This window comes from Sporosarcina sp. P7 (assembly GCF_002743425.1).
Lineage (GTDB): Bacteria > Bacillota > Bacilli > Bacillales_A > Planococcaceae > Sporosarcina.
The window spans coordinates 1-57671 of the sequence record NZ_PDZF01000006.1 but is presented as its reverse complement, the minus strand read 5'-3'; the positions used below and the strand labels follow the sequence as shown (position 1 = coordinate 57671).

Sequence of the window (57671 nt, the reverse complement as noted above, 5' to 3'; positions counted from 1 at the left end):
GTGGGACCTATTTTCATCCACTTTTTAACGACTACTGCATCTGTCACAAGAATAGCAGCCCAAGAAAATAAGAAAACACCTTGGAATGTCATGACAGTATCTAAGTGATCCACGATTCCACCAAGCATTAATGAGATTGCACTTACAGCTGAGACAACTACCCAGAATCTGCGTCCGGGAGTGAAGCGGAAAACATTCTCGAAAAAATTTGATAGCGATAAAGAACTACTGTAGATATTGGTGACGTTAATTCGCAACTGTGTCAACATCGTAAATAATGCACCACCGATGCCTAACAACAGTACGATGTATACGCCTGGATCTTTTTCCAAGAATCGCACACCGAACCAAATACCAAGTCCGCCCATTACTCCATAACAGAAAATCTGTGGGATGAAACCGATTGCAATTGAACCGAACTTTCTATCGGACGGCTTTAGGAAACGTGCATAGTCTGATGCGAGTAAAGCCGTTAACCCCATAATTCCATTGTGCATCCCGATACAGAACAATAATGCTGTTCCACCAAACTGAACGCCTTCAGGCATATAGGAGAATACGGGTCCTGTATAAACAGCCGGTTTGATGAACGATAATACAATGGCTGCGACTAGGAACACCATAAATATTGGCATGGACCATTTTTGAAGCTTGTCCAATTGCTCAATTCCGAACCAATTCAATGGAATAACAAGCGTACCAAAGACGACAATTAAAATCCATTTAGGAAAGTCAGGTGTGAAATAGTGTACAGCAGAAACGAGGATTAATCCTTCAAATGCACAATACATAATAAAGTTTGAAGCATAAATCAATGATGTTAGCGATGATCCGATATAGCCAAATCCGCCACCCCGTGATAATAGGTTAACGTTCATGCCGGATTTAGCGGATAAATACGCAATGACCGTACCAAGCAAGCCGGCGACGATAATAGCATAGATAGCCGAAACGATAGCGTTTGGTGCACCGAATTGCAAAGCCATGACACTACCCATTTGAAAATAAAAGATGGCAGTTGCGATTCCGAACGTGATGTTCGTAATGCTCAGCCAACTTTTATTGCGGTCTTCCAAAGGTACACGATCTAAGGAATAATCCTTTTCCGTTTCATCTTCTTCCATAGTATTCAGTACTTTTTCTTCTTCCGTAGTCATACACATCAGCTCCTTGTAATAAGTAGTCAACCCCTCCTGCCAGCCTAGCTAGCATGTTCTGATTCATGCAAGATGATGAATTTGATCCGTTCATTGAATTGACACGTTGCTAGTTTAACAAAAGTGTAATAAAAAAATCAAGTTTGAAATGTAGTTGCAAAAATAACATTACAAAAGTCTGATTTTGTATATGATTATAGATTCATAGGTAAATGACACATAGAAAAAAATCATTGAAAATATTTATTTTTTAATGAAAACTGTCATGCTATAAAATACCTTTTCGATTTTGGTGAATAGTGGTAAATTCTTTCACTAACGTCGTGTTGCTTAGTGGATTCATCGGGCAATGCGGAACAGAAATGTACTAGTGGATCCGGGACGAGAGATCTTCTATTCTTTACAAGAAAAGAGTTTATTGTAACATTCATGTTTCGTTATTTCAGTTATTGGGCAGGCAATAGTGAGGAGTATCAATTAAAAACAACTTGTTCAGTTAATTGTATTGGTAAGTGTAAACGTATAGATTCCTTTCGTTCAACTAAGAAGAATGAGTTCATTTTCTGTAAAAGTGCGGGCATTTTAATCATGACGTTGAGGAAAAGGGTGCTATGTAAATAAGGTAGCTTATCTCGTTGGGGAATTGGTCTTTAAAAGTATGCATGAATAGAACAGGGCTGAATATCTGTGTAGTAATCAAATCGTATGTAATGCAACATACGTCGTGTGTAAATCAAGCCTTCACGTAGTAATATACCCTTTATAAATTAAAGTTAATCCATATGAGAGTAGAGAATTTAGTATCAATAAAAGCGATACAACATTCAGTAGGGGTACTCTAGAGAATAATTTTTAGATTGCTTCGAAAGTGATATAGTCTATTAAGTTGACTATTATTTTTTATTGCAGTTACTATATACTGCAATTTGTAAAAAAAAGATGACTTCGGCACTGTACCGAAGTCATCTAATAGCAACATAATTATTGCAACTAATCTATAAAAGATCCATTAAATAGGATTAGCTGAAATGATTAGAAAGTCTCCTATTCACGTTTTTAAAAATGGGCTTAAAAAATATTTTTTCTAGCAACCTCTTTCTAGATGGTCGCACTTCTCATACATAACCAACTATTTACGTATCATCCAGCTCTCTAATGAGTGAATAGCAATTCCACGGAACCCTTCAGCATGACTAAATGATCGTTCAACTTCTTTTAACTGTTTTTCCATATATGCATTATTTTTACCGAAGAAAGATAGATAATCTCCTTCAGAAGATTTACTAGTTTCTATTGCAACGCGCGCTTGCTTGCCTGCAACGCTAGCATAATTCATTTCGCTTTTTGCTAAACTGATCATTCCATTATGTCCATCCGCTTTGTTACGGTAAGCCATGACATTTATACTATCGGATTGGTCGATCAGCCATTCTGATAGTACACCTTCACCTATGACATTCGAATAGTTGATGGAATCAAACCAAAACGGTATATCGATTCCAAAATGTAATCCAAGGTTAGCGGATTTGTCGGCTGCGAATCGGATATTCTGCTGATAGCCCTGAACGGTCCCTTGTAAATTAGAATCCCATGTAGGCAAAATATACGGTTCGATATCCAAATGAATACCGGTAAACTGTTCAGTGTTTTGGGAAACCGATTGATACTTTTCTACCCATTGAAAGAAATTTTGAACAGATTGTTGGTCAGTTGCCCAATATGGCGCGCCATCCAGGGCGTGTACTTCTATATTTCGCTCGCTCGCTTTGCGAATAAAGCGTTGGTAAGCATCATTTGGTATATCTGCGTTAATTTGCAAATACAACGAGGATACATTTTTTTTATCTAAAAACTCGATGAGTGTACTAGACTGATTAAGTATTTGCGATGTATGCCACAACCATGTGGCTTTTGGTTGGTCAATGCGCATAGTTAACATTGGTTTTAACCAAATAAAGTTAGATAGAATCAATAGAATCGCTACCATCCAAATACTTCGGGATTTTTTAGACATAGTAGTCACCTTTCTCTACTTACGTAGGATAGAATAGAATTTCATGATGTTTTAGTACTATTAATTAATTATACACTAACATAACTTCAATTTTCTAGTATATTTATACTGTGATTATGTACATACAGATTGTTTGAAAGAATACTAGACAGTATAATAAGAAGGAAATTCGAAAAATTAACTAGTAATCAATATAAGTAAAGGAGAGACATCTTAGTGAAAAAAATAGCCATCGCTATACTGTTGATTTTACTCGTGTTGTCTCCACGAATTTATTGGGCTTTCAAAGAAGAGAAAATACTGGATATAGCAGTGATCGATAAATCGGTCGCGAAGGAAGATTATCGTGAGCATAACGGTTTTTTTCATATATTAGAAGGAAAGAAAATCGTGCGGCCTGACAAGGAACCTTATGATAAAAGTCTTGATTATTATGGGTTCGATCCGTATGACCAAGTCGCGATGGAGCCATTTCGCGAACGGCCACTTGATATGATCTATGTAGCGGATACGTATGGTGTATTCAGCGATGATCTTAAAGCTAAACCTGATGGTTCACGATCGGAACTACTATACGGTGGTATGGAATTGATGGAGTGGAACGAACTAATGGCTAGCAAAGGTGTGGACACGACATTAATCGCAGAATTCAATAGTTTTGCATCACCAACTAGTGAAGATATGAGTACGATCATGCAAAAGGAACTAGGGATTACTTGGACAGGATGGATTGGACGCTATTTTACTGATTTGTCGAATACAGAAGTACCCCAATGGCTTATCGAAGGATATAAAGAGGAGAAGAATGGTGAATGGTTGTTTGCTGGTTCAGGTCTCGCGTTTGTCCATACATCTGGAAAAGTGATTGTCTTAGATGGACAAGAAAATAAAAGTGCTGCCCATTTTAAGTTAACGAAAGATGGAAAAGAAAAATTCCCAAAAGTATATTCATCGAATTATATGTATTGGTTCGATGTAGTCGAACCGTTTGAACAAACCAAAATATTGGCGACATATGAATTTAATTTGACGGAAAAAGGTCGTAGTGTATTACAAGAGGCCGATATTCCGGAAGTATTCCCTGCAGTGTTACATCAAGAACAGGCGAATACCTATTATTTTGCGGGAGACTATGCAGATTTTGATAAGAATCCCATTGTTAAATGGCAAGGGGTACATACCGTATACAAATACTTTGCTAAAGATGTTTCGGCTTTCTATTGGCTGACATATTACCCGATGATGGAAGAGATCTTAGATGAAACCTATAAGAGAAAAAACAGTCAAAAGGGTAGTGATACCTTTACTGGAAAATGAGAGTAAGCTCACTAACATAGCAATGATAGTGAGCTTACTACGCATTGTCTACTTGAAGAAAGATTAACAATAAGTTAGCTGAGGAAGGGTGTAATGAGTATGCAAATAAATAAAAATGAACTGAATATCTTGGATGCTTCACTCTTTCGTTCACTCTTTCATTGGCAGATGGCCAACACCAAACGTTTCCGGCAAGTGTTCACCCTTGTCTTTGTCAAGAGCCCTGAAAGTCCTGAAATGAAGCAAATTCTTCTGGAGCAGATGCGTACTTCAGATTTATTATTCAGTTTCCCGATAGGTGAACCGGATATCATTCTAATGGCGAATACCGGAGAAGATGAAGCGGATGTCTTTATTGAAAGATTGCGCCGCACCGAATCCACTCGTTCTTACCGAGTGGGCGTTTCAGTAATTGAAATTCGTAATGGAGATGCGATGTTTGAAGATGTGTTACAAGTTGGAAAAGATTCGGTAAACCGTGCATTGCAATTACGAGGTGATACGCCTTATGTAAAAGATCGTTCTTTTAGAAAGTTAGAGCGACAATGTGTGCGAGTGAGTATTATAGAAGATGACCCCGTTGTCACGATGATTATACAGAAGCTAGTGGAGCGTATTTCAGTAAAACAACTGGACCTGGATATCCAAGTGTTCCGTGATGGACAATATTTCATTGAATCCAATTGGTATCAGTCTTCTCACACTCATTTAGTCATTATGAATGATATTCTTCCGAGAAAAAATGGATTAGAAGTATTATACACACTACGCGAATTGCCGAATACGCAGAAATATCACGTCTTTATGATGACCAAGAGAAAAAGTGAAGCGGAAATGATTTACGCTTATCAATACGGGGTCGATGAATACATAACGAAACCATTCAATCCGAAATTATTTGAATCACAAATAAAGAAAGTGTTGAGACGAATTTATCATGGATAAGATATTACTATCATTGCTACTAGTCATCGGAGTGTTGTTGATTATACTTTTCGCTCTGTTCTTTTTACTTGTGTTTTATAGAATGCAAGAAGTGAAAAAAAAAGAGGCGATTGTAAAGTATATCGAAGACCGTCAATTCGACTGGTATGAATATTTATTCGGAGACGGATTGTCAATTGTAGCGCTTAAACCTCATAACAATCTAGAACTCGAAGCAATTGATGAGTTGTTTTTCCGCATTAGCTACCACTTTTCCTCAGATGAAATTAATGACAAGGTAAATGCTTTTGCTTCTTTATATATGAGTGATTACTATAGTAAATATCTCACTAGTCGGAGTAGAGAACTGCGTATTAATACGCTCAATAAAATCAGCTTATTCAACTTACAGTTTATGCTGGACCCGGTTTCGTCGTTGTTGGAGAAAAAGAAAAAGTATTCGAAAACAGAATTATTATTGATTTATGAGATAATAGTAAAGTTTTCTCGTGCTGATTTCATAACTCACTTCGTGGCTCCGAAAGTACCACTAGGTGAATTTGATTATAAAAAATTGTTGATGGAATTAGATGAAGAACAGATTAATTTACTCGCAAAAGACTTCAATGTTTTGCCTGAATTGCTTCAGCTGACGATGATTGAAATTATAGGTGTTCATCATTACCTTGATTGGCTTCCTTTATTGCATCAGTGTTTGGATAATCCGGCGCAGGAAATACGAATTAGAGCATTAAAAAGTATTGCTGAGTTGGAAGTAGCGAATTCGCTTGAGTTATATGAATCATTCTCACATTCAACCATCTGGGAAGAACGTCTGATGACAGCGAAGATTTTCCGTTTTGCAACGACAGAAGAAGCATTACCTATACTTGAACGTTTAATCAAAGATCCTAACTATCAAGTTCGTGCCCAAGCTGCCAAATCGATTAAATCTTTGAAAAATGGTCACCAAGCACTTTACTCTGTTATAACCATGTCCACGGATGAGTTTGCGATCGATGTAGCGGAAGAGATGTTCGGAAAGGAGTACTAAGATGAACGCACCTTTAATCACGTCTTCGTTTTTTGGGTTTGTTGGCTATATATTGCTCGTCTATATGCTGGCTGTTATTTTTTCGTATTCATCCATGTTACTTATCGCCTTTATTCAGTTAGGTAAGGAACGAAAGTTACAGAAGAAGTTATCGGATGAAGGAGCGGTAGATTTTATATATACGCAGCCCGTAACGATAATTGTTCCTGCTTACAATGAGCAAGAAGGTGTGCTTGGAAATATTTATTCATTGTTAGCATTGCAGTATCCCCAATTTGAAATATTAGTAATCAATGATGGATCTATAGATAATACGGAAGATGTCGTAATTGAGCATTTCAATATGAAACCAATTCGGAAGGTAGTGAATCAACAACTTGAAACACAACCTATTGAAGCTATCTATCAATCCGATATGCACCCCAATTTACTGTTGATTACGAAAGTGAACGGTGGAAAAGCGGATGCCTTAAATGTGGGAATTAATGTGTCAAAATATCCATATTTCTGTTCAATCGATGGAGATTCCATATTGGACAGTACATCACTGCTGCGTGTAATGAAGCCTATCATGGAATCTAATAAAGAAGTGATTGCGACAGGCGGCACTGTACGGATCGCCAATGGTTATGAAATCCAAATGGGGCAAGTGGTTAGAGAAGGTTTGCCGAGCTCAGCTATCGTCATAATGCAAATTATAGAGTATATGCGTGCGTTTCTTATGGGGCGGATGGCGCTTAGTAAATACAATATGGTGTTAATCATATCGGGAGCATTCAGTGTCTTTTCAAAGAAATGGGTATTGCAAGTAGACGGATATACTAAGAATACAGTTGGAGAGGATATGGAATTAGTAGTTAAGTTACATGAAGAAATATCGGATCGTAAAGAAGATAAAGAAATTGTGTTTACACCAGATCCTGTTTGTTGGACAGAAGCTCCTGATAACTTCAAAGATTTACGTACTCAGCGTCGACGTTGGCATCAAGGACTAGCCGAAAGCCTATGGTTACATAAGAAAATGGCGTTTAATCCCAAGTACGGTTCCGTAGGGCTACTATCTATTCCCTATTTCTTGTTTATTGAATTGCTTGGACCGGTAATAGAATTGGCTGGCTATGCCTACATGGTCCTATGTCTATTTATGGGAGAAGCGTATATAGTTTTCGCTGGAATTCTTGGGTTATTATTCATCTTATATGGATCATTGTTTTCGATGGCATCCATCTTATTGGAGGCGTGGAGCCGTAATACGTATCCCGCAGTGAAAGATCTATTTCGTCTAGTGATGTTGTCATTAACCGAAGTGTTTTGGTATAGGCCACTAACTCTTATTTGGCGAACTGAGGGGATAATTAGTGCACTGCGCAAAAAGCGTGAATGGGGAAGTATTCAACGTAGAGGGTTATCAGAAGATCGTGAATGAAAAATGCCTGAAATATCGCGAGGGATACATCAGGCATTTTCTTAGTAAATATAGTGAGGTATTTTTCATTATTTTCAGCCGTCCAATAAAGGTTTCAGTAACTAACTGTAAAGAAGTTAACGATTGACCACTCACATCTATGGATGTATATATTCATACTTGGTTCGAAAAGAATCACTAGAATGGTAGTATCGAGGAGTATATTGTTATTGCTTGTATAATTTTAATAAAGGGTGGTTACTTCCTCTACCTAACGCCGCGTCGCTTGGCGGATTCAGTGTATGCCATGGAACGGAAATGTAATATTGGGTCATCACTGCATTCTATTCCTTCTATAGTGACTGTTGGATCAAAGATGAAGGACTCTGCGTTATCTGCGCGAAGAGATTTCAGTGTCAGGATTCCTGCTTCAATTTTTTCTCGATCATCGGGCCAGGCGATAGTAGGATCATCAATTGCATCTCCTAGTTCAGCAAATTGTATGAGTAAGCGAAAACGTATAGACTGGTCTGATTTTACCTTACGAATGAGTTCATTTTCCATAGAGCTGTTGACATTCCCATCATCATTTTGCGGAAGAGGTTGCCATTCAAATCGGACGGCTTGTCTTTGCAATTCCTTGTTTATCAAATAATACGCATGGATAGAATAGTAATGAAGAGACTCGAAATTACGAAAAGGTTGTAGTTTTTTTAAAATGGAACCAAATGCTTTGTGCTCTGTATCTTGTATCAGTGCATTTATTCGTTGTGACCATGTACTAGTAGAATCGAATGCCTGTATTAGACGAATAAAGGCATCTGGAGTTTTACTGACGAAGATCGGTATATTGGCCATAGTCAAATTTGTGAATGTACCATTAAATAACTGAAAACGTACTGCCATTCCTTTAACTGGATTCAATCGCTCATTTGAGTTTTGGCTTGTAGAACTGTGAGAAAAACGTACGACAGCAGGAACTTCTGTTTGTTGTAGATGAGCAGCTGTTGTCCAAGGTACAGCTGCCTCAGTTGGCTGGAAAGTCGCATCAAATGCGACACCCATCGCGTGTGCACGCCGTAAATGATTCTCTGTATGCACCGCTGATTCAATAGAATCAATAGCTTCTACAGCAATTAAGGAATCTTTATTATTCATAACAATCACTCCTTTACGTACAACATACCCTTCATTAATTAAAACTAAGCGATTAAAAAATAGAAATCTGGGTATCAATAAAAGTAAGACAACTTTTAGGAGGAATAGTATATGAATCGTATGTTACTAACTGGAATATCCGTCATGGCACTCAGCCTCGCAGCATGTGGGACTGATACAACGAATGACGCTACGGAAGAAAATTCAAGCACAACGCCGCCTGTGGAACAACCTTTAGAGCCCGCAACTGATGATATTAACAAAAACTCTGCCGACGAAGGTAACACAGATGCTGTACAGCAACCAGATTCTGCAACGAATGATATGAAAGCAGACATGGACAAACTTTCATTTAAAGAAATTCAAATAGAAGTTTCGTATAGTGGAGATAAAGAATACGAAGCGGATATTGAACAAGACGAAAACGAACCAATTGAAGCGAAAGTGGAAGATGAAGTAAATGGCGTATACTTGAAAAACCAAGAAGCATTTGATGATCTGTACCCTAAGGTTAAACAACTCGATTTGACGAAAGACAGTACAAAGCAGGAAACGATTGACCAAGTACTAAAAATCTTTGGCTTAGATGCAAATTACGAGAAGATTGAAGTGGAAATTAAATTTAATGATGGAAGTAAATTAGACGTAGAAGAACGTAAATAACTCCGAAAAGGAGGCTGGGACAAAACCCTCCTCGAATTGAAAAAGAACGGACCCATTGAAGTTTATGGAGTCCGTTCTTTTTTATATAAGATTTTTTAGTTTTATGAAGAAAAAAAGGATACCTTCTGATAAAATTTAGTCACCACAACAAAAAGTATCGGAGGTATCCTTATGTTTAAAAATTATAACATGAATCAACTGATTTTACCTTTAGATTTAGAAATTAACTTACAAGAACATGATATTGCTTACGCAGTCCATGACTTAGTCGAAAGCATTCCGAAAGAAGCGTTTGACAGTTTTTTGCGTGAGACAGGTTGCCCATCTTATCATCCACGTATGATGTTAAAGATCATTTTGTGCGCCTATACACAATCTGTCTTTTCGGGCAGAAAAATAGAAGGATTGTTAAAAGATAGCCTTCGCATGATGTGGCTAGCCCAAGGTTATGAACCAAGCTATCGCACCATCAATCGATTCCGCGTTCATCCTGAAGTGAAAGAATTACTACGCCAGTGCTTCGTGCAATTTCGTTGCCAGCTGGTACAAAAACAGCTAATTGATGAAGAGGCCATTTTTATTGATGGAACGAAGATTGAAGCGAATGCGAACAAATTTACATTTGTCTGGCGCAAGTCCGTGGAACGGTATAGTTCGGGTCTTGTAGAAAGATCCAGTCAGATGTATGAAGAGTTATTAGAAAAAGAAATCATTCCTGAAATCGAACGGGAAAGTCTTGATGAACTATCTACTGCGGAACTTTCTAAAGTAGTAGAGAAGCTAGATGAAACCATCCAAACATATACAGAAAAGATTAACGCTAGCGAAGATGTAGAGGAACGTAAACAAATTCGCTCGCTACGAAAGGAACCCAAACAATACCGTAAACAATTTCAAGACTTCTTGGATCGAAAGCAGAAATATCAACACGATATGAAGATCTTTGGCAATCGTAACAGCTACTCGAAGACGGACCACGATGCGACCTTTATGCGGATGAAAGATGATTATATGAAAAATGGTCAACTAAAACCAGGATATAATGTGCAGATTGCGACCGAAGGGCAATATACCCTCGCTTTTGACGTGTATCCAAATCCAACCGATACGCGTACACTCATTCCGTTCTTAGATACTATTGAACAAGACTTTTTTGATCTGCCACAGTATATTGTCGCGGATGCCGGTTATGGAAGTGAACAGAATTACGGAGATGTCATCGAAAATCGAAAGCGCGTTCCGCTTATTACCTATAACCAATATCGCAAAGAAAAGAAAAAGAAGTACAAAACCGACCCTTTCAATACAGCGAATTGGGTATATGATGAAACTACGGATACCTTTACTTGCCCAAATAACAGAAAACTCGTGTTCCGCTATCTTTCCAATCGGACGGATCGTTATCAATTCACACGGACCATGAAAGTATACGAATGTGAGGATTGTTCAAGCTGCCCATTGCGCTCTTTCTGTACCAAAGCAAAAGAAGAGAACAATAGGAAGCTGTATGTGAATGAAAAGTGGGAACAGCAAAAAGAATATATTCGAGAAAAGCTTTCAGATATGAAAACAGGTGAAATTTACGGCAACCGCAAGATTGACGTAGAGCCAGTTTTTGGATTCCTGAAGGCTAATTTAGGGTTCACTCGCTTCTCTGTAAGGGGAATGGAAAAGGTGAAAAATGAATTAGCCTTCGGTTTACTGGCAGTGAACTTGAGAAAGTACACTGCCAGGGAGGTAAACATATAGGAAATCATACAAGGATTTCTATACAAAAAGGGTTCGATCATCAAAAACCGATGATCGAACCCTTTTTTGGCTCACTTCTGGCTAGTTATGTCCCAGCCTCCTTTTAACGTGGAAAATAATAGACCTAAGGTGTTCTGTCGGGATTAAAAATTATAAATAGTATACCAGAAGCGCAACAATCATCAAAAGGAAAGTTGGTATACCAGCAGCGAAAAACCATGCCGGACTCACCGACATCGTCTCAGATGGGACACGCATCGAATCTAGCGCTTCCCTCTGGCCTTTCAAAGCAAAGACCTTTCGTGTACTTCTCATGAAAAAGTCAAAAGAGCCTGTACGGATAATGAATACCACTGCACCGATAAATAGTAGAAATCCACTGACAAAAAAGGAAGCGTTAATATAGCCGAGTAGTGAGATTTCACCGTATACTGAAAAAACAGAAATAACAATCACTACTTGAGATAGTAGAAATACAATAATATTACGTTTCATATGGAATCCTTCTTTTCATTAATAGAGTGTATAACTACTGTCTATCATACAAGATATAAATTAAAATGTGTAGAATCTTCTATAATAGTTCAAAATTACGACAATAGCGTTGTTAGCGTTTACATCTATACATTTTTCTTGTATAATGAAAAAGCTAGCACTACAAAAACATCAAAGGGGAGGTCAACAATTTGAAGAGAAGTAAGTGGCTTATATTAATGGCACTAACATTAGTCTTAAGTATGTTCTTAGCTGCATGTGGCGGTTCGAAAGACGAAGAGAAACCAGCAACAGACGGGGACGACAAGGACAAAGATGCGGCAACTGAAGAAAAAAAGCATGCTAAAGACGAAGAAGGAGAGCCAGATGCTGAGCAAGTATTATACTTAGCTGAATCTGCTGCTATCCCATCCGTTGACTCATCAATTGTAGAAGACGCAGTTGGATTTAACGTATTGAACAATATTAACGAAGGTTTATACCGTTTAAACCAAGAAAATATTGCAGAACCTGCAATGGCTGCTGAAGAAGCAGAAATTAGTGAAGATGGATTAACGTATACATTCAAACTTCGTGATGCAATGTGGGCTGATGAAACACCTGTTACAGCAAACGATTTCGTGTATGCTTGGCAGCGTGCAATTGATCCTGCAACTGGTTCACCTTACGGACCATTCATGATGTCTGGTGTAGTGAAAAACGCAACAGCAATCTCTGAAGAGAAAATGGAAGTGTCTGAGCTTGGAGTTAAAGCTGTAGATGAAAAGACGTTTGAAGTAACACTTGAGCGTCCAGTACCATATTTCTTGTCACTTATGTCATTTGGAACTTTCTATCCACTTAAAGAAGAGTTTGTAACTTCTAAAGCGGACGCATTTGCAACAAACTCTGATAATCTACTTTCAAACGGACCATTCGTTTTAACTAAATGGGATGGAACGGGCGATAGCTGGACTTTTGTTAAAAACGAACATTACTGGGATGCAGAAAATGTTAAGCTTAATGAAATCCATGTAAACGTTGTTAAAGATTCTGCTACAGCAATTAAACTTTATCAAGATGGTAAGTTAGATCGTGCAGGAGTTTCCGGTGACCTAGCTATGCAATACCGTGACGATGAAGAAGCTGTCGTTCAACCAGAAACATCTGTATTCTATTTCAAATTTAACCAAGAGCGTGATGGAAAAGAAACACCACTTGCTAATGAGAACATCCGTAAAGCTATTGCTAAATCTTTCGAAAAAGAAGACATGGTAGACGTAGTACTAGCTAATGGTTCATTAGCTGCAAATTTCTTAGTACCAACGAACTTTGCATTCGATGAAAACGAGAAAGATTTCCGTGAGTTGAGTGGTAACCACTTGGAGTACAATGTGGAAGAAGCGCAAGATCACTGGAAAAAAGGTCTTGAAGAACTAGGTGTTGAATCTCTTGATCTTGAAATTCTTGGCGGAGACACTGAACTTTCCAAGAAAATGGACGAGTACTTTAAGTCTCAACTAGAAAGTAACTTGGAAGGTCTAAAAATTTCTTTGAAAGAAGTACCATTCTCTGTACGTCTGGATTTGGATGGCAACCAAGACTATGATATTCAAGTATCAGGTTGGGGACCAGACTTCCAAGATCCGATTTCATTCTTGGATCTATTTGTAACAGATGGAACAAACAACCTAATGTCTTACTCTAATCCTGAGTACGATAAATTGATTGAAGACTCCAAAGGCGATTTGGCGCTTAAACCACAAGAACGTTATGAAGCATTCGCGAAAGCTGAAAAAATTCTTCTTGATGAAGATGCAGCAATTGCCCCAATTTATCAGCGTGGTTTGATTTTCTTGCATAAGCCTTACTTCAAAGGCTTGGTGGATCATCCATTTGGTGCAGATTATAGCTTTAAGTGGGCGTACATTTCAGGAAAATAATTGTAATGTAGTAAAGATTTGAGTTTAATAGGGGAGAGTATATGGGGGTAGATATCCATATACTCTCTTTTTAGTAACAGTAAATAGTTTCAATATTTAATTTATTGTCGAAAAATGTCAAGTGGTTACTTGCATAACAAGTAAGAAACTCTTTTGGAGGTGTAACGTACCGTGGTTAAGTATATTGGAAAACGCATCGTATATATGTTCATAACGCTGTTTTTAATTGCAACGGCCTCTTTTTTCCTTATGCAGACATTGCCAGGTTCACCGATCGCTTCTTACAACAAGTTGAATGATACACAAAAAGCAATTGTTGAAAAGAAGTATGGAATCGATAAGCCAAAGCCTGTGCAATATGCAATCTATATGAAAAACTTGGCAAAAGGTGATTTGGGTACGTCGTTTGTATTTAAAGGGAAGAGTGTTAACGATTTATTGGCTACAAGATTGAAACCTTCTTTGATCTTGGGAGCGCAAGCGATGGTCTTCGGGACTATTGTTGGAATCCTGCTAGGTATGCTTGCCGCATTGAAGCATAATACATTCTGGGATTACGGAAGCACCTTTTTTGCAATACTCGGTATTTCCATTCCGTCCTTTGTATTTGCATCATTGTTACAATATTGGATTGCTTCAGAGTGGCATCTATTACCGGTCGGATTGTGGAATGACGGTTGGAAATCTAGTGTCCTGCCATCGCTTGCACTCGCTATGGGTCCACTTGCCCTATCCGCGCGCTTCATACGGACTGAGATGATTGAGGTATTGAATTCAGATTATATTATGTTGGCTAAAGCGAAAGGTGCCAATGGTTTCGAAATTGCTTTCAAACACGCATTCCGAAACGCATTAATTCCTTTGATTACAGTTCTCGGACCATTGGCAGCTGGTTTGGTAACGGGTTCACTTGTTGTAGAACAAATTTTCGCCATTCCAGGAATAGGTGAACAGTTCGTATCGTCTATCATGACGAATGACCACGCCACGATCATGGGTACGACATTATTGTTCTCGGCTTTCCTTATTGCAGTTATTTTTATTGTGGATATTTTATACGGGGTTATCGACCCACGTATTCGCGTGTCTGGAGGTAAGGGATAATGCGCAATGAAAACGAACAAGAAAAATTAACACCAGAAGATTTTGAGCGAGTGACCATCGACGCGCATCATTCCGAACGAATTGAGAAACCGAGTTTGAGTTTCTGGCAAGATGCGTGGTTAGGCCTCCGCAAGAATAAAGCTGCTATTGTCAGTATGGTTATTCTTTTATTAGTTATAGTTATGGCGCTCATCGGTCCCCATTTAAATGGACATGCGGGAGATGCGCAAAACTTACGCCATGCAAACTTACCGCCTAAAATTCCGGGTATTGAAGCAACAGGACTTTTTGATGGGGATGGTAAGCTAGCAGGGAAGACTGTCAATCTATACGAAATGAAAAAAGTTGATGAATATTATTGGTTCGGTACAGATGGACTTGGTCGAGACTTGTTTACGAGACTTTGGGAAGGTACTCGTGTTTCACTATTTATCGCATTTGTAGCTGCGGCTATTGATATGGTTATAGGTGTTGCATACGGAGGGATTTCTGGATACTTCGGTGGACGTACAGATGATATCATGCAACGCGTTGTCGAGATCTTGATTGGAATTCCTACATTAATTGTCGTTATTTTGATGATTATGATTATGGACCCTGGAATAACCGCCATCATTGTCGCGATCACCATAACGGGTTGGATAGGAATGTCGCGTATTGTACGTGCTCAGACATTGAAATATAAATCACAGGAATTCGTATTGGCATCACGTACGCTAGGCGCCAAAGATGGAAAAATTATTACGAAACACTTACTGCCGAACATGCTAGGGATCATCATCATCAATACGATGTTCACGATTCCAAATGCGATTTTCTTTGAAGCATTCTTGAGCTTCATCGGAATCGGACTCCAGCCACCAGCAGCTTCATTAGGTACATTGATTAACGACGGATACAAAGTGATGGAGAATCAGCCATACGTATTATTGTTCCCGGCCATTGTCATTAGTGTTCTTATGATTGCATTTAACTTGATAGGTGACGGACTGCGCGATGCACTAGATCCTAAAATGAAAGATTAAGAGGAGGAGAGCAAGTTGACAAAAATATTAGAAGTAAAAGACCTCGAGCTTTCCTTCCACACATTTGCTGGTGAAGTGAAAGCGATTCGTGGCGTTAACTTTGATTTACATAAAGGGGAAACGCTCGCTATCGTAGGTGAGTCTGGATCAGGTAAATCTGTTACGACGAAATCAATCATGCGGCTTCTTCCTGAATCAAGTGCGGAATATAAGAATGGTGAAATTTTATTTGAAGGAAGAGATTTAACGAAAATTCCTGAAAAAAATATGCAAAAGATTCGAGGAAAAGATATATCGATGATTTTTCAGGATCCAATGACTTCATTAAATCCAACTATGACCATTGGAAGACAAATCATGGAGCCGATCTTAAAACACCAGAAGCTCAATAAATCAGCAGCACGTAAAAAGACCATTGAACTATTGAACTTGGTCGGTATACCGAATGCGGAAAATCGGTACAAGATGTACCCTCACCAATTTTCTGGTGGACAGCGTCAGCGAATCGTTATTGCGATTGCGCTTGCATGTAATCCGAAAGTATTGATTGCGGATGAGCCGACAACAGCGCTAGATGTCACGATTCAAGCGCAGATTCTCGAGTTGATGAAAGACATCCAGAAGAAGACCGATACTTCTATCATATTTATCACGCATGACCTTGGTGTAGTAGCAAACGTTGCTGATCGAGTAGCTGTTATGTATGGTGGACGAATCGTCGAAATTGGTACAGTAGATGAAATCTTCTATAATCCACAACATCCTTATACATGGGGCTTACTAAGTTCAATGCCGTCTATGGATTTAGAAGATCAAAAGCTGTATGCGATTCCCGGCACACCTCCAGATTTATTAAATCCTCCAAAAGGTGATGCATTTGCATTGCGCAGTGAATATGCAATGAAGATCGATATGGAGCGTCAACCTCCCTTCTTCAAAGTGAGCGATACACATTACGCAGCGACATGGTTATTGCATTCTCAGGCACCACAGGTTGAACCGCCTGCCCTTATTATTGAGCGTATGAAAACATTCAAAGGTAGCCGGTACTATGTTGATCAGACGGGAGGTACTGTGTGATGTCAGACAATTTAATTGAAGTACGTAACCTTAAACAATATTTTAATGCAGGGAAATCTACTGAAGTCCGTGCGATAGATGATATTAGTTTCACTATAAAACGTGGAGAGACATTTGGTTTAGTAGGGGAGTCAGGTTGCGGTAAATCCACAACAGGACGTACAATGATCCGATTATATGATGCGACAGCAGGTCAAGTTCTCTATAATGGTGTAGATGTACACGCACCAAAAAGTAAAAAGGAAAATCATGAACTGAATAGAAAGATGCAAATGATTTTCCAAGATCCATATGCTTCTTTGAATCCACGGATGAAAGTTTTGGATATTATTGCTGAAGGACTAGATATACATGGTCTAGTAAAAGGTAAAACGGATAGAAAGCAACGTGTAATTGATTTGCTTGAGATTGTTGGCTTAAATCGTGAACATGCTGAGCGTTATCCGCATGAGTTCTCAGGCGGTCAGCGTCAGCGTATCGGAATTGCACGTGCATTAGCGGTGGAGCCCGAATTCATCATTGCGGATGAACCGATATCTGCATTAGACGTTTCAATCCAAGCGCAAGTCGTCAACTTATTGAAAGAATTACAGGCGGAAAAAGGGCTGACATATTTATTTATTGCTCATGATCTATCAATGGTTAAATACATTTCCGATCGTATTGGCGTAATGTACTTCGGCAAACTGGTGGAGATGGCTCCAGCGGATGAATTATATCGAAATCCAATGCATGCTTACACAAAATCTTTGCTGTCAGCGATTCCACTACCTGACCCAATTTATGAACGTTCCCGTGTGCGCCATCCGTATAACCCGAAGGACCATCAATATGGGCCTGACGAAAAAGTGGAATTTCGTGAAGTGGCTCCTGAACATTTTGTCTTATGTTCAGAGAAAGAACTTGCTGAGATGCAAGCCACATATGTATAAAACAACATCCCTCTGATTTGCAAGTATCAGAGGGATGTTTCTTTTTATCATAGCAAAGCCAACGATGATTCAGATGATTTGTATGTTTTATGAAGTAATATGCTACTATTAAAATAATAAATATCATATGAATTGATAGGATGTGTTTAAAATAAAGAAATTAACGGCGGCGGTTCAAAGTCAATTGATGGAAGCGATCATTAATGGAAGTAGAGTTGGAGCTTTGGTAACGGATGATTCGAAAGATGATAATCCAATAATTTTTGCTAACAAAACATTCGAAACGATGACAGGGTATACTCAAGAAGAAGTACTTGGGCGTAATTGTAGATTTCTTCAAGGTAAGGATACAGATCCTAGTACAGTCTCGAAAATTAGAAAAGCGGTTTCAGAAAGAACACCTCTTACAATCGTATTGAAAAACTATAAAAAAGACGGTACGTTATTTTGGAATCGACTCAGTCTTCGTCCAACCGTTATTGATGGGGTGCCATATAGTATTGGTACACAGACAGACGTTTCTGTACAATACAGACAAATAGAAGAGCTACATACAAAGGATCATGAAATAGAACAACTCATGTTACCCATCATGAGAATTTACGATAATCTAGCGGCTGTTTCATTAATTGGTGAAATGACTGAAGAACGTTTTAATTTATTAATTACGAAGCTTAGTGACTACGTTCACTTAAATGAAGTAGATCATGTAATGATTGATATAACGGGTTTATATTGGCAACAAGGAACTTCGATTGATCGGTTGCTAGAAATTCAACAAGTATTAAAGCTTATGGGATGTCAGCTTTATATTACAGGCATCTCGCCAGATCTTGCACATAAATTAGCGTCAGCTAAAGATCCTCAGCAAATATTAAAAACCTTTTCAAGTATTCAGCAAGCCATTTACTATATTCAGCGATAGAGAAAAGACCTCTACCATAACGCAACGTTATGGCAGAGGTCTTTATCAGATACCGAGTTGTTCTTTTACTTCTTTAATCTGTTCAATATGGCGCAGTTCATGATAGCCGACAAATGGAATCCATTGCGTAAGACTCATTTCGCCAAAAACAGGATGGGGAAAGGACTTTACTGCTAATTGATCTTCTGTTGCGTTTTCAGCTATATCATCTAAAGCCGAATGAGTAGCAGAAAGCTTGCTTTTCAAGTCATGGAGAGTAGAAAAATCTGAAGTTGGTTTCACGAAATCAGGCGCATCGACTTTTTTAGAACGATCCACAGTAAGTTGAATCGGCTTTTCTGTAGTGATGTTTTGATCGTCGTCAGCAAGCCTAGTCTGAATAGTTTTAGCAACGCTACCTTCCATTAAGTACAGATGTTGTACAATTTGTTTAATAGACCATTTGTTTTCAGTTGGTTTTTGATTAATTATTTCATCTGACAAGTCTTCTACTTGCGCTAAAAGTTCCTTACGTGCTAGATCATTAATTTCCATAATAGTCACCCCTTCTAATCATGGTACCACTCGTAACACGATAAATCTTTTATAAAAGCTTGAGGAGGAAATCTACTTATGAAAATAAATCAACCTAAAATACCCGAGCATTTAGCGTCGGGACAGTTACAAGACCTGCTTCACGAAGAGGATCCATTCTTGCATAACACAAGTATTGTCGATTCGCGAATTGATGGGCAAACAATTGAACGTGCGCAATTAACAAGTATGCTCATTAGGAATTCCAGCTTTCAAGGAGCAATTTTACCAGAGCTATTTGCTACAGATGTTCGATTTGAAAATTGTGATTTCTCTAGTGCGGACTTGACGGGTATTAGTATTCACCGTGTGAGTTTTTATAATTGCAAAATGTTGGGTGTTAACTTTACAAATGCGCGATTTACGGATGTGTTATTTGAGGAGTGTATATGTAATCTTTCTGCTTTTGCCCATACAAGGTGGGAGAGAGTGTGGTTTGATACCTGCCAAGTGAAAGATGCGGACTTTTTTGATTGTAAACTAAAAAAGACATACTTTATAGAGTGTAATCTGGATGCTGCAAGCTTTGATGAGACACCTCTAAAAGGAGTGGAGATCAACACTTCAGAATTCGAGAGCATGACAGTATCTATAAAAGATTTGGATGGTTGTGTCGTGTCCTCTATGCAGGCGATTCAATTTGCTGCCATGTTGGGATTAGATATTCGTGATGAATAGAGCGACGTAATTAGGTATTAAAAATACTCATGAAAAATAAGATATCATATACTAACCCTCTTCTAATTATGCTAAAAAGCTCCGGCGGTTTTTCCGACAGCTGTAAAGCCAGGGTATAGTGAATGTTTACGGAATAAATTGACGGCTATTAAAGGAGCTATGCTATGTTTGTACATCAAGTGACAGAGGATATTTCATTGAAACTGGTAGGACAGCAAGACGCAGAAGCATTATTCGCTCTTGTAGATGGATCAAGGGAGTACTTACGTGAGTGGTTGCCGTGGGTTGATTCCATGACGGATGTGAATCAGTATGGTTCAATCATAAATGCGTGGCTACGACAATTCGCTGAAGAAGATGGATTCCAGGCAGGGATACTGTATAAAGGAGCTCTGGCAGGTTTTGCAGGATTCCATTCAGTTAACTATACAAATAGGCAAACGAGTATTGGTTATTGGCTAGCTCAAGATTATCAAGGAAAAGGTATAATGACGGCGGTGGTGTCTGCGCTGGTAGATTATGCATTTGAAGAATATGACCTACACCGTGTAGAAATTCGATGCGGTACGGAGAATAAAAGAAGTCGGGCAGTTCCTGAGCGATTAGGATTTAAGAAAGAGGGAGTCATTCGTGACGGCGAGTTTTTATATGACCATTATCATGATTTAATCGTATACGGTATGCTAAAAGATGAGTGGGGAAAGTGTAAAAAAACATAATACGTTTCATACAGAGTCCTTCAAAAAATGGACTCTGTTTTTTATGAAATAATAACGAGTATAGTACAATGAACATAAAGGGGGGATCGCCATGATAACCACTACTGAAATAGATGAAGAGCTAACGAAGAACAGAGTGTTGAAGACCGCGACATTTGGAATGGGATGTTTTTGGGGACCTGAAGCGCGCTTTGGCAGCTTGCCAGGTGTCATTAGAACACGTGTAGGATACACAGGCGGAACTACGCCAGCGCCAACATACCAGACGATGGAAGATCATACTGAAACGATAGAAATTGATTATGACCCGACGAGTATTTCTTACGAGGAAATACTTCTACATTTTTGGCGGAATCATTATCCAAACCGTGATCAATACAAAGGGCAACAATATATTTCATCATTGCGCTATCACAACCTGCAACAAAAACAGATAATCGGTTTAGTCAAGAGGGAAATGGAGATAAAGCTTGGAGAACCAATTGAAACGGAAATCACCCCATTAGGCCATTTTACATTAGCTGAGAACCGCCATCAGAAATATTATTTGAAGCGTTATCCGAATGTATTGGAGCAGTTACATTCATTATATCCTTCTGCAGAGTCGCTGATCCATTCTACATTTGCGGCAAGATTGAATGGATTCGTTAAAGGTTTTGGAACACGTGATCAAATTGTGACTGAAATAGAAAGCTGGCCATTACATGAAAATGCACGACAACAACTCGTTCAGCAGTTCTTGAAAATAAAGTGGTGAAATCACTAAAATTCCGAATCTTTTCTTCTTGTAACTTTATTCTGTGGTTGCTATGATAATCCAATATCAACTTAGAATGAGCGTAGGAGAGAGTAGATGAAAAAGGAAACCATCACGTTAGGTCTGCTACTGACCAATTTACTAATAGCATTTTTGGGAATTGGATTAGTTATACCAGTTATGCCAAGTTTAATGAATGAATTACATATATCGGGTACAGTGGTTGGCTATATGTTCGCGACTTTTGCGATGGCCCAACTGCTTGTTTCACCTTTTTCAGGAAGATGGGTAGATACAGTTGGTCGAAAAAAAATGATTGTCGTTGGGTTAATCATTTTTAGTTCTTCCGAATTCTTGTTCGGGATTGGACAGACCTTGCCGGTATTATTTGCATCCAGGATTCTAGGCGGGATTAGTGCGGCTTTCATTATGCCAGCTGTTACTGCCTTTATTGCAGATATTACAACAATGGAGACTCGTTCAAAGGCATTAGGCTTTATGTCCGCTGCCATATCTACGGGATTTATATTAGGTCCAGGGATTGGCGGATTTCTAGCGATATATGGTACTCGGGTTCCTTTCTTCTTTGCGGGGGGACTCGCTCTTTTTGCAGCGATCTTTTCCTTTATTGCATTGCGTGAACCGGAACGTTATCGAGAATCGGTAGCGGAGGACGCAACTAAACCGGGATTAAAGCGGATCTTTGCGCGTCATTATTTCATTGTCTTTATTATTATATTGATTTTATCTTTTGGTTTAGCTTCATTTGAATCGATTTTCAGCTTGTTCGTTGATCATAAGTTTGGATTCACACCCAAAGACATTGCGATCATCATTACAGGAGGCGGGTTAGTCGGAGCAGTTGCACAAGTCGTATTATTCGACAAGCTCGCGAGAACGATAGGGGAGAAACGTCTAATCTTATTCTGTTTAGTTTTTTCGTCCGTTTTAGTTTTTCTGACAACGTTCGTTCAAAGTTATTTTTCCGTACTGGCCGTTACAATGATTATCTTTGTAGGGTTTGATTTGATACGACCAGCAGCAACCTCTTATTTGTCAAAAATTGCGGGAAATGAACAGGGCTTTGTCGGTGGCATGAACTCGATGTTTACGAGTATTGGAAATGTATTTGGTCCAATCATCGGTGGAGCCTTATTTGATGTCGATGTAGATTATCCGTTCTATTTTGGAGCATTTGTATTATTACTTGGTGTAGTGTTGAATTATATCTGGATCAAAAGAACGCCATCTTTCAGACCTACTATTTAGGGGGGATTGATTTGACCATTATTGGTTTTGTACGGCATGGTGTGACTGCTTGGAATAAAGAAGGGCGTGCACAAGGAAGTTCAAATATACCGTTGGATAAAGAAGGCATAGAGACTGCAAAAAAGTTGGCATTGCGCTTGGCAAATGAGAAATGGGACGTCATTTTTACTAGCCCTATGACACGCGCTAGACAGACAGCAGATTTACTTGCTAGGCAGTCGGGTATTGAAGTCGTGGAAGATGATCGACTGCGTGAGCGTAGTGGCGGGTTGATTGAAGGAACGACGGAACCAGAGCGACAGCAGAAGTGGGGACCACAGTGGAGGGAATTAGATTTAAAGTTTGAAACGGCGGAAAGCGTTGTAGCGCGAGGTCTTGAATTTGTGAATGAACAGATCGAGAAGAATCGACATCAACGTCTGATCGTTGTGAGTCATGGTAGTTTTATCAAACGGATCATTGTGGCTTTAATGGAAGATGAAACATATACAGTCAAGATCGATAATACTTCATTGACTATAATAAATATAGAAGAGAAAAGTTGCTTGCTGTTAAATGATACAGCACACCTTGCGGGAGGAATAAATGGAAATCCAGTATGATTTAACGGAACAAGATGTGGTAGCTTTTAATTTGTATCATGTAAAAACGTCTAAAGTCGGTAAAAATTCATTGCAATGGCAGCGGTATATATCGCCGCTAATATTTTTACTGTTTGCATATTTTTTATCTGTTTTTACAGATATGGCGAAAGGTCCGTTATTTGCTACATTTGGAGTAACGGCTATTCTGCGGGTGATCTTTTATCCTAAGTATTTTTACTTTCATATTACACGGCAAGTGGGCAAGATGCTTAGGGGCGATAAGAATGAAGGGCTTGTTGGAGAACACTCTATGAAGATGAATAAAACAGGTATAATAGATCAGACAGCTGTTGGTGAAACAAACGTACAATGGGCTGGCGTGAAACAACTGATAGAAGACACGGATTATTTCTACATATATACGAGTACGGTAAGCGCATATATCATTCCAAAGCGGGATGTATATTCGGTCGAAGGGCTGAAGAGTTATATCCAACAACGGATGATCACGGAAATAGGGTAAATAAAAGAATCAGAGGCTACTGAGCCCCTGATTTTTATTTTCCTAAGTGACGATATTACCAAAAAGAAATAAGTAATATAAAACCAGATTCAACCGCGATGAATCCGGCGAATAGACGATTTTGCATCTTCACTTGAAATTTATGTTGAACGATATCATGTTGTACGAGATAGGTGTTGATCAATGCAGGTTGCTCTAAAAATGGCGGAGTTTTTGGTGCATAACTGCGGACCTGTCCAACACCGTTTAATACTGTGCATTGGAATTCTATTCTATTCGTAAATGGGTTCTTATCTTTACTCTTTTTCTTTGCCCATTTAACTAAATGAGCTCGTGTGAGAGCAAGTACATCTATTTCGGAAACTAGCAGAACGCTTCATAGGTAGCACTTCTTTCTGCAAAAAAGTATTTACTTTTTAGTTGGTTTCATTTCTTTCAATCCAATTCTCATAGCAGCTATAGCACATGTAACATTTAATATAATTGCGATCGCTAAAAACAGCCACTTTAATTTTTCAGGTAAATCGAGAAAGACCGCTAAAAATAAAAATGTGAAGCCGATGACAAGCATGGACAAATAGATAGCCAATTTCTTAGACACAAGTAGTCCACCTTTCCTAAATTCTACCCTTATTGTATCATGAAAAAACAGGTAATTAAAAACGTGTGTTTTTATTTCATGAATCTGGGGAATAATAAAGTTACTTAATCAGACAGGAGTGTGGAAAATGACAAAGAGTTATGCAGATACACCTAAAGATGATAAAGATAAGAGTTCAGCGAAATTAGCTAATGATGCAGCAAAAAAAGCTGAAGAACAAGTAGAAGAAATAAAGAAGGAAGCAAGAGAACAAGTAAAAAAAGAAAATAAGGAATGACAAAAAGCGATTATTTCCTCGGAAATAATCGCTTTTTCATCCAATTCATTTACTTTAGCAAATAATGTAACATACGCTCCTTATCATCAAAAAACTGCTTCATGATTTGGTAGTGACTTGTTTCTTCCAGCGGTGTTTCTTGCACACCTTCATCTGTGAATTCGAGGATTATTGCACCAGCAAAGGATAGTAGAATTGGGGAATGTGTTGCAATTATAAACTGTGAGTCTTCACTAACTAAATCGTGAATCCTGCTCAACATAGACAGTTGACGCATTGGTGATAAAGCTGCTTCGGGCCATCCAGTAAGTAAATGCCCATAACCTCCATCTAGTACTTCTAAATAAATATACTGTAGAAAAAGAATAACCGGCTATTATGAAAATATCAAATAGCATTTTTTTAGTTTTAGCACATGTATATTGAACTTTCGAGCAACTTCAAGGCATATGTGATCAGTAATTGATAAACTACGAGATAGACAACGAGAAATGAAAGGGGTTTACAAAGTGAATCAAGATAAAAAAATAGTGTTTTTTGATTTAGATGGAACATTAATGAACCATGACAAAACAATTTTAGAATCGACGAAACAATCTCTTAAGGCACTACGCGACAAAGGCATATACACTGTAATTTGTACTGGTAGAGCTCCACTTATGTTCAAATGGTTGCTAGAAGAACTTTCATTTGATTCCTATGTTTCCATGAACGGGCAGCATGTGGTACTGGAAGGGGAAGTAATTTACTCGAATCCTATGAAGCCAGAAGTTATACAACAACTTACCGAACTTGCGCATAAACAAGGACATGGATTGACATACTCCACGTTTGAATCGTTCGTGTCGAACGTCGAAGAACATCCTCTTGTTCAGGAAGGAACTGCACGTTTAAAAATACCGTACCCACCTGTAGATCCTAACGTATATTCTCATTCTGTTGTGAATCAAGTGCAAATTTACTCTACTCCAAAGGAAACTGAAAAGTATATGGAGTTATTCAAGGATTATTCCTTTATTAGGTGGGATGAAAACTCCGTAGATATGTTGCCTGAAGGGGCTTCTAAGGCCATCGGTATACAAAAAATGCTTGAGCATATGGATATCCCTGTTGAAAACAGTTATGCATTTGGAGATGGTGCCAATGATATGCAAATGATCGAGACAGTAGGTATTGGGGTAGCAATGGAAAATGCTATACCCGAATTAAAAAAAGTAGCGGATCACGTGACTGCATCTTGTTCAGAAGATGGTATTATGAAAGGCTTGATCAGTTTAGGGTTGTTAGAGGAAAAAGATATTCCGTTGCTGCATGAAAGTATGAAGAGGTAATTCAAAAAGTGTGAAAAAACATTCTTGACAGTTCTGTGAACGAAGAGTATATTAAGATGATATACAAAAAAATGTTTGACTTTTCAAATTAATTATAGAGTAATTTGGTTCATATCTTGGAGGAGGCCATATTTACAATGAAACTAGAAAAGCAGTGTCGGGAATCAAGGGTCGTACGAACGAGCAGAGTATTTCCAAACGATGTAAACAACCATAATACATTGTTTGGCGGACGTTTAATGAGCGATATTGATCAAATTGCATCGATTTCAGCAGCTCGACACAGCAGAGCAGACTGTGTGACGGCATCTATGGATTCCGTAGACTTTCTGTATCCAATCCGTCCTTCCGATTCAGTCTGCTTTGAGTCATATGTGACTTGGACTGGAAAATCTTCCATGGAGATTTTCGTGAAAGTGATTGCGGAAGATTTGGCAACTGGTAATTGTAAAATTGCAGCCACCTCATTGTTAACATTTGTTGCATTGGATGAGAATAAAAAGCCATTGACTGTTCCGCGTGTCATTCCAGAAACCGAAGAAGAAAAATATTTACATGAAACTGCACCACAGCGCGCAGAGATCCGTAGAATGCGTAAACAGCAAAGCAAAGACTTAGCTTCAGTTTTAACGAATAACTATCCATGGCATGATCCTGTACAAGTGAATGCATAAAAATACTCAGTCAACCCGGTTTGACTGAGTATTTTTAAAAATCATGTATAATATGTAACTTAGTGTTCCATACTACTAATAGATAGGACGTTCTCTAATTACTTTTCTTGGAGGATACCTATCTTTTTATTGTTCAAAAATATATTCATCTATATAAAACGTCTTGCCATAACAAACAATAGTTAATTACAGCTATAATGAGAAGTATCATAGTAGAGTTAGGGGTTGGATTTGTTTATGGTTAAAATGATTACTGCAGAGGAATTATTCAGGAAGATACAAACTGAACAAGCACTTGTACTAGTAGATGTACGTGCTGAGGATAAATATAATCAATTCCATATCGAAGCTAACACGGTGGAGGATATAAACGTGCCGAAAACGGAAATCTATATGTTAGATGATGAAGTGGAGAATGTGCTCCCACAGTTGCCGAAGAATAGAGAAATGATTATTACGTGTACAACAGGAAATTCTGCAACTAAATGTGCTAACATCCTCTCTAGTAGAGATTACGATGTTACGGTATTGGAAGGCGGAATTACTGCGTGGAAAGAATATATTAGTAAAGAGTCAATTGAGCGGGTATGGGAAGAATTCAAAAGTACACATCCCGATGCGCCTGAAAAGTACGTAGCTTGGTCATTTGGTAATTCAAAACAAATGGCGGATGAACTTGCTTCATTGGTAGTAGAGGGAACTAAAACGGCGACTTCTTCTAACTACACGCTTTATGAATTAGAAAATGAACCGTTACCAATGGTAGGTCTTCACAATATTATTCTGGATGGCAATGGAATAGCGGTCGCAGTCGTAGAAAATATAGCAGTAAAAGTAGTGCCTTTCAATGAAGTGACGGAACAACATGCATATTTGGAAGGTGAAGGGCATCGTTCATTGCGTTATTGGCAAGAAGTTCATGAAAAGTTTTTCACGAATGAATTAAAAGAAGTTAATCAAGATTTCCATCATGAAATTCCAGTAATTTGTGAAACGTTTAAATTGGTGTTTAAGAACTAAATCTGTCATGGAGAATGATTGGGCTAACAGTAAGTATAGATAATAGCATTCAATGATAGGAAAAGGAGATGTTAAAGCCGTATTCATTACGACTTTTAACATCTCCTCTTGTTTATGGAAATTGTTGTTGAATAGGTTCAACTCCTTCTTTTTCTTCTATCGTTATATCCTCTTTACTTTTACACACCCAGCTCTGAAGTAATGGCTGGAATCGCGGCATCATCTTGCCAAGGATTTTCCCGATAAAGTATGCGGCTAGAATGGTTCCAATCCCAATGGCTCCTAGCGATTGAAGAAATACTAAGCAAATGATACCCGCAAGTGCAACGTTTAGTAAATCACTGGATATTTTCGCTTTGCCAAATTTCATATTAAAACGTTCACTTACAACATAGGTTAGTGCATCATAAGGCATTAAAGGCAATCCTGCTGAAAAATAGGCTAACAATCCAGCAGATATAATATATAAACTTATGAAAAGGAATAGATATTTACCTACTAATGTGTCAGGTGTAGGAAGTATCTGCACAATGGCTAATGTAACATCCATGAACAGACCAAATAGAAATACAATAATTAACTGAACAACAAATTCACGTAATCCGATATGTTTTTTATTCAATAGAATCTGTGCCAAAATGAATAAGATGTTTGCAAGTATTGTCGTGATCCCGATTGTCAACCCCGACGTAAGGGAGATCGCGTAAGCTAGTGATGAAACAGGAGAAACTCCAAGGTTAGCCTGGATAGAGAAACTAACGCCCAGAGATAATAAAAATAAACCTATTACATATAGGGTAAGTCGTTTGGAAATATTATTCATCTGGATGAAAACCTCTGCTTTCGATATGTGATTCAACTAATTTTATCACGCAAAGGGAGATATAAATAATATATAATAATGAAAGACGACATATTAAATAGTTTATAACGGAGTGGGAATCATGGATATTAAACAGTTGCATTATTTTAAGGAGATTGTAGACCAAGAAAGTATTTCGAAAGCAGCGCTCATACTACACATTGCTCAACCGCCACTCAGTCAACAATTAAAAAGGCTGGAGACGGAGCTTGGCACAACATTGATTCACCGCTATCGACAAAAATGGGAGCTGACAGAAACAGGGCACATCCTGTACCAATATGCAAAAAGGTTATTGCGTAGCATGGAAGATGTTAAGAAAGAAATTGAGGAAATTGAAAGTGGCAGTGCAGGCACATTACGTATTGGAGTTTCGTCTGCCTGCTTGAATTTGCTTGTCGACTACATCAGTATATATCGTAAACAGTTTCCGGATATCAAAATCAGCATTGAAAAAGGAAGTTCCGAGGAATTGTTAAAGAAGCTGGATCATAAAGAAATTGAAGTGGCTTTGTTATTACGACTAGAAAATAGTGCACATTGTGATGTATTAGAGTTAAAACAACAGGAATACGTGGTGGTAAGTCCGCGCAGCTGGGGAAATGTTTTTTCATCCGAGGACGTTACATTTCAAGATCTCGCCAAGCATCCTTTTATTATGCTTGCTGCCATGGAAGGACACTCTTACTATGAAAAGATCCTAAAAGCTTTTGAAGAAGCGCATACTACTCCTAATATTGTAATGGAAAGCAAAGATCTGACAACTGTTATCGCAATGGTTAGTAAAGGTTTAGGATTTTCTATTATTCCACGTGTAGCATATGCGGTACCAATGGACCAATTGAAGATTTATGAATTAAAGCAATTTGATTTTCGTGTTGAACCAGTCATGATTAAGACAAAGAATGAACAAGTTTCCAAAGCAACATCCCAATTTTGGGAGTTAGTAGATTCTGTACATATCAACATTCGCCGTGACTCTCGATAACCCGTATGGCTTGATGGCAACTCTAATTGAAGATGTTGGAGGTACAGTGAGATGCTTAATGAAACTTTTACTAATACAAACTCTTCCAGTATTAAGCAAGCACGTACCGAAATGAAGTGAATAGGATAAATCAGCAAATACTGTCTTTCATGCTGTATCTGATTGTACCTTAATCTGCATAGAATCATACATGAAAAAGCCAATCACATTAGTGGTTGGCTTTTTCACGTATAGAATATTACTTCACTTGATCTTTAGCATCAACTTGTTGCACTTCTATCTTCTTAGGCTCATCATCGTCATCCATGATGTCTTTTGCCGATTTTTTGAATTCAGATAATGTTTTTCCTACTGCCGAACCAATTTCAGGTAATTTTCGGGGGCCAAACAAAATTAATATAATTACTAAAATAATGATTAAGCCAGGTACTCCAATTGCTGCTAAGTTCATAGGGAATCCTCCTTTCATAGCTTCAAAAAATGTAGTCCTCTGTATACCATAACCCATTTGGCATCTAATAAAACACTATTTGAAAATTTAATTGTGGAGGAGTATTCCTCCTCTCTTATGATTAAACTTCCATTCATTGGACAAACTAACAACTAACTTGTTCGATGAGAAAGAAGTGATGAGTATGGATGAAACAACCAGTCATACAGAACCACCTGCATACTTTACACGTTTGGCTAAACGATTGGAACCCACTTCGGATATAGTGAAAAAAACCTTAAAAAGTAAAGATCGAATCGTGCATTTGCTATATTTGAAAAGTGTAGTGGATATTATGCAACTACAAGAAATTGTCGTAAAACCTTTCTATGAGATGTCAGCAGATCAGAACTTTGCGGAGTATATTTTTTCATTACCTTATGAAACCAAGATGCCAACTGGAGATGAAGAGGTTCTTATAGAAATTACGAAGGGTAATGTTTTTGTCATGATTGACAAGCAAATAACGTTACTTGAGTTAAAAGTGGTAGCTGCCAATGCAGTGCAAGAAGCCATTATGGAACCTACAATTCACGGTCCTCAACTCGGACTTAGTGAGAGTATAGAGACGAATATTAATCTAATGCGGCAACGTTATCACAAGCCGTCCTTGATAATTGAACCAATCCAATTGGAAGATGTATCAAACCGCGATATTGCATTAATTTACGATGGAGAAAAAGTAAAACCTCACCTACTGAAGAAAATAAGAGCTTGCATTCTCACATTGGATGTAGAGCTGGTTCAAGCAAGTGGAGACTTACAATATTACTTAAACAATAAAAAATACAGCTTGTTTCCAACGAGTCTTCTGACTGAGCGACCGGATCGGATTCTTCATAATGTGGCGGGTGGAAAAGTCATTATCTTAGTAGATGGAAGCCCTCACGCAATTATTGCTCCTACAACATTCTTTGATTTTATGCTATCGATGGAAGATGCATATTATTCCTTTTGGGTAGTAACGCTTATACGATTTCTTCGATATGCGGGATTGTTTACATGTATTATGCTGCCAGCTATATATGTTGGCGTCACATCGTATACACCGGAAGTCCTCAGATCTGAACTTGCGCTAACAGTGGCAGCGAGCAGGATTGGTGTTCCGTACCCATCATTTATTGAAGTGTTTTTCATGTTGATATTTATCGAACTACTGACAGAAGCTAGTATGCGGTTGCCCAATAGCATAAGCGCTACGGCTACAACAGTTGGAGGATTAATTCTTGGAACCGCGGCAGTAGAAGCTGCATTGACTTCGAACATCATGGTCATCGTCGTCTCACTTGTAGCGATTTCCACATTTGTTATCCCAATCAGTGAAATGAATTATGCTGTTCGAGTCTGCCGTTTTTTACTATTGGTATATACGACGTTGTTTGGTATTGCAGGTATGATGCTTGGAATGCTTGGACTGTTGTTGTATTTGGTAAACAAAGACAGTTTCGGAGAACCGTATTTACGAATGTTTTGGAAGAATAGACGAGAAGAATTAGAGGCGGATGATTCATGAGCAGGTTTGTCTATTTTTTACTCATATCCAACATGATTGCCAATCTTATTGCTTCCAGTCCGAGAATCTTATTCGGAAAAAGTGAAGAAGGGGCGATTGTCACGATGATCATCGCACTGTTTTTTGGGGTATTTATCAACTGGGTATTAATCACTTTCTTTAAAGCATTTCCAGGGAAGAGTTTACCACACATTTTATCGCTATATTTATCGAAGTGGATAGCAATTCCTACATTATTTATCCTGGGAATTGTTTGGTATGTTTCAGGTATGCAGACACTGATTACATATATAGATATTCTTTTACGATTTATAACACCTGAAATGTCTGTTTATTTAATAATTGCGATGTTCATACCGGTGATTACTTTTGGAGTAATCATGCAAAGTCGAAATATATTATTTACACTTGAATTGGTGTTTGTTTTGTCGTTTCCTGTTGCTGCATATTACGTAGTCAAACTCTATTTTTCTGAACAGGTCAGTTGGAATCATGTGGCGATTGCGATGACTTTTATCGATAACCCACCCGATTATACAGTGTTTTCTACGGTGACGTATTTATTCGTTGGAGCTTTTGATATCATAATTTTCAACTCGCTCCTAAAGAAAAAAATGACTTTCGGTATTAAACAAGCACTAATAATATTTATTTTGGGAGCATTTGCGATTTTCACTACTTACTTTATACCAATTGGCGTTTTAGGATTTGATCAAGTGGAAAGTATCCTGTACCCATGGATTCTGACTAGTGACTCTATTCGAATGAAGTTCGGGGTAATTGAGCGCGTAATATTTATCTTTTTGCTACTATTGTTAGCGATTGCCTTTTTAAATATTACAATTCATTGGCATGTCGCTTGTAAATTATTTCAGAGTGCGTTTGGTATAGAACAATTGAAAATAAAGTTGCGTGAAAAAATCAGCCTTGGAATAGTGGTTGTAGTATTCTGGTCCATTGCAATCTATACAACATTAAAAGTAACCGAATACGATCTATTTCTCTATAGTAAGTATTACTTTAATTCGATACCCATTATATTAATTGGTCTGATGGTTCTTATGCTTGTAGTGAATAGGAGGGCGAAGATTTGAAATTCCTCTCATTAAGTAAATGGTTTCTGATGGTTTTATGCATCAGTGGTATGTTAATACAATATGGCTGTGCTTTTAAAGATATAGATAAACGCCTTTTTGTGTCTGCGATTGGGATTGATCCTGCGGAAAATGTAGAAAATGGATATAAAGTAACAGTGAAGGTGGCTTTGCCCTTTGGCGCTATTAAAGATTCCGCTAAGCCGAGTTTTGCGTACCTTTCACGTGAAGGACATTCAATAGGCGAAGCGATTCGTATGCTGGAGACACATATAGACAAGGTGTTAGAACTTGGTCATATGAAAACAATTATTGTTCATGAAAAACTTCTGAGAAATGATATGCAAACTTTTATGGATTATTTTATTCGACGCGGTGATATCCAATTAATCTCATATGTTGCAGGGGCCAGACCTTCTGCCGAAACTATTCTAAAAGTCGAGCCCAAAACTGAAGCGCCAGCATCAGTTGCTTTAATCAACTTTTTTGGAGCAACAGCGAATGATAGTCCGTATGTCGTGACGACTTTTTTGTTTCAATTGCGAAGAGATATACTCGCAGATGGTATTAATCCTGTTCTACCATTAATTGAGACGAATGAAAAAGGTGATGAATTAATAGTAAATCATTCTGTAGTAGTTGATGGGAGAGAAGATCCCACTGTTTTGTCAACTATTGAAACGAAATACTTCAATTCATTATTGAAAAATTCAACAGGACTTACCTATCTAGTCAAAAAAGGAAGCCTCGAGTTATTATTGAACATTAGCCAAAGTAAAATGACCTATCAATTTGTACCGAGGGAAGGAAGCGGAGCGCCACGTGCGATAGATATGCATATTGTGATGAAAGGAATTATAGGTGAATCCAATAAAGATTTATCTATTGCCAAGTTGGATGAGTATAATCGATTGGCCTCAAAAGAAGTGAAACAAAAAATCCTGCACTTTCTAATTAAAATGCAAGAGGAGAATCTAGACCCATTTGGCTTTGGTTTACATTACCGTACTACACGGTTGTATACAGAAGATCTATTTACTGCGTGGCAAAAAGCATACCCCGATATAGAATTTAAAGTTACTGTGGAAGTCAAACTACAAGGAACAGGAACAATAGAATAATTAGTAGAACAACGTCATTACAGTATGGGATGACGTTGTTCTACTAGGTTTTATGAAGGTCTTTTTACCTTTTATGATTACGTCTCTCTTGGTTTTCTAGGTTAGCGGGTTGCCTGCATTTCTGATCGAAGGTAAACTCCTCACCAAACTCCGTACTATCTAGCCGCTGGAGTCGCTGATACTATACAGGTTGTTCTTGTTGTTTTCTTCTTAGGCTTACGATTCTTCATGTGTATACTCATCCTTCCTTATGATGATATGATTTCTCCCATAGTTAGAATGAGCACAACCACAGAACCTATTCATAATAAGAAAAAACTTCATCGAGCATATACACGCTCGGTGAAGTTATGTGATAATCAGTTTAAATGCAATGGCGGAGGGATAATCCAACCTTTTGATTTATTCAAGCTCAGCAACTTGGCACCAAATGCAACTTTCTCCATGTGACACTTTGCAAACATGGCTGCAACGTCTTCACGTAGACATTGACCCATAGCCATACTACAAGAAACGAGTCCTTGTCCAACATTAATAGAAATAGCGCCGCTGATTTCAGGGTCCATAAAGCGTGCGCCTGCAGGAATATCTTCAGCATTTGCTTTCGGTCTTTCCGGAAGTGCAGGTGGTGGTGTGATGCCATTTGCTTTCAGTACTTTACCGAACTCTTTATTTTCAGCCTTCATCATCTTAATTGCTTCTTCAAGTAGACGAATAAGATCCTCATCTTCTGCGTGATTGACGAAAGCCTCATAGCCACTGATCAGACCGTTATTTGCACCCATAAACGCCCAGATAGCAGTGATTTCACCGTAATGCATAGGTTGATCTTTTGGATTACCATCTAAAATACCCACAAAAACACTCTCCTCATCATTATTTTCACTTCAAGAGTAGTCTTTGCAAATATCGCTTATTTATACTTATTTTTTATAAGTCGTAACAAATGAAGGTCCCGAGAAGATATTAGGACGTTGATCGACACCATCTTCCGTGCCGCGTTTCGCATGCGCTTTTCCGTAAGCCTGTGATTCTTGCCAATTTTTGAAGGATTCTTCGTCTTCCCACATAGTCAAAATCACATATGTGCCAGAGTGTACGGGTCGCAATACGCGTATCGCTACGAATCCTGGTTCTGCCTCTATTAGACGTGCGCGATTATTAAAGCGTTGTTCAAAAATCTCTCTTCCTTCTTCAGTTACTGGAATATTGTTTAATACAGCGAAACGCCCAGATGGAAGATCTCCGCTTTGATCCAAAACATCGTATTCGATTGCATTGTCTAGAGTTGTTTCCTGTTCTTGCAGTACAAGCACTTCTTCATCATTATTCATTAGTGAAGCACGTGCTTCTTCTGGTAAGTTACCTGATTCCTCCAGTGGCCCTGTCCATTTAAATAATTTCAATTTAAACACCTCATCTTTTTCTTTTTATAATTAGTTTATAGTATAACGTAGAAAGGAAAATGCTTTCAATGAATAAGGAAGCAGTGCTAGTAGCTTGATATTAAAAATACGCCAATGCACTAGATGTAGTAAAGAAATGTGTAAAGGCATGTGATCATTTTGTTAACGCATATGTAAAAGAAAATTGTCGTCTGATAGCGAAATACTTTCTTAAGAAGATAGTAGTTGAAAAAAGTTGGCCTTTGCTTTTCAAGTCATTTTGCATAAAAAAAACCCTTCCATCCAAGATAGAAGAGTTTGCATTTGTTTATGTAAGCCGTGTTTGCCGTACTTAGTCATAGAAAGTTTTAAACCACCACTCCTCAAAGTGGGTGTTTGCGGAAAACGTTCCTGTACGTCTGGATTGCTAAAAAGGAATCCAGCATGCCATTTCCGTTTCGTAATAAACTCCCTTTTACAGCTTAAAGGTTAAAACTTAATGTCATACGAACAATACAGCTTGTAGATTTATCTTACACCCGAAATAGCGGAAAAGCAATGGAAAGTTCTTCTGTTTTTTGAAACTAAAACGTATGATACAACGTATAGAAATGAAAAGACAAGGAGTGATCATGTATGGAACAGCATGAAAACAACTCAGAAAAGCAACAGCTAGTTACAAGACAGACAGAGGAAATCAGTACGTTGAATCAGGAAGTGGATGAACTTCGTAAAGAGGTAAAACAACTTCGTGAGGATATTGAGCTCATTGATATATTTCAAAAGAAACCTATCATTTCATCTGCAGTAATCGGGCAAGTCGGTGGTATTATTATCGCCATATTAGTTATTATAGGGATATTCTTTTAGAGAAACGACTTTGCGTTGCTATTATAAAAGTGGCGGCACTAAAGTTCTTGCTGGTTGTGTTGAAAAAGGGAGTGAGTGCGAAATATATTACGCCTATCTCAAGTATGTCTTACATGTGGTAACACTCGCTTTTAAGGTCACGCATTATCATCCGCAATAAGCGGGGGCAATCTGGAGGCCCCGATCAAAGAATGAGCATTTTTGATTAAAAGTGTCATAGAAATGCTCATTCAGACTAATAGGGCAGAACATAAGATTTTCATTCCCCATGGCCAGGAGGAGAAAAAAACTAAGTTCTTCTGAACTGAAACGCTTAATTTATTGATTGATGTAGAAGCGATGTACTCAGTTTAAATGCTCTAATTCTAACTTCTTCGGTTGTAAATATCTTTTACTCTTCCTGTTCCTCTATTATTCGCATTGTAATGTCAGTTAACTCATTATGTTCAGTAAATCGTTCACTGAGCATATCTGTAAGTATATGTTTTAAAAAGTATTCTACACAGTTCATGTCTTGAAACATCAGTATTGTCCTTAATGCTTCTTCGTAAATTTCTATAAACAATGGCTCTGGATTATCCTTTTGGATCTCACCAAATGATTCGTACAGCAAATCAATTTTATCAGCAACGGATAAGATACGTCCCTCCAATGTTTTATCCTTACCTTCTTTCAATCGTTCCAAATATATAGCTTGAAATTCAGTAGGAAATTCTTTTTCAATAAACTTTCTTGTCATTTCCTCTTCCACTTCACCGAATAGCTTCTTCAATTCTTTCGAAGCGTATTTTACAGGTGTCTTAATATCCCCTGTGAATAGTTCTGCGTAATCATGGTTTAATGCTTTTTCATATAGGCTTTTCCAATCCACATTCTGTCCAGATTCCTCTTCGACAGTCCCAAGAAACTGGGCAATTTTTGTCACTTTAAATGAATGGCTAGCGACAGAATGCTCTTGAAATTTGAACTTTCCAGGACAACGAATAATTTGTTCTAAATCAGATAAGCTTTTAAAGTATTGGTGTACCCCCAACAACATTCATCCCCTTTATTTAGTATTTACGGTTAAAAAACCTGTTCATTCGTTTTTAAGAAGTCATCCCTACATACAGCTCTGTACTATATATGTGCCCCCATGTAGACATAATTATACGAGTAGGGGAGGACTCTACTCAGCTACAAAGATATTTATTAACTAGTAATATGATAACTCACTTGGCGGCTGAAGGGGAACTAGATCACGGGTGATAATGTTTAGTCTCTTTATAATGTGGAATAGTATTTATAGAACATCATATAAGGAGTGGTAAGCATTATGGCTAAAATTGCAACAGTACTTGGAGATATGTTCGAGGACTCGGAATACTTGAAACCAGCTGCTGCTTATAAAGAAGCTGGACATAAAGTAGAAGTGATCGGTGCGGAAGCAGGATCAGAAGTAACGGGTATGAAAGAAAATACTAAAGTGAAAATTGATAGAGCAATTGCTGACGTCAAATCGTCAGATTATGACGCATTGTTTATTCCAGGTGGATTTTCACCGGATATTTTACGTGCAGATGATCGTTTCGTAAAGTTTGTCAAAGAATTTATGGATGCAAAAAAACCTGTATTTGCAATTTGTCATGGTCCACAATTGCTCATAACAGCAAAAACACTTGAAGGACGCGATGCAACGGGATATACGTCCATTCGCGTAGACATGGAGTATGCGGGTGCAAAATACGCTGACAAAGAAGTCGTAGTCTGTCAGAATCAACTTGTAACAAGCCGTACACCTGATGATATTCCAGCCTTTAATCGTGAATCATTAAAACTACTAGAAGAATAAAAAATTTGAACGTCAAGGTGTAAAAGCCTTGACGTTTTTTTGTTTCTTGCACATTAAACTACTGCTTACAACATACGATAATAGTACATGTTAACAAACATTGAAAAAGATTCTCAATTGTACTTGAAAAAGGTTCTCAATGAGAGTATGATAAAAGCAACGAATAAATCAGAGAGACGATCGCGTCTTACAAATGAAAGGTCGGGGGTCTAACATGTATAAGATTGTTGCGTTGGCGGTATTAGCAGGAATTGTATTAGGTGCAGCAACTGGATTTTCCTTTGGAAGTAAAGAACTGGCGGGTATGTTCGCCGGAATGGCGGCGCTTACGTTTATCGCAGCACCGGCAGCGGTCGTCTATGCGAGTGAAAAGAAAAAATGGCATCAAGCTCATTAATAAAGAAAAGCATCCAATATAATTGGATGCTTTTTTGTATAGATTCAATCGGTCGTGTCTTGCTATAAATGAATTAAAATAACTCGAACTGTCATAGTTAAATTGACTGTTCGAGTTGTATTGTTTACTATTATTGAACTTTTACTCCTTCTACTATCTCTTTTGCAGCATAAAGGGCTTGTTTTACATCCGCAATCAAATCTTCTACATCTTCTACTCCCACTGAGAAACGGAGCAAACGATCGTCTACTCCACGACGATTACGTTCTTCTAATGGGATATCCATATGCGTCTGTGTAGTCGGATACGTAATGAAGCTTTCCACACCGCCCAAACTCTCGGCGAATGAAATTAAGTTCATATTTTCAAGGAATGGCCCGACCCACTCACTATTTTGTACTCGGAATGATAACATACCACCGATTCCAGCGTAGAGCACGTCGGCAATAAGAGGTTCTTGTTCTAAATAAGAGACCATCATTTTCGCATTTGCATCATGCTGTTTCATGCGTAAATGCAAAGTTTTTAGACCGCGTACGACAAGCCATGAATCAAGAGGAGACAATGTAGCTCCAATCGCATTATGATTGGTAAATAGACGTTCGCATAAATCCTCACCTTTTGCCACGACTAGACCTGCAAGCACATCATTATGTCCACCGATATATTTCGTTGCGCTATGAATGACAATATCTGCGCCTTCCTCAATTGGCCGCTGGAAATAAGGTGTTAAAAACGTATTGTCGACAATTAGCAATAAATCATGTTTTTTAGCCAATTCCGCATACGTACTGATGGCTATGTTTTGCATTAATGGATTTGTAGGCGTTTCCAAGAAGATCGCTTTTGTACGATCAGTAATCGCTTGCTCGACTTCTGAAACATCATCGAACGATAAGTAACGCGTCTTAATATTATACGTCTCTTCATATTGATTAAACAGGCGATAGGTACCGCCATATAAGTCTTCAGGCGCCAATAGTTCCGAACCTGTTTTAAATAAAGATAAAATAAGTTGAATGGCTGCCATTCCAGAACTACATGCAAATCCTTGGTCACCTGATTCTAGGTTTGCAATTCCATCCTCTAGGATAGAACGCGTAGGGTTTTTTGTTCGTGTGTAATCATATCCCGTGGACTTGCCTAGACCTTCATGGTGGTACGCTGTAGACAAGTATATCGGTGTATTGACTGCTCCGGTTTTCTCATCACTGTGGTTTCCAAGTTGTACTAATCTAGTTTCTAATCCGTTGTTTGTCATGAATATTCATCCCCCCCGGCAAAATAAAAAAGAACCTCTTCTTTTCGAATAGGCCCTCGAACATACAAGTGTATACAGTATTCTCATCTTCAAGGTGGTTGTCACCCTTGGAATTAGCACCGTGCCTGTGGCTGGTTGCTGAGACATCGCTGGGCCTATCCCTCCGTCTCTCTCGATAAGAATATTCATAATATAGGAAAAACTGTTGACGAATTTATTCTATCATGCAGATATACTAGATGCAAGTTTCCTTTTAACATCAGTTATTGATTTTTTTGTTTCAGTAAAAGATTTGTTATACTGATAGATACTATTCATAATGGAAAGGAGATTTTCATTTTGGCTTGGGGCTATGTCGCATTGGCGGCTGTTATAGAGATCTTCTGGGTAGTCGGTCTTCGTTATTCTGAAACTGTAATGCAATGGACCGGAACGGTTATGGCGATTGTATTGAGTTTTTATTTCATTATAAAAGCATGTGAAAGATTACCTTCCGGCACGGTATACGCTGTTTTTACCGGATCTGGTGCCGCTGCAATCCTTTTAGTGGATATATTCTTCTTTCAAGCAGGTTTTACGTGGGTTACGCTGACCTTCATCGGATTCATCGTCATTGGGGTAGTCGGCATTAAGCTGACAACAGATGAAAAAGCCGATGCAGAAGGAGGTGGCTGACAGTGGCTTGGGTATACTTAATGATTGCCAGTCTCGGTGAGATTTTCGGTGTGGTGAGTATTAATTATTATTTACAGAAGCGTTCAATTAAAAGACTGTTACTCATTGTGGGGATTTTTGGTTTTGGTTTTGTTTTCCTGTCTCTTGCTATGCGCGAAATACAGATGAGTACAGCGTATGCGGTATGGACAGGGTTAGGAGCGGCAGGAGCCGTATTAATGGGGATTTTGATATTCAAAGAATCTGCTAGCATCAAACGTCTCTTCTTTTTATCGCTCATCATTTTCGGTGCTGTAGGCTTGAAGTTGTTCGGATGAAAGGGGAGTGGCGTAACTGATTTATTGGACAAATTTTGATTTTAATGAATGGACTGTAACAATAGCCGCTACAAAACAGGGACTGTGCTATGCCGGACTAGCTGAAGATAGTGTAGAACGTATGAAGGACTGGTCGTACCGGTTTGATACAGTTGACTTAATAGAAGATGAAACAGAGCTCGGAGTCTATATAAGCAAGATGAAGGAGTACTTATCGGGTACAACGAAAGATTTTTCAGCGATTCCACTTGATTTAAAAGGAACATCGTTTCAACTGCAAGTATGGGAAGCACTACAACGAATACCGTATGGTGAAACTATGACATATTCAGAAGTTGCGGTACAGATTGGGAAATTGTCATCTGTTCGTGCTGTAGCATCTGCAATAGGTAAGAATCCTGTGATGGTTGTGGTGCCTTGTCACCGTGTTATTGCGAAAGATGGCAGTTTGTCAGGCTATCGTGACGGGAGAAACCAAAAAGCGAAGCTGATTTTGCTTGAAAGTACTCACACGAAGATAAATGAATAACAGTATGAAAAAAGAGCCATAAGGCTCTTTTTTATTGTTGCTATTTATGATGGCTGTCGCAAGATATTTGCAGACAACTTACGTTTATCTGTGGACATCTTCATTATAAAACCAACAACAATGATGATTGCAATGAGTAGCCAGATATTGAAAATTCCATGAATAATTGCCATTCCCAAGAAACCTGCAGTCAGCAGATAATAACTTAGAGGGAAGAGGACGCGTCGTATGAGTAGCCCTTCCTTGCCTATCAGACCAACTGTAGCCGAAGCAGCCACGACGTTATGCACACAAATCATGTTTCCGGCAGCGCCGCCGACTGCCTGCATCGCTACAACAATGCCTGCTTGAGCAGTATCAAGACCGATATTGCCTGCTGCGCCAAATTGGAACAGTGAAAACATCATGTTGCTAAAGGTGTTACTGCCGGCAATGAATGCGCCGAGCGCACCGACAATTGGTGCAACAATTGGCCAAAACTCTCCGCTTACGACGGAAACGCTTTCAGCTAAAATTAGCGGCATGTTTTCACCGACCAAAGATGCGCTATCTGCAGCCACTTTTCCGGCTGCCAATGAAGTATTCAAAAATATTTTAATCATTGGTACAGCAAATATTAATGCAACTCCTGCAGTAACAGCTGTGTGGAATGAATTCTTCCAAGCAAGTACGTACTCAGAAGGTTTCATACGATACAATAAATAACCGAACAATGAAGCAACAATAAAGAAGAAACCGGGCAGGAATAATGGTGTAGTTGCCGTTGTGATAGCCGAACCGAATATATTCTCAAATTTGAGTGTGACAGCGGAATGTTTAAGTAAAGCAGTGAAGGGTTCAAGCGTTCTTGAAAGTACAAGCAAACTTGCTAGCACTAAATATGGCATCCATGCCTTCAACATCGAAATTCTACGGCTTTCATCCAGCGGTTTGGGCACTTCGTGATTCAGCTTGCCGAACCAATCTTCCTCCCACTGTGTGCGCGGTGGGAAATCGAAAGTATCTTCTACTTTCGGCATGAATAAACCTTTTCTAGCAGCGGGGATCACAATGATTAATGAAATGAGTGCACCCAGCAAGGAAGGGAATTCTGGACCTAATGTAATTCCGATAATGAAGTAAGGAATAGTGAATGCTAGACCTGCAAACAACGCAAACTTCCACACTTTCAATCCTTCACGGAAGGACTTGGCAGGGCTGAAGAAGCGTGTCAGCAGGGCAGCCAGAAATAACGGAATCAAAGAACCAATTACGCCGTGAATTAGTACAGTATTCGTAGTAATTTGCAGTAGAAACTCGGGAAAACTCATGCCTACTTTTTCAAGTGCTGCCATCACAGCGGGCTGATCAGAAAGGCCTGTACTGACACCAATCTGAATAGGGGTTCCGATCGCTCCAAACGATACGGCTGTACTTTGAATTACTAATGACACCATAACAGCAGCAAGTGCAGGAAAACCGACTGCGACTAACAGGGGTGCCGCAACTGCAGCTGGTGTCCCAAATCCTGATGCACCTTCGATGAAGGAACCAAATAAAAAGGCGATAATAATCGCTTGGATACGACGGTCTGGTGAAATGGAAGTGAAACCGCTACGAATTGTGTGGATTGCTCCGCTTTCTTTTATTGTATTGAGCAAGAGTACGGCGCCAAAGACAATGAATATAACCTCTAAAGCGGTAATTAATCCATTGAACGCAGCACCTGCCACGATATTTGTCTTCGTTCCCCAAATGAATATAGCTATCAAAGCAGTAACGACGAGTGCAATAGGCATAGCCCTACTTGCGGGCCAATTCAATAAGACCAAAAATACGAAAATAGTAATAATGGGCAGTAAAGCAATAAGAGACAGTACAAGTAAATTCAAATAAATAACCTCCAGTGTCATTTTTTTGGAAACGTTTTCATTTAACTACTACTCATTAGGTCATCTGATGACCTAATGAGTTCTTTTTCTGATTATATAGACTGGCAAATTAAAAGACAAGAAGAATTTTGTGTTTTCTGATAGTGAATAACTTATTCGAATTTAGCACAGGGTGTATTTTTGGATTATAATGAATACAGCAGACAGGAGTGAAAGATCATGAACTATAAGCAAATCAAGCCTAAGAAAATATATGAGGAAGTAGCAGATGCTTTACTGGAAATGATTCGGAGCGGCGAGCTTAAGCCGGGAGATAAACTGGATTCCGTCCAGCAATTGGCAGAAAGCTTCAGTGTCGGAAGATCAGCCATTCGGGAAGCATTGACATCATTGCGTGCATTGGGGCTCATTGAAATGCGGCAAGGTGAAGGGACGTACGTCAATGAATTTTCATCTGAAGACTTGGCATTTCCATTGCAAAGCGCTATTTTGATGAATCAGCAAGACGTCGATCATTTACTAGGCGTGCGGAAGATACTAGAGGTAGGAGCAGTTACCAACGCGGCGCTAAATCGATCAGATGAAGACTTGGCGAAAATGGAAAAGGCTTTGCGCAGTATGAAAGAACATGCAGGTGATATTCTTCTTGGAGAAAAAGCGGATCTTGACTTCCACTTTGCGATTGCAGAAGCTACGGGCAACACGTTGCTCGTTACACTAATGAACCACGTGGCAAGCCTCATAGGAGAATCCATGAGGGAAACTCGGAGAATCTGCTTGTATACGGAAACAGCGACTGTTGATCGATTATATGAAGAGCATGAAGCGATTTTTCTAGCGATTAAAAAACAGCAGCCGGATCTCGCAGCAATTCATATGCAAGGACATTTGGTCAACGTAGAAAATGTATTGTCTAATTATTTGAAGTCAATCAAAATATGAAATCACCCGTCTTGTTACGGGTGATTTTTAAATTATTTGTCATAAATATCTGTTAAATCAATAAGCTTTATAGTATGCTAGGAAATAACTTAAAGTCATCTGATGACCTGTTGACCTTATGAAATCTATCTTGAAGAGGTGAATGACTATGAAAGTTAGCTTGTTTATCACATGCCTAGTGGACATGTTCTATGCAGACGCTGGTAAAGATATGGTAGAAGTGCTCGAAAGACAAGGCTGTGAATTGTCGTTTCCAAAAGGACAAGTATGTTGCGGACAACCTGCTTATAACAGTGGCTATGTAGAAAATTCAAAATCAGCGATGAAAAATATGATTAAGACATTTGAAAATGCAGAGTATGTAGTTACTCCATCCGGATCTTGTGCCACGATGTTTAAACTATATCCTGACGTATTCAAAGATGATCTGAATTGGTTACCGAGGGCTCAAGAGTTGGCTGATAAAACGTATGAGTTCACACAATTTCTCGTGAATGTGCTGCAAGTAGAAAATGTAGGAGCGAAATTGACAGGAAAAGCGACGTATCATCCGTCTTGTCATATGACGAGATTACTAGGCGCTAGCGAAGAACCGAAAAAGTTATTGAATCAAGTGGAAGGACTCGAAATGATCCCTTTACCCAATGCTCATAATTGCTGCGGCTTTGGCGGTACATTCTCCGTAAAGATGGGGGATATCTCTGAACAGATGGTAGATGAGAAGGTCAATAGTGCCATAGTGACTGAAGCAGATTATTTAATCGGGGCGGACTGTGGTTGTCTGATGAATATTGGAGGACGTGCAGAACGAGTGGGTAAACCAATCCGTGTCATGCACATCGCGCAAGTGTTAAATAGTAATGAGTAAATAAAAGTGAGGTGATAGTAATGGCTATGAAATTCAGCAAGAAAAACTTTACCGATCGAACAAAGGAAAATATTTCAGACGATTTTATGAGACAAGCAGTGGCCAGTGCTCAGGAGCGTTTGCATGGTAGACGACTAGACGCTGCAGAGGAGCTGGGTAGTTGGGAAGAATGGCGTTCACACGGAGAAGAAATTCGTCAGCATGTCCTTGAAAACCTGGACTTCTATTTACATCAGCTAAGTGAAAATGTAGCAGAACGTGGCGGTCACGTATTTTTTGCGAAGACTGCTGAAGAAGCGAGTGATTATGTCCGGGATGTCATTAAGAAAAAAGATGGTAAAAAAGTTGTGAAGTCTAAATCGATGGTAACGGAAGAAATTAATCTGAATGCTGTACTGGAAGAAGCCGGATGTGAAGTCATAGAGACAGACCTAGGAGAGTATATCCTTCAAGTGGATGATCATGATCCGCCGTCTCATATCGTAGCACCTGCCCTTCATAAAAATAGGGAACAGATACGCGAAGTTTTTGAGAAAAAGTTGGATTATCATAAGACTTCTAAACCGGAAGAACTGGCTTTGCATGCACGCGAAAAGCTACGCCAGGAATTCTTGGATGCAGACATAGGTATTACAGGCTGCAACTTTGCGATTGCTGAAACCGGCTCCATTAGTCTTGTGACGAATGAAGGGAATGCACGACTTGTATCCGCATTGCCGAAAACTCAAATCACGGTAATGGGCATGGAACGAGTAGTACCTTCTTTTGAAGAATTCGAAGTATTGGTCAGCTTATTGACACGAAGTGCAGTGGGACAAAAGTTGACGAGTTATGTCACAGCGTTAACTGGCCCTAGAGATGAAGGGGATGTGGATGGTCCAGAAGAATTCCATTTAGTTATCGTCGATAATGGGCGATCCGAAATTTTAGGGACAGAATTTCAATCCGTGTTGCAATGTATCCGATGTGCTGCTTGCGTCAACGTATGTCCTGTTTATCGTCATATCGGTGGGCACTCCTACGGCTCAATCTATTCGGGTCCAATAGGTGCTGTGCTATCACCGTTGCTTGGCGGTTACGACGATTTTAAAGAGCTGCCTTTTGCTTCCACACTATGCGGAGCGTGCACGGATGCTTGTCCGGTGAAAATCCCTCTTCACGAACTACTTCACACACATCGACGCATCATTGTGGAAGAAGAAGGTCGATCACCTATTTCCGAAAGACTGGCAATGAAAGCATTCGGGATTGGTGCTGCATCGAATCCGTTGTATTCTATGGGCTCAAAGGTAGCATCTACCGCGATGAAACCTTTGACGAAAAATGACCGGATATCAAAAGGTCCGGGTCCGCTGAAGGACTGGACCGATTTACGGGAGTTCCCAGCTGTCGGAAATACGCGTTTCCGTGACTGGTTCTATGATCAGAAAGGGGGCAAATAAGCATGGGAGGAACAATTCAAAACCGTGATGCTTTTCTAGCGACGATCGCGACACAATTAGGGCGCGAACCCAAAATGAAAGTAGAAAAACCGATCTGGAAACATCAGCCACAGCGTACAGTGTTAGCAGACGCTTCACTAGATGAGTTGCTCGGAGTATTACGTGTGCAATGTGAGCAAATTCATACAGATATCGTCGAAACGACAAAAGAATCAATGCCAGTTGCGCTAGACGAAGTGGTAAAAGCTTATGGTGGCGGACCACTATCTCTATGGAAAGACGGACGTTTTGGGGAATATGGATTATCGGACTTGTTAGAAACAAAGTGGCCTTCAGAACAGATTGAAGTCAATAGCTGGGATCCTTCACTTGGAGAAAAGAACATCGAATTGGCTGAACAAGCAAATATCGGCATCACATTCAGCGACATGACCCTTGCAGAATCCGGCACCGTTGTACTATTCAGTAGTGCGGACAAAGGTCGTTCAGTCAGCTTGCTTCCAACGCACTATATTGCCTTAATCCCTAAAAGCACGCTAGTCCCAAGAATTACCCAGGCATCAGATATGATTCGAGAAAAACTAAACAATGGCGAGCAAGTCCCATCCTGTATTAACTTCATCACAGGTCCAAGCAACTCCGCGGACATTGAAATGAATCTCGTCATCGGTGTACATGGTCCTGTCAAAGCAACATATATGGTTATAGAGGATTGCTGAAAAATGAAGTGACGACTCCTTTCAATGAGAAATTGGGAAGCTAAAACAGAACTAAATATCACTAGAAATAATTACGTGGGACAGAAGGTAAACTCCGAATTTAAGGGGGTCTGACTTCTGTCTTTTCTTTGCTAATTTTAAAAACTTATATTTCTGAAGTCAATTCACCAGTTAATGATTACTTTGCTGAGAAATAGGGAAAATAGTGTATAATGACAATATTATTGCAGCGGGAGAAGGAGACGACTATGACTTCATCATACAAAGACGACAGTTTAGCGTTACACACAGACCTATATCAAATCAATATGGCCGAATCGTATTGGGCGGACGGCATTCATGAACGGAAAGCAGTATTCGAAGTATATTTCAGAAAAATTCCATTCGGTAACGGGTATGCGATATTTGCAGGTCTTGAACATGTACTGAAGTATCTTGAAGAGTTTTCATTCACTGAAAGCGATTTAGCTTATTTACGAGAAGAGCTTGGATTTGCTGATGACTTCCTCAATTATTTGAAAGGCGTCCGTTTTACCGGGGACGTGTACTCCATGAGAGAAGGAGAACTCGTTTTTGCGAATGAACCCATCATCCGGATTGAGGCGAATTTGATTGAAGCGCAATTGATCGAAACAGCATTGTTAAATATTATTAACTACCAAACGTTGATCAGCACAAAAGCTAGCCGGATCAAGCAAGTAGTGAAAGATGATGTGGTGATGGAGTTCGGGAGCCGACGTGCGCATGAAATGGATGCCGCAGTTTGGGGCGCGCGTGCAGCGGTTATTGGTGGCGTGGAATCTACGAGCAACGTACGCGCAGGAAAACGTTTCGGACTAGCTGTTTCGGGAACGCATGCACATTCATTTGTCCAAGCTTATAAAGATGAGTACACGGCATTCAAAGTATACGCACAACGTCATCGCGATTGCGTATTCTTAGTGGATACGTATAATACGTTAAAGATTGGCGTTCCGACAGCCATTAAAGTGGCAAAAGAACTTGGAGACAGCATTAATTTCATCGGCGTACGACTGGACAGCGGAGATATTGCCTTCTTGTCAAAAGAAGCTCGCCGTATGTTAGATGAAGCTGGTTTCACAGAGGCGAAAATCGTAGTATCTAATGATTTGGATGAGTATACGATTTTAAACTTGAAAGCCCAAGGAGCCCAAGTCGACATTTGGGGCATTGGAACCAAACTGATTACGGCATATGATCAACCAGCGCTTGGGGCAGTCTATAAAATTGTCTCCATAGAAAGCGATGACGGGGAAATGCAAGATACGATTAAAATCTCGGCAAACATAGAAAAAGTGACAACACCTGGCCGCAAAAAACTCTATCGAATCATTGACCTTGAAAATGGCAAAGCGGAAGGTGACTACATTACGATGCATGACGAAGATCCGACAACAGAAGAACGTATCAAAATGTTCCACCCCGTGCATACATTTATTTCGAAGTTTGTGACGAATTTTGAAGCGGTAAACTTACACGAGCAAGTTATTCGCGATGGAATAACCATTTATAAAAATCCACCAGTTTATAAAATTCGTGAATTTGCACAACAAAATCTTTCCTTACTATGGGAAGAATATAAACGTTCTTTGAATCCAGAAGAGTATCCTGTCGACCTTAGTCAAAAGTGTTGGGATAATAAGCGACGTAATATTGAAGAAGTACATGAAATGGTCGAGAGCTATACAAAACGATGAAAAGGAAGTGGGAGCGTTGACATTGCAGCAAGAAATTATCCAAGCATTACGTGCGAAGCCGGAAATCGACCCGCAGCAAGAGATCCGGACTTCCATTAATTTTATGAAAGCATATTTGAAAAAGAACACATTTTTACAAGGATTCACATTAGGTATTTCTGGTGGTCAAGACTCTACATTAGTTGGCAAACTAGCGCAGATGGCGATTGATGAACTTAACGAAGAATTAGCTGAAGAAAAATACCGCTTTTATGCACTCCGTTTACCGTATGGCGTGCAGTTTGACGAAGACGATTGTCAGGATGCATTGCGTTTTATTAGTCCATCGGTCGTCTATTCAGTAGATATTAAAGAAGCGGTCGATGCCAGTGAACGGGCTCTGATCAAGGCGGGTCTTTATATCTCTGACTTTGATAAAGGAAATGAAAAGGCGCGCGAACGTATGAAAGTGCAATATTCTGTAGCGGCTGTCCATCATTCGGTCGTTCTAGGTTCAGATCACGCAGCTGAAGCAATCACTGGCTTCTACACAAAGTTTGGTGATGGTGCAGCGGATCTTATGCCGATTTACCGTCTGAATAAACGCCAAGGAAAACAATTGTTAGAAGCACTAGACTGTCCACCACACTTATACAATAAAATCCCTACAGCTGATTTAGAGGGCAATAAACCCGCTATTCCGGATGAAGTAGCATTAGGTGTAACATATGATGAAATTGATGACTATCTTGAAGGAAAAGAAGTATCGAACAAAGCACGAAAGCAAATTGAAGGACATTATTTGAAATCAGCCCATAAACGGCATTTGCCTATCACGGTATTTGATGAATTTTGGAAATGAAAACTGCCGACCTCTTAGAAGATAAAGGGTCGGCAGTTTTTCTGTTTGTCGGCATTATTCGTTTCAGGTATGATAGTTTCATACAACAAGACGGATTCAGTTCGTGACGGGAGAGAACAACTATGCATTCACAATGGATCGAACGAGTATTACACAATATCGAAAAAGTTATTGTGGGAAAACGTGATATAGCGGAGTTAAGTATGACAGCGTTATTAGCTGGCGGTCATGTGTTACTAGAAGATGTACCAGGCGTTGGCAAGACGATGTTAGTCAGAGCACTAGCCACTTCAATTGGCGCAAAGTTTAAACGGATCCAATTCACGCCAGATTTATTACCTTCTGATGTTTCAGGCGTATCTATCTATAATCCACAGACGATGCAATTCGAATTTCGTCCGGGCCCTTTGATTGGGAATATCGTATTGGCTGATGAAATCAACCGAACATCACCCAAAACACAGGCTGCTTTATTGGAAGGTATGGAGGAGGCGTCGATTACGGTAGATGGAACGACTATACAATTACCGAAACCGTTTTTCGTAATGGCGACACAAAATCCTATTGAATATGAAGGGACATATCCTTTACCGGAAGCACAGCTTGATCGGTTTATCTTTAAGTTGAAAATGGGTTATCCGACAAAACAGCAAGAGATAGAATTATTGAAAAGAGCGGAACAGCAAACGCCAATTGAGCAAATTGATGCCATTCTAACAGTGGAGGAATTACTGGAGCTACAGCGGCATGTACGCGAAGTGACTGTAGACGATACGATTGTTTCGTATATTGTGGATTGTGCAGATGCAACTCGCCAGCACGAATCCGTTTCGTTAGGCGTAAGTCCACGCGGTTCGATGGCATTAATGAAAGCTTGTCAGGCATATGCATTCATAAAAGGGCGCACATTTGTTTTGCCTGACGATGTACAATACTTAGCGTCGTTTGCATTTCCGCATCGGATGATTCTACATCCCGAAGCGAAATACGAAGGAATCGATGCTGAGGAAATTGTTAGCTATATCCTCAAACATTTGCCGGTTCCAGTTATGCGCAGGTCTGCTACTTTATGATTGAATTGCGATCGTTCGGACGTTTCGTGAATGTCTTATCTATTGGTATAGCCGCCTACGTCTTTGCAAAATTTCAAGGGAGCTTCGTTAGCTGGTTCATCTTCTATACATTGATTCCATTCGTGATATATTCCGTGCTGCTCTACTTATATCCGTTACGAGATCTAACCGTGGAACGATATATCGAAGACCAACATGTAACAAGAAATGGACGGGTGTCTATTCGTGTGGTTCTTAAAAGGAATCTTCCCTTCCCTTTGTTGTACGTAGTTCTGTTGGATAAACGAGTGCATGGCAAGCGCGAAAAGATTGAACGGAAAATCACACTACTAGGTTTTCGAAGAACATATGAGCACACCTATTTGTTACAGAATGTTCAACGTGGTGAATACACATTGCCGACAGTAGAAGTAGAAGTAGTAGACTTTTTTAATTGGATTCGTAAAAGAAAAGTATTTGTCGTTCATAACCATTTTTTGGTCTATCCTAGCGTTACAGCTATGGTGTATGAATCGGCATCCAATGGAACGAGCGAAGGACAGCAACGCTCCGCTTACATGCTGGCGAAAGATGCAACCACACCATCTAGCATCAGGGAATATGCGCCGGGGGACCGGATGTCTTGGATTCATTGGAAGTCATTTGCTCGCACTTCGAAACTTATGACAAAGGAGTTTGATGAACAGCGATCGGAGCAACATACGGTATTGCTGGATTGTGGAATGTCGGAAACATTTGAAGAGGCAGTGGAGTTTGCTGCGTCGATTATTGTATCTGCTAGGCAGAATCATGCCAAGCTGACCATGATCACGGCAAGTGACCAACCGAAAATATTTCCGTCTATACATTCCGCAGATCATACTAGGCAAGCGTTAGTACACCTTGCTAAAATCCAGCCGAAAGATTTACAACAGGTAAGGTTGCCGATAGAGAAAGCGCCATCTCGGGATGCGTTGTTGCTTATTACAGGTAATCTTCGCATGGATTTCATCCACCGTGTATTAACGTATACTCGTGATGCATCCACAATAGTTTGCTTTGTAATGTTGCCGGCCGATACGCATGTAAAATCCCTCGAGCCTATTATTGATCAAGTGAAATTACTCGGTATTACTGTGAATCTGATGTATCCATCTGACCATTCATCGGTGTTGAAAAAGGTGGTGTCTTCATGAAGAAACCGATATTGAATTGGAAAGTGCTAGTGTTTTTATATGCACTTAGTGTCGTTTTACTGTGGGAGTGGTTTATCCCCATTATGGAGCTGACAGATTTCGGCCATCCTTCTTTATTTATCATCTATCTGGTGCTCTTTTTTGCATTGGCTTTACTTCGTTTACCCTTGTGGATCAGTGGAGCGATTCAAATACTTTATGTAGTATGGGCTATTCATTATATGTATTTTGACCAACTATGGATTTCAATAGAAACGACAGGCTACATTTGGCAAGATGTCCAACAGAATGTCTTGTTGCTATTCAAAGGTGATCTGGGTGAATTATCGAATTTATTTCGTACGGTATTGTTGTTTACATTAGTTTGGATGATTGCCTATTTGCTTCGCCACTGGATTGAGGTGCGAAGTAGTATGATGATGTTCTTTGGTTTTACCATAGTATTTGTTGCGCTGTTGGATACGTTCACTCCATATGATGCTACTACGTCTATTGTGAGAATTATGATGGTGGGTTTAGTAATCGTAGGTACTCTCACATTAATTAAACTATCCGGTGAAAAGGGATTGTCACTTCGTCCTAAAAGATTACTTTTGCTTTCATTGCCGGTGGTACTGATTGTTATATCTGTCGGATTGCTTTCCAGAAATGCACCCGTATATCCTCCAGCATGGCCTGATCCCGTACCGTTCTTATTGTCTTTGAGCGGAGTGGAAGACGAGGGGTCTGATAAAAGTCAAGCTAGGGCGGGTTATGACCCTAATGATTCGCAACTAGGTGGAGCTTTCGTCCAAGACAATCAGTTAGTGTTTGAAGCTTCCGTGGAACAACGTCAATATTGGCGAATCGAAACGAAGGACACTTACACTTCGAAGGGCTGGATACAGGATCAAGAATCAATGAAGGAGCTACTGAATACAGGTGAAGATTTATGGGAACCTCTTGTAGGTGGGGAAGTGTCGCGTGCTTTATTGGATTTCGCTGAACCATTGCCGTTTCTTGCCACTCCCTATGGCACGACGAAGATTTCCTCACCTGAAGGTTTGAACCTTATGCATGAGATGGCAGCGAACCGACTATACTTGCTAATGGGTCTGCAGGAAAAGATTGAACAGTATGAAATAGAATTTGTTGAACCTACATACATCATGTCAGATTTGCAGAAAGCAGAGATGGTGAACTATGAGACCGTTCCGGAAGATTTAAATAGCTATGTGCAACTTCCGGACGAATTACCGGAACGCGTGAGGGAGCTAGCGTTATCGATTACAGAGAATGAAACGGCCGTCTATGACAAAGTGAAAGCGGTAGAGCAATACTTCAAAAAGAACGGTTTTGTTTACGAGACACAAAATGTTCCGATACCTGATGAGGAACAGGACTATGTGGATCAGTTTCTATTCGACACCAAAAAGGGTTACTGTGATAATTTCTCCACTTCTATGGCGGTCATGCTCAGGTCTGTAGATATACCAACACGCTGGGTGAAAGGTTTTGCACCCGGGGAAATGGCGTTTAAAGCCTCAGGCGAAAGTATCTATCGCGTGACGAATGATGAAGCTCATTCTTGGGTAGAAGCATATATACCTGAAATTGGATGGATGCCGTTTGAGCCGACGCTAGGTTTTACACAACATACAGAGATCGAATTCGATATTCCAAATGAAAATCCTGAAGAAGAGGAAATTAATAAAACGGTGAAACCAGAAGTGGAGCAGCAGAAAGAGCTTCCAAAGAAAACAAAAGGTTCGACAGCGTTTGACGTATTCAAACAAAAGCTTGCATGGTTGTTTAGTCAATGGTGGATTTATGTAGCGCTATTCGCGTTGATAATAGGAGCGAGTGTCGTTATATATAGTAAAAGAAGTACTTGGTTACCGAAATGGCGTATAAAACAATTGAAGAAACTGCCGAACGGTCGCATGAAATTCGAACAGCAATTTACACAGTTATTACAACAACTAACGCGTACCGGTTTGCCAAAGGATACCGCAATGACACTATCCAACTATGCAATACTTGTGGATGAGCGGTACGGCGGCGATCGAATGGCCGTATTGACCCGTGCGTATGAAATCGGGGTATACGGTAACGATTGGCAATCGCAAGAGTGGGATAAGTTGAATGAAGTATGGGAAGATTTAATTATTAGCACAATTTGTTGATTTTTTAGCGAAATATGCGTAAAATATAGATCGGATGATGCTTGGAATATCCTCGACATTTCTTGCACTAACGAACGTCAGCTATCATTGAATAGCAGTACCTAGATTCTTTGATGGAAAAGACGCGTGGAAAGTTGACTTTCTAACGCGTCTTTTGTAGTTGAGGCATGAAACGATATTAAAAAATTGGAAGAGGTGGATTAGTTGTCAAATGCTCCTGTGTTAGCTGGACAAGAAAAAATTGTAGTTCTCGATTACGGCAGTAAGTATAATCAGCTCTTCACGCGTACAATTCGCGAATTTGGTGTGTATAGTGAGTTACACGCACATACAACGACAATTGAAGAAATTAAAAAAATGAATCCAGTCGGTATCGTACTTTCTGGTGGTCTAGCATCTGCTGGCGACGAGAATGCGTATGATATTGATCCGTCAATATTCGAATTAGGTATTCCTGTATTGGGCATCAGTTATGGAGCTCAAGTAATTATCGATCATTTAGGCGGTAAGGTAGAAAAGAATACAAGTGACGAAGGCAAAGAAGAGACGTTGACCGTGGATACGGCGTCTGCATTGTTTGCTGGTCAGACTGAAAAACAAAATGTCTGGGTAAGCCACAGCGCTGACATTGCAGAATTACCTGAAGGGTTTACTGCATCAGCAAAAGACTCTAGTGGTAATATTGCAGCGATTTCAAACGATGAAGAACAAATCTATGCGATTCAATTTCATCCGGAAGATTATCGTTCGGAAAATGGGAAAGACTTCTTGCGTAACTTTGTTTTTGAAATTTGTAAAGCTTCAGGCGACTGGACAATGGATCGTTTCATTGAAATTGAAATAGAGAAAATTCGTTCAGTGGTCGGGGATCGTAAAGTACTTTGCGCGCTAAGTGGTGGAGTTGATTCATCAGTAGTCGCCGCTCTGATCGACCGTGCAATAGGGGATCAGTTAACATGTATTTTTGTTGATCACGGATTGCTACGTAAAGGCGAAGTTGAAAGTGTAGTTAAAACTTTCAGCGAACAGTTCAGCATGCACTTCATTAAAGTAGATGCACGTGAACGCTTTTTGAACAAGCTAGAAGGCGTTACAGACCCTGAGCAAAAACGTAAGATTATTGGTAATGAATTTATTTACGTGTTTGATGAAGAATCCGCTAAACTAGACGGTATCAAATACTTAGCACAAGGTACGATTTATGCAGACATCATCGAAAGTGGAACTGCAACTTCTGCAACGATCAAATCTCACCATAATGTGGGCGGTTTGCCTGAAGATATGGAATTTGAGTTAATCGAGCCATTACGCGCATTATTTAAAGATGAAGTACGTGCGGTTGGGGCGGAACTCGGATTGCCTGAAGAAATTGTTAACCGTCAACCATTCCCAGGTCCAGGACTTGGAGTTCGTGTGCTTGGTGAAATTACAGAAGATAAGCTTGAAATCGTTCGCGATGCTGACTTTATTTTACGTGATGAAATTGCAAAAGCTGGACTCGATCGTTCCATCTGGCAATATTTCGCAGTATTACCGAATATCCGTAGTGTAGGTGTGCGTAATGAACAACGTTCTTACGACTATGCGATCGGTATCAGAGCGGTTCATTCTGTAGATGGCATGACAGCAGACTGGGCTCGTATACCTTTCGATGTACTAGAAAAAATCAGTACGCGAATTACAACTGAAGTGGATCAGGTCAATCGTGTTGTATATGATATTACAGCTAAACCACCTGGCACAATTGAGTGGGAATAAGATAAACAACAGAATATGATCGTATAACGCTGGGAATAAGGCCTAGAAGTCTCTACCGAAACACCGTAAATGTTTCGACTACGATTCAAAATAGAAATGTTTTTTCTATTGAATTAGAAGAGAGGCATGCGATTTTTTTCGCGTGCCTCTTTTTACATAATGAGAGTAAGGAAGGTCACAATGAAAAAATACTTTGAGTTCGACAAGCTTGGAACCAATTATCGTCGCGAAATCATCGGTGGAATAACTACTTTTTTAGCCATGGCATATATTTTAGCGGTAAATCCCATTATGTTATCTTTGGACGTTGTACCTGATTTGCCTGATTCTATGCGTATGGATAAAGGCGCTGTATTTGTTGCTACTGCGCTCGCGGCGGCTGTTGGAACATTATTTATGGGTCTGATAGCTAGATATCCGATTGGTCTAGCGCCAGGCATGGGATTAAATGCATTTTTCGCTTTCACAGTAGTGCTAACCTACGGCATACCATGGCAAACAGGATTAACTGGGGTATTATTCTCTGGATTAATCTTTATAGTTCTTTCATTGACAGGATTACGAGAAATCATCATCAATGCAATACCAGCCCAGCTGAAATTTGCTGTAGGTGCAGGGATTGGTTTGTTCATTACATTCTTAGGACTGCAAAATGCCAAGATTATTGTAGCGGATGCAAATACGTTAGTAGGCTTAGGTGATTTAACAGCGGGTCCTACATTACTAACGATCTTTGGATTAGTTGTCACTATTATTATGATGGTTAGGAAAATCAAAGGTGCTATTTTCTATGGGATGATCATGACCACAGTCTTAGGTATGGCAGTCAGTCTAATAGACGTACCACATAAGGTAGTAGATAAAATTCCGTCAGTCGCTCCTACGTTTGGTGCAGCTTTTGATGCGATCATTAACGATCCAGGTTCATTGATGACCACACAATTTCTCGTCATCGTTATCACATTTCTATTCGTAGATTTCTTCGATACAGCCGGAACACTAGTTGCAGTTGCGACTCAAGCGGGTTTAATGAAGGAAGATCGCCTTCCACGCGCAGGTAAAGCGTTGCTTGCGGATTCCTTGGCGACAGTAACAGGAGCAGTAATGGGTACATCCACTACCACATCTTATATTGAATCTACTGCAGGTGTTGCGGCGGGTGCCAAAACAGGCTTTGCTTCTATTGTAACCGCCTTGTTGTTCTTACTAGCATTGTTCTTCTCCCCTTTACTATTAGTCATCACACCGGCAGTTACAGCTCCGGCATTAATTATCGTTGGGGTATTGATGGTGTCGACCTTAGGGAACATACAATGGACACGTTTCGAAATCGCTGTTCCAGCATTCTTTACGATCATCGCTATGCCGTTGACGTACAGTATAGCGACAGGTATCGCAATTGGTTTCGTTTTCTATCCTATTACTATGTTAGTTAGCGGTAGAAGAAAAGAAATTCATCCGATTATGTACGGGTTATTTGTAATCTTCATATTGTATTTCATCTATATTAAATAACAACGAACCGCTTCCTGATTCAATAGGGGAGCGGTTTTCACTATTTATTAAGCTTCATTTTGAAAGCGTTAATGCATAGAATCTAAAAGAAAGTAAAAAGAAATTGAAAAAGGTTGTTTATAGTTGTTGACAGTTTAAATTGTGTCTGATATAGTAATAGAACAGTCAAGAAAGCGACTGCGACATGAACCTTGAAAACTGAACAGCAAAACGTTAACGAAATACAGTTTGTGCACCTAACGGTGACACAAACAAAATGAGTATCTTAATTGATGCCAGCAAATGAAACTCGAGCTAATCGAATTTTCATTTTACTGACTG

The 57671-nt window shown here is 39.4% G+C and carries 56 protein-coding genes, 1 other RNA gene and 2 riboswitches (1 of these 59 running past the window's edge); of the genes, 43 read left to right on the top strand and 14 right to left on the bottom strand.

Annotation, left to right across the window (positions count from 1 at the left end):
- On the bottom strand, positions 1-1157 hold the 5' portion of the coding sequence (locus CSV60_RS07630; RefSeq protein WP_099636533.1) for a purine-cytosine permease family protein. 250 nt of this gene lie to the left of the window's left edge; only the first 1157 of its 1407 coding nucleotides appear in the window; it begins with the start codon at positions 1155-1157; the stop codon falls past the left edge of the window.
- A gap of 1129 nt (positions 1158-2286) precedes the next feature.
- Positions 2287-3171: an amidase gene (locus CSV60_RS07625; RefSeq protein ID WP_099636532.1), complete on the bottom strand. Its 885-nt coding sequence runs from the start codon at positions 3169-3171 to the stop codon at positions 2287-2289.
- Positions 3172-3387: 216 nt separating this feature from the next.
- On the opposite strand from CSV60_RS07625, the gene CSV60_RS07620 reads away from it, so the two are divergent.
- The 4 genes from CSV60_RS07620 to CSV60_RS07605 all read left to right on the top strand — a co-directional run bounded on the left by CSV60_RS07620 (position 3388) and on the right by CSV60_RS07605 (position 7892).
- Complete coding sequence (locus CSV60_RS07620; protein WP_099636531.1) at positions 3388-4488, top strand: hypothetical protein; 1101 nt, start codon at positions 3388-3390, stop codon at positions 4486-4488.
- Positions 4489-4581: 93 nt separating this feature from the next.
- A complete protein-coding gene (locus CSV60_RS07615) occupies positions 4582-5433 on the top strand; it encodes a response regulator (RefSeq protein ID WP_099636530.1) in 852 nt (283 codons plus the stop codon).
- Complete coding sequence (locus CSV60_RS07610) at positions 5426-6466, top strand: HEAT repeat domain-containing protein (RefSeq protein ID WP_099636529.1); 1041 nt, start codon at positions 5426-5428, stop codon at positions 6464-6466. Before CSV60_RS07615 ends, CSV60_RS07610 begins: the two co-directional genes overlap by 8 nt.
- Before the next feature lies 1 nt (position 6467).
- Entirely contained in the window at positions 6468-7892 is a 1425-nt protein-coding gene (locus CSV60_RS07605; RefSeq protein WP_099636528.1) for a glycosyltransferase family 2 protein, read from the top strand.
- A 246-nt stretch (positions 7893-8138) separates the two neighbouring features.
- On the opposite strand, the gene CSV60_RS07600 is transcribed toward CSV60_RS07605, so the two are convergent.
- Positions 8139-9029: a catalase gene (locus tag CSV60_RS07600; RefSeq protein ID WP_099636527.1), complete on the bottom strand. Its 891-nt coding sequence runs from the start codon at positions 9027-9029 to the stop codon at positions 8139-8141.
- A 111-nt stretch (positions 9030-9140) separates the two neighbouring features.
- On the opposite strand from CSV60_RS07600, the gene CSV60_RS07595 reads away from it, so the two are divergent.
- Complete coding sequence (locus CSV60_RS07595) at positions 9141-9692, top strand: YusW family protein (RefSeq protein ID WP_099636526.1); 552 nt, start codon at positions 9141-9143, stop codon at positions 9690-9692.
- Positions 9693-9863: 171 nt separating this feature from the next.
- On the top strand, positions 9864-11441 hold the full coding sequence (locus CSV60_RS07590; RefSeq protein ID WP_143565327.1) for an IS1182 family transposase: 1578 nt from the start codon (positions 9864-9866) through the stop codon (positions 11439-11441).
- Between the two features lie 150 nt (positions 11442-11591).
- Here the strand turns inward: CSV60_RS07590 and CSV60_RS07585 are convergent, their stop codons facing one another.
- On the bottom strand, positions 11592-11936 hold the full coding sequence (locus CSV60_RS07585) for a DUF3899 domain-containing protein (RefSeq protein ID WP_099636525.1): 345 nt from the start codon (positions 11934-11936) through the stop codon (positions 11592-11594).
- A gap of 191 nt (positions 11937-12127) precedes the next feature.
- Here CSV60_RS07585 and CSV60_RS07580 point away from each other — a divergent pair, with 191 nt between their 5' ends.
- The 6 genes from CSV60_RS07580 to ytvA all read left to right on the top strand — a co-directional run bounded on the left by CSV60_RS07580 (position 12128) and on the right by ytvA (position 18924).
- Positions 12128-13858, top strand: coding sequence for a peptide ABC transporter substrate-binding protein (locus CSV60_RS07580; RefSeq protein ID WP_099636524.1), 1731 nt, complete (start codon positions 12128-12130; stop codon positions 13856-13858).
- A gap of 171 nt (positions 13859-14029) precedes the next feature.
- Positions 14030-14962 (top strand): oligopeptide ABC transporter permease, encoded by a 933-nt coding sequence (gene opp3b / locus CSV60_RS07575; RefSeq protein WP_099636523.1) that lies wholly within the window; start codon positions 14030-14032, stop codon positions 14960-14962.
- A complete protein-coding gene (gene opp3C, locus CSV60_RS07570; protein ID WP_099636522.1) occupies positions 14962-15987 on the top strand; it encodes an oligopeptide ABC transporter permease in 1026 nt (341 codons plus the stop codon). The genes opp3b and opp3C overlap by 1 nt, the downstream gene beginning before the upstream one ends.
- A 15-nt stretch (positions 15988-16002) precedes the next feature.
- A complete protein-coding gene (locus CSV60_RS07565; protein WP_099636521.1) occupies positions 16003-17067 on the top strand; it encodes an ABC transporter ATP-binding protein in 1065 nt (354 codons plus the stop codon).
- Complete coding sequence (locus CSV60_RS07560; RefSeq protein ID WP_099636520.1) at positions 17067-17999, top strand: ABC transporter ATP-binding protein; 933 nt, start codon at positions 17067-17069, stop codon at positions 17997-17999. The genes CSV60_RS07565 and CSV60_RS07560 overlap by 1 nt, the downstream gene beginning before the upstream one ends.
- 187 nt (positions 18000-18186) lie before the next feature.
- The gene (ytvA, locus tag CSV60_RS07555) at positions 18187-18924 is read left to right on the top strand and encodes a YtvA family blue-light photoreceptor (RefSeq protein WP_233189577.1); all 738 of its coding nucleotides are present in this window, start codon (positions 18187-18189) and stop codon (positions 18922-18924) included.
- A 45-nt stretch (positions 18925-18969) separates the two neighbouring features.
- Here ytvA and CSV60_RS07550 read toward each other — a convergent pair whose 3' ends face one another.
- Complete coding sequence (locus tag CSV60_RS07550; protein WP_099636518.1) at positions 18970-19458, bottom strand: DinB family protein; 489 nt, start codon at positions 19456-19458, stop codon at positions 18970-18972.
- 78 nt (positions 19459-19536) lie between these two features.
- Between CSV60_RS07550 and CSV60_RS07545 the strand changes: the two genes are divergently transcribed.
- The 6 genes from CSV60_RS07545 to CSV60_RS07520 all read left to right on the top strand — a co-directional run bounded on the left by CSV60_RS07545 (position 19537) and on the right by CSV60_RS07520 (position 24027).
- Positions 19537-20175 (top strand): pentapeptide repeat-containing protein, encoded by a 639-nt coding sequence (locus CSV60_RS07545; protein WP_099631897.1) that lies wholly within the window; start codon positions 19537-19539, stop codon positions 20173-20175.
- A gap of 164 nt (positions 20176-20339) precedes the next feature.
- The gene (locus CSV60_RS07540; protein ID WP_099636517.1) at positions 20340-20894 is read left to right on the top strand and encodes a GNAT family N-acetyltransferase; all 555 of its coding nucleotides are present in this window, start codon (positions 20340-20342) and stop codon (positions 20892-20894) included.
- A gap of 91 nt (positions 20895-20985) precedes the next feature.
- Positions 20986-21651, top strand: coding sequence for a peptide-methionine (S)-S-oxide reductase MsrA (msrA, locus tag CSV60_RS07535; protein ID WP_099636516.1), 666 nt, complete (start codon positions 20986-20988; stop codon positions 21649-21651).
- A gap of 96 nt (positions 21652-21747) precedes the next feature.
- Positions 21748-22920 carry an MFS transporter gene (locus tag CSV60_RS07530; protein ID WP_099636515.1) on the top strand — a complete coding sequence of 391 codons (1173 nt, stop codon included), beginning with the start codon at positions 21748-21750 and terminating at the stop codon, positions 22918-22920.
- 11 nt (positions 22921-22931) lie between these two features.
- Positions 22932-23522 carry a histidine phosphatase family protein gene (locus CSV60_RS07525; protein WP_099636514.1) on the top strand — a complete coding sequence of 197 codons (591 nt, stop codon included), beginning with the start codon at positions 22932-22934 and terminating at the stop codon, positions 23520-23522.
- Positions 23506-24027: a YcxB family protein gene (locus CSV60_RS07520; RefSeq protein ID WP_099636513.1), complete on the top strand. Its 522-nt coding sequence runs from the start codon at positions 23506-23508 to the stop codon at positions 24025-24027. Before CSV60_RS07525 ends, CSV60_RS07520 begins: the two co-directional genes overlap by 17 nt.
- A gap of 409 nt (positions 24028-24436) precedes the next feature.
- On the opposite strand, the gene CSV60_RS07515 is transcribed toward CSV60_RS07520, so the two are convergent.
- Complete coding sequence (locus CSV60_RS07515; protein ID WP_099631903.1) at positions 24437-24628, bottom strand: hypothetical protein; 192 nt, start codon at positions 24626-24628, stop codon at positions 24437-24439.
- A gap of 127 nt (positions 24629-24755) precedes the next feature.
- On the opposite strand from CSV60_RS07515, the gene CSV60_RS15830 reads away from it, so the two are divergent.
- The 4 genes from CSV60_RS15830 (at position 24756) to CSV60_RS16245 (ending at position 27930) form a co-directional block, all read left to right on the top strand.
- Positions 24756-24905 (top strand): hypothetical protein, encoded by a 150-nt coding sequence (locus CSV60_RS15830; protein WP_158231669.1) that lies wholly within the window; start codon positions 24756-24758, stop codon positions 24903-24905.
- Between the two features lie 509 nt (positions 24906-25414).
- The gene (locus CSV60_RS07505; RefSeq protein WP_233189570.1) at positions 25415-26236 is read left to right on the top strand and encodes a Cof-type HAD-IIB family hydrolase; all 822 of its coding nucleotides are present in this window, start codon (positions 25415-25417) and stop codon (positions 26234-26236) included.
- A 137-nt stretch (positions 26237-26373) separates the two neighbouring features.
- The gene (locus tag CSV60_RS07500; protein WP_099631905.1) at positions 26374-26910 is read left to right on the top strand and encodes an acyl-CoA thioesterase; all 537 of its coding nucleotides are present in this window, start codon (positions 26374-26376) and stop codon (positions 26908-26910) included.
- 237 nt (positions 26911-27147) lie between these two features.
- Positions 27148-27930 carry an ASCH domain-containing protein gene (locus CSV60_RS16245; RefSeq protein WP_369823602.1) on the top strand — a complete coding sequence of 261 codons (783 nt, stop codon included), beginning with the start codon at positions 27148-27150 and terminating at the stop codon, positions 27928-27930.
- Between the two features lie 112 nt (positions 27931-28042).
- On the opposite strand, the gene CSV60_RS07490 is transcribed toward CSV60_RS16245, so the two are convergent.
- Positions 28043-28753 carry a YczE/YyaS/YitT family protein gene (locus CSV60_RS07490; protein ID WP_099636511.1) on the bottom strand — a complete coding sequence of 237 codons (711 nt, stop codon included), beginning with the start codon at positions 28751-28753 and terminating at the stop codon, positions 28043-28045.
- A gap of 121 nt (positions 28754-28874) precedes the next feature.
- Between CSV60_RS07490 and CSV60_RS07485 the strand changes: the two genes are divergently transcribed.
- Entirely contained in the window at positions 28875-29780 is a 906-nt protein-coding gene (locus CSV60_RS07485) for a LysR family transcriptional regulator (RefSeq protein ID WP_099636510.1), read from the top strand.
- Positions 29781-30018: 238 nt separating this feature from the next.
- Here CSV60_RS07485 and tatA read toward each other — a convergent pair whose 3' ends face one another.
- Positions 30019-30231 (bottom strand): twin-arginine translocase TatA/TatE family subunit, encoded by a 213-nt coding sequence (gene tatA / locus CSV60_RS07480; protein ID WP_099631908.1) that lies wholly within the window; start codon positions 30229-30231, stop codon positions 30019-30021.
- Positions 30232-30415: 184 nt separating this feature from the next.
- On the opposite strand from tatA, the gene CSV60_RS07475 reads away from it, so the two are divergent.
- The 3 genes from CSV60_RS07475 to CSV60_RS07465 are packed head-to-tail and all read left to right on the top strand — an operon-like array spanning position 30416 to position 33998.
- Positions 30416-31783 (top strand): spore germination protein, encoded by a 1368-nt coding sequence (locus tag CSV60_RS07475; protein ID WP_099636634.1) that lies wholly within the window; start codon positions 30416-30418, stop codon positions 31781-31783.
- Positions 31780-32877: a GerAB/ArcD/ProY family transporter gene (locus CSV60_RS07470; RefSeq protein WP_099636509.1), complete on the top strand. Its 1098-nt coding sequence runs from the start codon at positions 31780-31782 to the stop codon at positions 32875-32877. The genes CSV60_RS07475 and CSV60_RS07470 overlap by 4 nt, the downstream gene beginning before the upstream one ends.
- Positions 32874-33998 carry a Ger(x)C family spore germination protein gene (locus CSV60_RS07465; protein ID WP_099636508.1) on the top strand — a complete coding sequence of 375 codons (1125 nt, stop codon included), beginning with the start codon at positions 32874-32876 and terminating at the stop codon, positions 33996-33998. Before CSV60_RS07470 ends, CSV60_RS07465 begins: the two co-directional genes overlap by 4 nt.
- Before the next feature lie 359 nt (positions 33999-34357).
- On the opposite strand, the gene CSV60_RS07460 is transcribed toward CSV60_RS07465, so the two are convergent.
- The 3 genes from CSV60_RS07460 to ssrS all read right to left on the bottom strand — a co-directional run bounded on the left by CSV60_RS07460 (position 34358) and on the right by ssrS (position 35908).
- Positions 34358-34855, bottom strand: a complete 498-nt coding sequence (locus tag CSV60_RS07460; RefSeq protein WP_099631911.1) for a DUF3231 family protein — start codon at positions 34853-34855, stop codon at positions 34358-34360.
- 66 nt (positions 34856-34921) lie between these two features.
- On the bottom strand, positions 34922-35404 hold the full coding sequence (locus CSV60_RS07455; RefSeq protein ID WP_304442418.1) for an antibiotic biosynthesis monooxygenase family protein: 483 nt from the start codon (positions 35402-35404) through the stop codon (positions 34922-34924).
- A 309-nt stretch (positions 35405-35713) separates the two neighbouring features.
- Positions 35714-35908, bottom strand: a non-coding RNA gene (gene ssrS / locus CSV60_RS07450) — 6S RNA.
- A 111-nt stretch (positions 35909-36019) separates the two neighbouring features.
- On the opposite strand from ssrS, the gene CSV60_RS07445 reads away from it, so the two are divergent.
- Positions 36020-36253, top strand: a complete 234-nt coding sequence (locus tag CSV60_RS07445) for a hypothetical protein (protein ID WP_099631912.1) — start codon at positions 36020-36022, stop codon at positions 36251-36253.
- A gap of 391 nt (positions 36254-36644) precedes the next feature.
- On the opposite strand, the gene CSV60_RS07440 is transcribed toward CSV60_RS07445, so the two are convergent.
- Positions 36645-37286, bottom strand: coding sequence for an HD domain-containing protein (locus CSV60_RS07440; RefSeq protein ID WP_099631913.1), 642 nt, complete (start codon positions 37284-37286; stop codon positions 36645-36647).
- Positions 37287-37568: 282 nt separating this feature from the next.
- Here CSV60_RS07440 and CSV60_RS07435 point away from each other — a divergent pair, with 282 nt between their 5' ends.
- Positions 37569-38084: a type 1 glutamine amidotransferase domain-containing protein gene (locus tag CSV60_RS07435; RefSeq protein WP_099636507.1), complete on the top strand. Its 516-nt coding sequence runs from the start codon at positions 37569-37571 to the stop codon at positions 38082-38084.
- 214 nt (positions 38085-38298) lie between these two features.
- The gene (locus tag CSV60_RS07430; protein WP_099631915.1) at positions 38299-38481 is read left to right on the top strand and encodes a hypothetical protein; all 183 of its coding nucleotides are present in this window, start codon (positions 38299-38301) and stop codon (positions 38479-38481) included.
- A 130-nt stretch (positions 38482-38611) separates the two neighbouring features.
- Here CSV60_RS07430 and CSV60_RS07425 read toward each other — a convergent pair whose 3' ends face one another.
- Complete coding sequence (locus CSV60_RS07425) at positions 38612-39742, bottom strand: methionine biosynthesis PLP-dependent protein (protein ID WP_099631916.1); 1131 nt, start codon at positions 39740-39742, stop codon at positions 38612-38614.
- Between the two features lie 80 nt (positions 39743-39822).
- Positions 39823-39924: riboswitch (SAM riboswitch) on the bottom strand.
- A 157-nt stretch (positions 39925-40081) separates the two neighbouring features.
- On the opposite strand from CSV60_RS07425, the gene CSV60_RS07420 reads away from it, so the two are divergent.
- From CSV60_RS07420 to CSV60_RS07410, 3 genes are read left to right on the top strand one after another with little or no spacing between them, the layout of a single operon-like run.
- Positions 40082-40417 carry a DMT family transporter gene (locus CSV60_RS07420; RefSeq protein WP_099636506.1) on the top strand — a complete coding sequence of 112 codons (336 nt, stop codon included), beginning with the start codon at positions 40082-40084 and terminating at the stop codon, positions 40415-40417.
- 2 nt (positions 40418-40419) lie between these two features.
- The gene (locus tag CSV60_RS07415) at positions 40420-40734 is read left to right on the top strand and encodes a DMT family transporter (RefSeq protein WP_143560712.1); all 315 of its coding nucleotides are present in this window, start codon (positions 40420-40422) and stop codon (positions 40732-40734) included.
- A 16-nt stretch (positions 40735-40750) separates the two neighbouring features.
- Entirely contained in the window at positions 40751-41263 is a 513-nt protein-coding gene (locus CSV60_RS07410) for a methylated-DNA--[protein]-cysteine S-methyltransferase (protein ID WP_099631919.1), read from the top strand.
- Positions 41264-41307: 44 nt separating this feature from the next.
- On the opposite strand, the gene CSV60_RS07405 is transcribed toward CSV60_RS07410, so the two are convergent.
- The gene (locus tag CSV60_RS07405) at positions 41308-43134 is read right to left on the bottom strand and encodes an L-lactate permease (RefSeq protein ID WP_099636505.1); all 1827 of its coding nucleotides are present in this window, start codon (positions 43132-43134) and stop codon (positions 41308-41310) included.
- Positions 43135-43353: 219 nt separating this feature from the next.
- Between CSV60_RS07405 and CSV60_RS07400 the strand changes: the two genes are divergently transcribed.
- The 11 genes from CSV60_RS07400 to CSV60_RS07350 all read left to right on the top strand — a co-directional run bounded on the left by CSV60_RS07400 (position 43354) and on the right by CSV60_RS07350 (position 57350).
- Entirely contained in the window at positions 43354-44076 is a 723-nt protein-coding gene (locus tag CSV60_RS07400) for a FadR/GntR family transcriptional regulator (protein ID WP_099636504.1), read from the top strand.
- 148 nt (positions 44077-44224) lie between these two features.
- A complete protein-coding gene (locus CSV60_RS07395) occupies positions 44225-44944 on the top strand; it encodes a (Fe-S)-binding protein (RefSeq protein WP_099631922.1) in 720 nt (239 codons plus the stop codon).
- A gap of 20 nt (positions 44945-44964) precedes the next feature.
- Complete coding sequence (locus CSV60_RS07390) at positions 44965-46386, top strand: LutB/LldF family L-lactate oxidation iron-sulfur protein (RefSeq protein WP_099636503.1); 1422 nt, start codon at positions 44965-44967, stop codon at positions 46384-46386.
- 2 nt (positions 46387-46388) lie between these two features.
- Positions 46389-47105 (top strand): LutC/YkgG family protein, encoded by a 717-nt coding sequence (locus CSV60_RS07385; protein WP_099636502.1) that lies wholly within the window; start codon positions 46389-46391, stop codon positions 47103-47105.
- A gap of 248 nt (positions 47106-47353) precedes the next feature.
- Positions 47354-48823 carry a nicotinate phosphoribosyltransferase gene (locus CSV60_RS07380; protein WP_099636501.1) on the top strand — a complete coding sequence of 490 codons (1470 nt, stop codon included), beginning with the start codon at positions 47354-47356 and terminating at the stop codon, positions 48821-48823.
- 16 nt (positions 48824-48839) lie between these two features.
- Entirely contained in the window at positions 48840-49664 is an 825-nt protein-coding gene (nadE, locus tag CSV60_RS07375; RefSeq protein ID WP_099636500.1) for an ammonia-dependent NAD(+) synthetase, read from the top strand.
- A 122-nt stretch (positions 49665-49786) separates the two neighbouring features.
- Positions 49787-50737, top strand: a complete 951-nt coding sequence (locus CSV60_RS07370) for an AAA family ATPase (protein WP_099631927.1) — start codon at positions 49787-49789, stop codon at positions 50735-50737.
- Positions 50734-51912: a DUF58 domain-containing protein gene (locus CSV60_RS07365; RefSeq protein ID WP_099636499.1), complete on the top strand. Its 1179-nt coding sequence runs from the start codon at positions 50734-50736 to the stop codon at positions 51910-51912. Before CSV60_RS07370 ends, CSV60_RS07365 begins: the two co-directional genes overlap by 4 nt.
- Positions 51909-54077: a transglutaminase-like domain-containing protein gene (locus tag CSV60_RS07360; protein ID WP_099636498.1), complete on the top strand. Its 2169-nt coding sequence runs from the start codon at positions 51909-51911 to the stop codon at positions 54075-54077. The genes CSV60_RS07365 and CSV60_RS07360 overlap by 4 nt, the downstream gene beginning before the upstream one ends.
- 204 nt (positions 54078-54281) lie before the next feature.
- Positions 54282-55835 (top strand): glutamine-hydrolyzing GMP synthase, encoded by a 1554-nt coding sequence (guaA, locus tag CSV60_RS07355; protein ID WP_369823599.1) that lies wholly within the window; start codon positions 54282-54284, stop codon positions 55833-55835.
- Positions 55835-55936, top strand: a riboswitch (purine riboswitch). It overlaps the preceding gene by 1 nt.
- Positions 55937-56015: 79 nt before the next feature.
- Positions 56016-57350 (top strand): NCS2 family permease, encoded by a 1335-nt coding sequence (locus CSV60_RS07350; RefSeq protein ID WP_099636497.1) that lies wholly within the window; start codon positions 56016-56018, stop codon positions 57348-57350.
- The last annotated feature ends 321 nt before the right edge of the window (positions 57351-57671 follow it).

What these genes read in the sequence shown, in the direction of transcription:
- CSV60_RS07395 (WP_099631922.1), top strand. Translation starts at nt 44,225, where the DNA reads ATGAAAGTTAGCTTGTTTATCACATGCCTAGTGGACATGTTCTATGCA.
- CSV60_RS07360 (WP_099636498.1), top strand. Translation starts at nt 51,909, where the DNA reads ATGAAGAAACCGATATTGAATTGGAAAGTGCTAGTGTTTTTATATGCA.
- CSV60_RS07365 (WP_099636499.1), top strand. Translation starts at nt 50,734, where the DNA reads ATGATTGAATTGCGATCGTTCGGACGTTTCGTGAATGTCTTATCTATT.
- CSV60_RS07475 (WP_099636634.1), top strand. Translation starts at nt 30,416, where the DNA reads ATGGATGAAACAACCAGTCATACAGAACCACCTGCATACTTTACACGT.
- ytvA (WP_233189577.1), top strand. Translation starts at nt 18,187, where the DNA reads ATGGAAGCGATCATTAATGGAAGTAGAGTTGGAGCTTTGGTAACGGAT.
- CSV60_RS16245 (WP_369823602.1), top strand. Translation starts at nt 27,148, where the DNA reads ATGGTTAAAATGATTACTGCAGAGGAATTATTCAGGAAGATACAAACT.
- CSV60_RS07560 (WP_099636520.1), top strand. Translation starts at nt 17,067, where the DNA reads ATGTCAGACAATTTAATTGAAGTACGTAACCTTAAACAATATTTTAAT.
- CSV60_RS07605 (WP_099636528.1), top strand. Translation starts at nt 6,468, where the DNA reads ATGAACGCACCTTTAATCACGTCTTCGTTTTTTGGGTTTGTTGGCTAT.
- CSV60_RS07545 (WP_099631897.1), top strand. Translation starts at nt 19,537, where the DNA reads ATGAAAATAAATCAACCTAAAATACCCGAGCATTTAGCGTCGGGACAG.
- msrA (WP_099636516.1), top strand. Translation starts at nt 20,986, where the DNA reads ATGATAACCACTACTGAAATAGATGAAGAGCTAACGAAGAACAGAGTG.
- CSV60_RS07615 (WP_099636530.1), top strand. Translation starts at nt 4,582, where the DNA reads ATGAGTATGCAAATAAATAAAAATGAACTGAATATCTTGGATGCTTCA.
- CSV60_RS07385 (WP_099636502.1), top strand. Translation starts at nt 46,389, where the DNA reads ATGGGAGGAACAATTCAAAACCGTGATGCTTTTCTAGCGACGATCGCG.
- CSV60_RS07595 (WP_099636526.1), top strand. Translation starts at nt 9,141, where the DNA reads ATGAATCGTATGTTACTAACTGGAATATCCGTCATGGCACTCAGCCTC.
- CSV60_RS07370 (WP_099631927.1), top strand. Translation starts at nt 49,787, where the DNA reads ATGCATTCACAATGGATCGAACGAGTATTACACAATATCGAAAAAGTT.
- CSV60_RS07380 (WP_099636501.1), top strand. Translation starts at nt 47,354, where the DNA reads ATGACTTCATCATACAAAGACGACAGTTTAGCGTTACACACAGACCTA.
- CSV60_RS07540 (WP_099636517.1), top strand. Translation starts at nt 20,340, where the DNA reads ATGTTTGTACATCAAGTGACAGAGGATATTTCATTGAAACTGGTAGGA.
- CSV60_RS07430 (WP_099631915.1), top strand. Translation starts at nt 38,299, where the DNA reads ATGTATAAGATTGTTGCGTTGGCGGTATTAGCAGGAATTGTATTAGGT.
- CSV60_RS07400 (WP_099636504.1), top strand. Translation starts at nt 43,354, where the DNA reads ATGAACTATAAGCAAATCAAGCCTAAGAAAATATATGAGGAAGTAGCA.
- CSV60_RS07435 (WP_099636507.1), top strand. Translation starts at nt 37,569, where the DNA reads ATGGCTAAAATTGCAACAGTACTTGGAGATATGTTCGAGGACTCGGAA.
- CSV60_RS07470 (WP_099636509.1), top strand. Translation starts at nt 31,780, where the DNA reads ATGAGCAGGTTTGTCTATTTTTTACTCATATCCAACATGATTGCCAAT.
- CSV60_RS07625 (WP_099636532.1), bottom strand. Translation starts at nt 3,171, where the DNA reads ATGTCTAAAAAATCCCGAAGTATTTGGATGGTAGCGATTCTATTGATT.
- tatA (WP_099631908.1), bottom strand. Translation starts at nt 30,231, where the DNA reads ATGAACTTAGCAGCAATTGGAGTACCTGGCTTAATCATTATTTTAGTA.
- opp3C (WP_099636522.1), top strand. Translation starts at nt 14,962, where the DNA reads ATGCGCAATGAAAACGAACAAGAAAAATTAACACCAGAAGATTTTGAG.
- CSV60_RS07530 (WP_099636515.1), top strand. Translation starts at nt 21,748, where the DNA reads ATGAAAAAGGAAACCATCACGTTAGGTCTGCTACTGACCAATTTACTA.
- CSV60_RS07520 (WP_099636513.1), top strand. Translation starts at nt 23,506, where the DNA reads ATGGAAATCCAGTATGATTTAACGGAACAAGATGTGGTAGCTTTTAAT.
- CSV60_RS07425 (WP_099631916.1), bottom strand. Translation starts at nt 39,742, where the DNA reads ATGACAAACAACGGATTAGAAACTAGATTAGTACAACTTGGAAACCAC.
- CSV60_RS07485 (WP_099636510.1), top strand. Translation starts at nt 28,875, where the DNA reads ATGGATATTAAACAGTTGCATTATTTTAAGGAGATTGTAGACCAAGAA.
- CSV60_RS07590 (WP_143565327.1), top strand. Translation starts at nt 9,864, where the DNA reads ATGTTTAAAAATTATAACATGAATCAACTGATTTTACCTTTAGATTTA.
- CSV60_RS07550 (WP_099636518.1), bottom strand. Translation starts at nt 19,458, where the DNA reads ATGGAAATTAATGATCTAGCACGTAAGGAACTTTTAGCGCAAGTAGAA.
- CSV60_RS15830 (WP_158231669.1), top strand. Translation starts at nt 24,756, where the DNA reads ATGACAAAGAGTTATGCAGATACACCTAAAGATGATAAAGATAAGAGT.
- CSV60_RS07585 (WP_099636525.1), bottom strand. Translation starts at nt 11,936, where the DNA reads ATGAAACGTAATATTATTGTATTTCTACTATCTCAAGTAGTGATTGTT.
- CSV60_RS07600 (WP_099636527.1), bottom strand. Translation starts at nt 9,029, where the DNA reads ATGAATAATAAAGATTCCTTAATTGCTGTAGAAGCTATTGATTCTATT.
- CSV60_RS07390 (WP_099636503.1), top strand. Translation starts at nt 44,965, where the DNA reads ATGGCTATGAAATTCAGCAAGAAAAACTTTACCGATCGAACAAAGGAA.
- CSV60_RS07490 (WP_099636511.1), bottom strand. Translation starts at nt 28,753, where the DNA reads ATGAATAATATTTCCAAACGACTTACCCTATATGTAATAGGTTTATTT.
- CSV60_RS07350 (WP_099636497.1), top strand. Translation starts at nt 56,016, where the DNA reads ATGAAAAAATACTTTGAGTTCGACAAGCTTGGAACCAATTATCGTCGC.
- CSV60_RS07610 (WP_099636529.1), top strand. Translation starts at nt 5,426, where the DNA reads ATGGATAAGATATTACTATCATTGCTACTAGTCATCGGAGTGTTGTTG.
- CSV60_RS07500 (WP_099631905.1), top strand. Translation starts at nt 26,374, where the DNA reads ATGAAACTAGAAAAGCAGTGTCGGGAATCAAGGGTCGTACGAACGAGC.
- CSV60_RS07445 (WP_099631912.1), top strand. Translation starts at nt 36,020, where the DNA reads ATGGAACAGCATGAAAACAACTCAGAAAAGCAACAGCTAGTTACAAGA.